Raw genomic sequence first — 55,040 nt, forward strand, 5'->3', positions numbered from 1 at the left:
GGGATACCCAACTGCGCGAGTCGTTCGGTGAGTTCGACGGTGTGGGGGCCGCTCTCCAGTTTCACCGCGTCGGCGTCGGCCTCTTTCAGCATTCGGCCGCAGTTCTCGATTCCCGACGCCTCGTCGACGCCGAAGGAGAGAAACGGCATGTCGGCGACGACCAGCGCGTCCTCGACCGCGCGGGCGACCGCGCCCGTCCGACTCGCCACTTCGTCGACCGTCACCGGGAGCGTCGACTCGTAGCCGAGGGCCGTGTTCCCCATGCTGTCGCCCACGAGGAGGATATCGATACCCGCCTCGTCGGCGACTGCGGCCGTCGGCGCGTCGTACGCCGTCAACATGGTTATCGTCTCCTCGCCCCCCATCGCGCGGATGTCCCGAACCGTTGGCATACCCGCCGTTGGCGCTCCCGAAAGTAAATACGTACGCCTATCGGCGGAGCTGTCGAGGGAGACGCCGGAGCGGACGGGCGTGCGGCAAACCGGCACACATTAAGGTTCGCGTGCGAACGTTCGCGCGTGCAACCCGTCGAGCGCTCGAACCCCGAAGGCGTCGACTTCGGGTGGGTGATGCAGGTGACGTTCGTCACGACGATTCTCGTCGGCGCGCCCGTCGTCGCCGCGCTGTCGACGACGGTGACGCTGCCGACGTGGGAGTCGCGCGTCTCCTTCGCCGTCCGCGTCGGCGCGATCATCTGGGTTCTCGTCGCGCTCAGCGCGTACGCGTACGCACGGCGCACCGACGCGGGAGACGGCGGGTCGAAGCCGGACGAGGCGGAGTCCGCGGACGACCTGTCGGACTGAGTCAGACGCCGGACGGTCCGCCGCCGACGTACCGGAACGCGACGCCCGCGCGCTCTGCGGTCCGTTCGTCCCGCGCGGAGTCGCCGACGAACAGCGCGTTCTCGGGGCCGACGCCCAGTTCCCGGAGCGTCGCCAACAGCGGTTCGGGGTCCGGCTTCCGCGTCGCCACCGAGTCGCGTCCGACGACGCTGTCGACGTACCCGGCGAGTTCGTGGACGTCGAGCGCGATTCGACAGGCGTCCTCGCAGTTGAGCGAGCAGACGCCGACGGGGACGGCGTGGTCGGCGACGCCGTCGGCCAGCGCCAGTCGCGTCGAGTTCCGCGCGCCGTCGCGCTCGTGGTCCGCGATGACGGCCTCGATTTCGGGGCGCATCTCCTCCTCGTCGGCCAAGTCGAGCATCGCCCAGAGGTCCATCCCCGCGGCGTCGACGCCGGCGTCGTCGAAGGCGGCTTCGGCGTCGGCGGCGACCCGGTTCCAGTCGACGAGCAGGTCGACGAGCGTCCCGTCGAGGTCGTAGACGACGGCGTCGTACGCCTCGAACACCGTCGAGTCGTCCGACAGCAGTCTGTCGAGGGAGTTTGCGGTCACTGTGTTCGACTGTGTTCGCTACCGAAAAGACGGCTTCGGTCGTTGAGGGGTGGCGTTCCGCCAGGTCCCGACGCTCAGTCGTCGAGGACGCCGCGCGCGATGATCTCTTTCTGTATCTCGCTGGTCCCCTCGTAGATGGTCGTGATCTTCGAGTCGCGGTAGAGACGCTCGACGTCGAACTCGGTGACGTAGCCGTAGCCGCCGTGAATCTGGACGGCCTCGTTGGAGACGTCGACGGCCGCCTCGCTGGCGTGGTACTTCGCCATCGCCGCCGCGACGCGGTTGTCCTCGCCGGCGTCTTCCTGTCTCGCGGCCTCGCGGACCATCAGTCTGGAGGCGTGGACCTGCGTCGCCATGTCGGCGAACTTGTGGCGGATGGACTGAATCGAGGCGATGGGCTCGTCGAACTGCTCGCGCTCGTGGGCGTACTCGCGGGCCTCGTCGAGCGCCGACTGGGCGAGTCCGACCGCCTGCGCGGCGATGCCGACGCGACCGCCGGTGAGGATGGTGAACGCCGCGGAGAGTCCCTTCCCTTCCTCGGTGAGCCGGTTCTCGGCGGGGATGCGCACGTCGTCGAACTTCAGACCGGTGGTGTCGCTGGCGCGGAGGCCGAGCTTCTTCTCCTTCTGTCCGACCTCGATTCCCGCCTCTTTGGGCACCAGAAACTGCGTCACCGACGAGGGGTCGTCGGGGTCGGTCTTCGCGAAGAGGATGCAGACCTCGCCGCGTTCGCCGTTCGTAATCCACTGCTTGTCGCCGTTGACGACGTACTCGTCGCCGTCGCGGATGGCCGTCGTCTCCATCTCCGCGGGGTTCGACCCCGCCTGCGGTTCCGAGAGCGCGAACATCCCCACCGGCCGACCGTGCGCCATGTCGGGGAGCCAGCGCTCTTTCTGGTCCTCGGTTCCGAAGGCGGCGATGCACTCGGTGGCGAGGCAGTGGACCGACAGCGCCGTCGCGACGGCGAGTTGGCCGTAGGCGACCTCCTCGTTGACGATGCTGTAAGTCGTCCGGTCGGCGTCGAAGCCGCCGTACTCCTCCGGGACGGTGAGACCCGTGAGGTCGAGGTCGGCCAGGCCGTCCCACACCTCCTCGGGGAACGTCTCGGTCTCGTCGGCCGCCCGCGCGGTGGGTCGAATCTCCTCGACGGCGAACTCCCGAACGACGTCGCGGATGGCTCGCTGCTCGCCGGTGAGCGACGAGTCCGCCCGTGTAGTTGCCATACGCTCGGATTCGGTCCCGGATGGAAAAAGATGACCGACTCGCCGTTCGACGCGGGCCGAACCGGTGGCGAGCTTACGTCTCCCGAAGCGACTCAGCGACCTCTTCCGGCGACGCCGACAGCCCGCCGCCCTGCGCGAACGTCGGACTGCCGCCGCCGCCGCCGCCGAACTCGTCGGTGATTTCGTCCACGACGTCGCCCGCGTCGACCTCGCCGTCGGTGGCGACGACGACGAACGTCGACCCTTGCTCACCCGCGACGGCGATAACATCGGCTCCGTCGCCGACGCGCGACTGCAGTTCGTCGCCCACTTCGTTCGGCCCGACCCCGGAGACGACGCCGACGCGCCACGTCGCCCCGTTTCGTTCGACGGTCGGCAGGGAGTCCAAGTCGGCGGCCAGCATCGCCGTCTTCGCCTCGCGTAGCTCGGCGGCCAGCTCCTCCTTGTCCGCTTTGAGCTTGGCGGCGAACTCGGGGAGCTCGACCACGCTCGTACCGAACGTCCGCGAAGCGTCGAGCGCGGCGCGCTTGACGTCGGCGCGGCGTTCGACGGCCTCGGGGCCGACGGCGAACTCGACGCGGGTCAGTCCCTCGCCGGGGTTCGACCGACCGAGCACCTCGACGGGGCCGATTTCTCGCGTGTTCGAGACGTGCGTTCCGCCGCAGGCCGCGACGTCCCACGGGTCGCCGCTGCTACCGCTTCCGACGCTCTCGTCTCCCCGCCGCGCCGCCGCACCGACAGTGACGACGCGAATCGAGTCGGCGTCGGCCATCACGCCCTCCTCGGTCTTCGTGTTGAACGCGATGTCCGGGTCGTCGAGCGCGTCCTCCAGCGTGCGCTGTTCCCACGTCACGGGGCGCGACTCCCAGACGGCGCGGTTGACCCGGCGTTCCAGCTCGACGAGCGTCTCGTCGTCGATGTCGGTCGTCGTGGTGAAGTCGACGCGCACCTTCTCGGGGCTGATGTCGAAGCCGCCGTAACCGAGTTCCGAGAGGAGGCCGCGTCCCGCGCCGTAGAGCACGTGACTCGCGGTGTGCGCCCGCATGCAGTACGTCCGAAACTCGTCGTCGATGTCGGCGGTGACGGTGTCGCCGGCCTCGAACGCGGGCGGTTCGTCGAGGACGTGGACGACCTCGCCTTCTCGACTCTGCACGTCGACGACGCGGACGCCGTCCAGCGTCCCTCTGTCGGCGGGTTGGCCGCCGCTCTCGGCGTAGAAGTACGTCTCAGAGAGCGTCACTTCGCGGCCGTCGACGGCGTCGACGGTCGTCTCGAACGTCCGAACGTCGGGGTGGGCAGGTGCGAGCGTGGTAGACATGGACGTGCCAAGACGGCACGCGGACAAAAAGCTACAGAAAGCTCCCGACTACTCGTCGGTCAGTTCGATACCGAGTCGGTCTTCGAGTTTGCGGACGACGGAGCCGCCGACGCCCGCACGCGTCGCTCGTCCCTCCTCGACCGCGACGAGGTCGCGCTCGCTCACGTCGAGTTCGGCTGCGAGGTCGCCGGTCGTCAGGCCGGCGTCCTCGCGGGCCTCGGCGACCCGGTCGCCGTAGTCGCGGACGAGATACGGGAGGCGGTCGCGTTCGTAGTTCGTCCCCTCCTCCTCCCAGTGCTTCGAGTCGCCCTTGCCGGCGTCGTACATCTTCGCCGCGCGCTGGGCGGCGCGCTTCTTTCGGCTGGGTTCGCTCTGGTCGCGGCCGCGCGACTGGTCGCGGTGTTTGCGCTCTTTGCTCTTGTTCTCGCCATGGCTGGCGCAGTCGGGACACACCATCAGCGTCGCGCCGGCGACGTTCTCCTGGCGGAGCCTCGAACTCTCCGTGCCGCAGAGTTCGCAGCTGCCGCCGTCGCCGCCGCCACCGCCGCTTCCGGTGGAGTACTTGGGCATACCCGCCATACTTGCTCTGCTGATTTAAACCCGTGCCCGGCGTGCGACGCGGCGGCCGACGGGGGAAGATCGGATTCAGTCGGCGGCCCCGGACTCAGTCGGCGGTCCGTGTGACCGGGTCGCTTCGTGACTCGGGGTCGGCGTTCTCGTCGACCGCGCCCCCGGCGGCGGACGCCTCCGCAGCGGGTTCCTCGGCCGGTGTCTCCTCGGGCGTCGACGCCGAATCGGACGCCGTCGGGATCAACCCGGGAGCGCCGCTCTGTCGAGTGACTGTCCGCATCGCCGTCTTCGGGAACTTGACGGCGACTTTCGCGCTCTCGGCGGCGAGGTCCCACGCGATTCGGTGCGCCATCCCTCGTCGGGTGCGCGACCAGCGGCCGGGGTGCGCCAACACGTAGAGGTGCGGGTAGCCGCCGGCTTCGAGCATCTCGGCGACCTCGGCGGTCGAGTGAAGCGTCCCCCAGCCGTCGACTTCGACGTCCCAGTCTCGGCCGGTGTCGGAGACGTACCGTAGCTCGTCGGTGCTGTTGCGCCCGGTGTCGATGGAGTACGCCCCTTCGCCGACGAGACCGTACGACTCCAGCGACGGTCCCTCCTCCCACATCGAGGCGTTGTGTTGCGGCGAGAGCGGACTGCCGTGCGCGCAGACGGTGTCGACCGGGACGAACGCGCGAAACGTCTCCAAGTTCCTCGCAAAGCGGTCGTGCGCGGCTTCGACGTCGCCTCGCGTCTTCGAGAGGTCTTCGTAGTGGTAGCCGACTTCGTGGCCCATCTCGACGAGTCGTCTCGCTTCCGGGCCGTCGAAGGTGTACGTCCGGAAGTAGTGGCTCGCCGAGATACCGCGGACCGCCTCGGCGTTCGCCATCGCGTACGACAGCTCCGCCCGTCGGTCGACGTCGTGGCGCATGATGACGAACCGCTCGGGCAACTCGCCTTCGTCGGCGAGTAGATACTCGCGGACGGTCAGGAACTCGTATCCCCCGGCCAGTGCCGCGTCGAGTAACCGCTCGTACTGTCGCATCGAGAAATCGACGAGTCTCACGGTCGGAACCCCACTGCCCGGCGTGTAGCCGAGCCATCGCGTTCGGTACCTGCCAATGCAGTCATACGAACTGAACTATTATCTCAGAGCACATTGTTAGTCGCCAACTGTTTTGTGCGGGGTGGCAAGTGGGCGACAGTGGGCGACGGTAGGCGACGACCGCTCGGCTCCAGCGCGTCGGTAGTCACGAGATAACGGCACTCATCCGTTCGATTTCGAAGTTTCGAGCCGTGCGAACGAGTGGCGAGGGGTAAGGCAAAAATCCCCGGTAGATGACACCTACCGGCGCGAATGCTGTCTCTCTTGGCATGTGAAGTGCCGTCCGCGCTCGTCCCCCTCTCGGTAGCCGAGAGCCCCGGCTTTTCGGTGTAGTTCTGGAAAGGATTGTGCGTGGGTGCTTGTCCCTTTGAGGGGTTAGCACCTGCATCGTACTCGGCGGCTACGCCGCCTCGTTTTCGGCGGAACGAAGTTCCGCCCTTGCGATGCGTGGGACCGGATTTGAACCGGCGGACCTCTACAGGACAGCGCCCTCAACGCTGCGCCGTTGGCCTGGCTTGGCTACCCACGCTCGCGCGTGTCTTACTGCACTCCTCCGTTTCGCACGGTTCGTTAAAAGCCCTTCCTTTCGACGGCGGCGTGCCGCCCGTTCGCAGTGTGGTGGTTTCCCCGATGCGTCGTCGCGTTCGCGGAGCGTCGGTGCGCCGACCAGGGGGCGTCGACAGAGCAACCGTTTTGATGCCCGAACACACAGTTCGAGCATGGAACTTCGTGTCAGAGACCACGTTCCGGCGACGACCGCCATCCTGACGCTCGTGTCGCTCGGCCTGGTCTTCGGCGCGGCGCTCGGTGCGATACCCGACGTGTTGCTTCCGACGGCCCCGCAACCGCTGTACGACGCGATTCCCCACGTCAACGCGGTCATCAGCACCGTCGCTATCGGGACGATTATCCTCGGCGTCCGCGCGATCCGCCGCGGCGACGTCGAGAGCCATCGGACGCTGATGCTCACCACCGTCGTGTTGTTCGCGACGTTTCTCGTCCTCTACCTGTACAAAGTTATCTCGCAGGGTACGCAGGAGTTCCCCGGTCCCGCCGCGGTAAATCAGTGGGTCTACCTGCCGACGCTCGCGGTTCACGTGATACTCGCTATCGTCTGCATCCCGCTTCTGTACTACGTGCTACTGTTGGCTCTGACCCGTCCCACTTCGCAGATTTACGGCACTCGACACAAGCGGATCGGGCGCGTCGCGGCGGCGCTGTGGCTCGTCTCGTTCGTCCTCGGCAACGTCGTCTACGTGCTCCTCTACGTCGTGTACTGACGGCCCGAGACGCGCCCGCACTCGTTGCTCACCGTCGGTGTTTTCACAGGGTGAGTGAGGGAGCGGCGAGCCTCAGTCGTCGGCGGGCGCTTCCGCGTCGATAGCCGGGCGGGTCACGTCGCGGTCGGCCGTCTCACCGTCGATGTCGTACGGATACTCGCCGGTGACGCAGCCGAGACAGAGGTCCGCGCGCGATTTCCGGAGACAGTCGGCGATAGAGTCGATAGAGAGATACCCGAGACTGTCCGCGCCGATCTCGTCGCGGACCTCCGCGACGGAGCGGTCCGCGGCGATGAGTTCTCCGCGGGTGTGCATGTCGATGCCCATGTAACAGGGCGCGACGATGGGCGGCGCACCGATGCGCATGTGGACCTCCTCGGCCCCGGCGTCGCGCAGGAGTTCGACCAACTGCGTCGACGTCGTGCCGCGGACGATGCTGTCGTCGATGAGCGTCACGGTCTTGCCCTCGACGGTGCTGCGAATCGGGTTCAGTTTCAGCCGAACCGCGCGTTCGCGTTCGTCCTGCGTCGGCATGATGAACGTCCGACCGACGTACCGGTTTTTCATCAACCCCTCGGCGAACTCGACGCCGTCGTCGTCCTCCGCCCGCGGTTCGCCGGCGGCGGTCGTCTCGCCCGCCGCCTCGGCGTAGCCGGTGGCGAAGGCGCGCCCGGAGTCGGGGACGGGCATCACCACGTCGGTCTCGACGCCGCTCTCCTCCCAGAGCGCGCGGCCGAGATTCCGCCGGACCTCGTAGACGAGCGTCCCGTCGATAACCGAGTCGGGTCGAGAGAAGTAGACGTGCTCGAAGAAGCAGTGCGCGGAGTTCTCCTTCTCGACGAGTTGGTAGGAGTCGAAGCCGCTGCCGTCGTTTTCGAGGACGACGAGTTCGCCCGGTCGCACGTCGCGGACGAGTTCGCCGTCGAGGGTGTCGATGGCGGCCGACTCGGAGGCGATGACGTAGCCGCCGTCGACTTTACCGATACAGAGCGGACGGTTCCCTTCGGGGTCTCGAACGCCCAAGACGGTGTCGTCGTGGCTGATGGTGAGCGCGTAGGAGCCGTGGATTCGCTCCATCGTGCGTTTGACGGCGCGGACGAGGTCGGATTCGAGGAGGTTTCGCGCGAGGTCGTGGGCGATGACCTCGGTGTCGCCCTCGGAGGTGAACGCGTGGCCGAGGTTCTCCAGTTCCGAGCGGAGTTCGTCGGCGTTGACGAGGTTGCCGTTGTGGGCGAGGCCCAACGAACCGGATTTGAACGAGACGGCGAACGGTTGCGCACAGCAGCTGTTGACGCCGCCCGCCGTCGGATACCGGACGTGGCCGATACCGGCGGTGCCGCGGAGCGTCGACAGCGACTCCTCGTCGAACACGTCGCCGACGAGACCCATCTCCACGTGGCTGTGCTGTTGGAACCCGTCGTGGGTGACGATACCCGCCGACTCCTGACCGCGGTGTTGGAGCGCGTACAGCGAGTAGTACAACGGCCGCGCGGCCTCGCGTTCGTCGAGCGACACGCCGACGACACCGCACTTCTCGTTGAGACCGTCTCCGACTCGACGGATATCCCGCCCCTGATGCATAGGAGTGAGTGTGAGGCCCACGGGTAAAAACACCCGTGGTTGTGCTGTATTTCGACTGCTGCCGACCACATATATGCACAATCGTGGTCAAGCAATCGCCGACTGACCGCCACGGCGACGCGTGTCCACTCGGGCACCGGTCGCCGTCTTTCGGTTAGAGACGTCGCTGGTGGCAGTCGGAGGAGAACGCGGAGCCAAACGCCGAAACGGGGACGATGGCCGTCGCTTCGGGAGGTAGCTGAGAGAGAAAGAACGTCGCAGGAAGCGGGGTTACTCGCCCGCTTTCGACTGCCACGCGTACTCGCGACGTTTCGCCGACTTGCCGAAGCCGCAGGACGAGCAGACCTTCTTCTTCACGTGGTAGGACTTCTCGCCGCAGCGACGACATTTGACGTGCGTCGTCTTGTTCTTCTTGCCCTGACTCGGGGTTCCTGCTCCCGTCATGCTGTTATCGTGACCACGTTATCGCCGCGTATAATCGTTGTGTCTTCGACTTCCTCGACGTCGAGGCCACCGAGGAGCCCGTCGTCGTCGTCTTCGAGGCTCTCCTCGAGTACGACGTTCATGTGCTGGTCGTAGCCCGCCAACGTGCCGAAGTAGGAGGTACCGTCCTTCAGCTGCACGGTGACCGGCTCGTTCAGAGATGCCTCGAGTACGTCGAGGGGTCGTCCGCTCATACCCTGTACGCCACTGGTTCGACTATTAAAAATACCGGATGCAACGTCGAAATTGCGGTCCCGTGTCACGGTTCGCCGTGGCTCGCGGGGTCGTCTTGGTCTGTCGTCGGTCCCGGACCGCGCTCACCGGCGGACGAACTCCGAGAGTTTCTCGCGAATCCCGCCGTTCTCGCCGAGTCGAAGGTAGTAGGCGTTGCCGCCGTCTTCGTAGTAGTTGTCGATGCGGCGGCTCACCTCGAAACCGATGTGTTCGTAGAAGTCGAGCGCCGCCGTGTTCGTCGTCCGCGCGTGGCAGGTCACCGTCCGGTGCTCGTCGGCGACGGTGGCGACCAACCGTTGACCGTACCCCTCGCCGCGAACCTCGGGAGCGACGGCCAGAAAGAGGATGTAGCCGTCGCGCCGCGTCGAGACGAAGCCGACGAGCCGTTCGTCCTCGTAGAACAGATGCGTCTTCGAGCGCCGGTACGCGTCCATGAAGAAGCCGCGTCGCTGTTTCAGCACGTCCTCCCGCTCGTGGATGCGCTCTTTCAGCGCCCAAGCGTCCTCCCCGTACTGGGCTTGCCCGGGCTTGTCGACGCGCAGTTCGACGTTGACGCTCACTACCACACCGTAGAATCGAGGTAGTTATAAGTCCACCGTCCCGGACGACCTTCTCCGGTGTCTGACAGTCCACTGAAGAAGTTCTTTAGTGACGTACTGGCGTGTAGAGTAGTATGGATGAGTCACGGCCGGGCGTCGAACGGCGCGTCAAGCGGTCGATAGAGACACGGGTGAGAGACGCCGTCGTCTCCGGTGTCGCGGTCGTGATTCCGCTCGTTATCACCGTCGTCGTCTTCATGGTCGCGCTCGATATCGTCTCGAAGTATCTCGACCTCCTCTCGGACTTTCTCATACAACTCCCGTGGACGTCGAACGTCCCGACCGCACAGTACGTCGACCGGGAGTTGGCCATCGAACTGCTCACGCCCGTCGTGCTGTTCGGCTTCGTCCTCTTCGTCGGCTTCGTCGTCGAAGGCTCGAAGTACGGCGAACGCGCCGTCGACTACTTCGACGCCGTCCTCGGCGCGGTCCCCGGCGTCGGCGCGGTGTACGACAGTTTCCGACAGATGAGCGACGTGGTGCTGGAGAGCGACGTTCAGAACTTCCGCGACGTGAAACTGGTCGAGTTCCCCGCCGACGGCGTCTACACGCTCGGCTTCGTCACCACGGAGACGCCGCGACAACTCACCGACAGCACCGACCACGACGAGATGCTGACGATGTTTCTCCCGCTCGCACCGAACCCGGTGATGGGCGGTCACCTCGTCCACGTCCCGGCCTCGAAAGTCCACGACGTCGAGATGACCGTCGAGGAGGGCGTTCGCGCCATCGTGACCAGCGGCGTCGCCATCGGCTCGGCCTCCGGGACGGAGGTCGGACTCTCGGAGAGCCAACTCCGGAGTCTCTCGGCGATACAGGCGAACGCGGAGCCGGAGCACTCGGCGGGCGACGGTGCCGACGAGTCGAACGACGGACTCGACCCCGAGACGAGCGGGAAACGCGCCGTCGACGGCGACGGCGGCGGACTCGCTACGCGGAGCGGCGACAGCGAATAATACCGCGGCCGCCGACCGTTCGTACGTGAGCTACGAACTGCGCGAGCACACGGCGGACGTGGCCGTCGCGGCCTCGGCGCCGACGCTCGATGCCGTCTTCGGGGCCGTCGCCGACGGTCTCGCGGCGGCGATGTGCGAGACGATTCCCGACGCGGGCGACCGGTTTTCGCTGCGCGTCCGCGCCGAGAGCCGCGAGGCGGCGCTGTTCGACTACCTGGACGAACTCATCTACGAACGCGACGTCCGAGCGGTGCTCCCCGTCGAGAACCGCGCGACGGTCCGCCGCGACGGCGACGAGTGGGTCGTCGACGCCGACGCTCGCGGCGTCCCGCTGTCGGGTCTCGGCGCGCGCGAGGTGAAAGCCGTCACCTACTCGGAGATGAGACTGGAAGAGACCGCGAGCGGCTGGCGCGCGTACGTCGTCTTCGACGTCTGACCCGAATTCGCGTCGGACTCTCGCGAAGAGCCGGCAGATGCGGGAGTCGGGTCGCGCATCCGTCACGGACGTTCGTCCATTTTTCCGCCGAAAGCGGACACGTGCGTAGGATTTAGAAGCGTCGGCTTCGGAGGTTCGACCATGAGACGCCATACGCTGCAGGCGGCGTTCGCAACCGCCGCGTTGCTCCTGTCACCCGGTGTCGCGAGTGCACACGTGAAATACGTCGTCGACGGCGGGGGCGCGGGCAACGCCGTCCGCCTGCTGGCGACCGTCGCGTCCGACCCGCTGAGTCTCGCACTGATCCTCGGGACCGGCGGTGGGGTCGTCGTCGCCGCCGCGGGGTATCTCCGATACCGGCCCGCGGGCGACGACATCCGCGCGTTCCGCGCGGTGATGGACGACTACCGCGACCTGCTGCCGTGGCTACTCCGGTTGAGCGTCGGCCTCCCGCTCGTGGGGGCGGGCTTCGCGGGCTACTTCTTCACGCCGCTGGTACCCGCGCCGACCCGTCTGTTCGGCGTCGCCGTCGGCTTTCTGCTCCTGTTCGGACTGGCGACCCGTCTCGCCGCCGTCGTCGGTCTCGTCGGGTACCTCGTCGGCCTGGCGTTCCGTCCGGAGCTCTTCTTGGCCTTCGAGTACGTCCCGGCGTTCCTCGCCATCGTGCTCGTCGGCGGCGGCCGTCCGAGCGCCGACCAGCTCATCGCGCGGATGGCCGACGACGACCGGACGCTCTACTCGCGCGTCGACCCCTTCTACCGGCGCGTCGCCGTCCCCTTCGAGCGCCGTATCGCGCCGTACCGTCCGTTCGTCCCGACGATTCTGCGCGTCGGCATGGGCCTGTCGTTCGTCTATCTCGGAGTGGCGCAGAAACTGATGAACCCCGTCGAGGCGCTCGCCGTCGTCGAGAAGTACGACCTCACCGCCGTCGTTCCCGTCCTCCCCGAACTGTGGGTCGTCGGCGCCGGACTCGCCGAGGCAGTCGTCGGTCTCGCGCTGCTTTTCGGCGCGTTCACGCGCGCGTCGTCGCTCGTCGCGTTCGGCCTTTTCACGACGACGCTGTTCGGACTGCCCGACGACCCCGTGCTGGCGCACATCTCGCTTTTCGGTCTCGTCTCGGCGCTGCTGGTCACCGGGGGCGGGCCGTTCTCGGTCGACGCGTGGATGGCGCGGGAGACCCGTTCGGAACGGACGTCGCCGCGGACCGAGACCGGGGGCGACTGAGACTGGTGGCGATTGAGGCCGGTGGCGATTGAGGCCGGTGGCGATTGAGACTGGTGGCGATTGAGACCGGTGGCGACTGAGGCCGACCGCCAGTCGAACACCTACGTCCGGTGAACGGTCAGCGGAGACGACTCGGGGCAACGTATTCACCGACTCTCGTGCTACACTGCCACATGACGACGCGCGAGTTCGACGGCATCCGTCTCGAACGGGTCCGAGAGTACGTCTGGGAGATTCCGCGGGAGGACGGGATGCGCGTCCCCGCTCGCGTCCTCGCCAGCGAGAAGCTACTCGAACAGATCGGCGACGACAGGACGCTCCAACAACTGAAGAACGCGACGCACCTGCCGGGGATGACGAAACACGCGCTCTGCATGCCCGACGGCCACCAGGGCTACGGTTTCCCCGTCGGCGGCGTGGGGGCGACGGATGTCGAAAACGGCTGTATATCGCCGGGAGCGGTCGGGTACGACATAAACTGCGGCGTCAGGATGATGAAGACCAACCTCTCCTACGACGACCTGCAGGGCCACGAGGAGGAGTTGGTCGACGCGCTGTTCCGGGCGATTCCCTCGGGACTCGGCGGCGGCGGCGTCGTCGAATCCGACGTCGACACGGTGGACGCCGTCCTGGAGCGCGGCGTCGACTGGGCGCTCGAAGCGGGGTACGCCGTCGAGGACGACCTCCTGCACTGCGAGGACGAGGGGCGGCGACCGGACGCCGACTCCGACGCGGTGTCGGAGAAGGCGAAGAACAGAGGCAAGAACCAGTTGGGGAGTCTCGGCTCCGGCAACCACTTTCTGGAGGTCCAGCGCGTCACCGACGTGTTCCGCGAGGACGTCGCCGACGCGTACGGACTCGCCGAGGACCAGATTGTCGTGCTCATCCACTGCGGCAGTCGCGGCCTCGGCCACCAGGTGTGCAACGACTACCTCCGGAAGATAGAGAAGCGCCACGGCGACCTGCTCGCGGAGTTACCCGACAGGGAACTGGCCGCCGCGCCCGCGGGAAGCGAACTGGCCGAGGCGTACTACGGCGCGATGTGCGCCGCCATCAACTTCGCGTGGACGAATCGGCAGTTGGTGATGCACCGCACCCGTGAGGTGTTCGAGCGCGTCTTCGGCCGCGACTGGGAGGCGATGGAGATGGAACTGCTGTACGACGTCGCCCACAACATCGCCAAGAAGGAGCACCACGACGTAGACGGCCAGGAGCGCGAACTGTACGTCCACCGCAAGGGTGCGACGCGGGCGTTTCCGGCGGGTCACCCCGAGGTTCCGAAGGCGTACCGCGACGTCGGACAACCCGTCATCATCCCCGGAAGCATGGGGGCGGGGAGCTACGTGCTCCGAGGCGGCGAGGAGTCGCTGTCGCTGTCGTTCGGGTCGACGGCCCACGGCGCGGGCCGGGTGATGAGTCGAACCCGCGCGAAAAAGGAGTACTGGGGCGAGACGGTACAGACGGAGCTCCGCGACCGGAACAGCATCTACGTGAAGGCCCAGAGCGGCGCGACCGTCGCCGAGGAAGCGCCGGGCGTCTACAAGGACGTCGACGAGGTGGTCCGCGTCTCCGACGCGCTCGGCATCGGCGACAAGGTTGCGCGAACCTACCCGGTCTGCAACATCAAAGGGTGAGAACCGCCGTCGACGGTCGGCTCTCACACCGTCGCTCGGAGCGCCGTTTCGCAGCGTCCGCCGCGTGAGACGCGACTCAGTCGTAACGAGCCGGTTCGGGCGCGTGTTCGCGCGACGGGATTCTGACTCGCGAGTTCAGTCGCTGCAGGTTCGAGCGGATGCTACTGTAGTCTCGTGAGAGTGTTTCAGACATGACGATCACCGCCAAGAACCGACTTCGACGCAGGTTGATGCACTCATCGCGAGCCACGCGTCGTCGCGGCCGATGTCGGCGACGACGAGCGATTTCTCTCCGTCTACCTCGTCGAACGCACACGTCACTTCCGCACCGCTCGATTCCGTGGCGTGCTCGTTCCCAACTCCACGTTCGACGCGTGGAGGGCGTCGGGTGTTCCGACGTTTCGGGTTTCGGGAATCCATCGTACTCCTACAGACTGGTTCCGACGGCATACCACCACTGCCCAATAGATTAGGCACTCCGTCAGACGGTTCAGGACCAGAAGCCACCCGGACCCGGCGGTCCAGACGGCTCACGCGGCCCAGTTCGGCCGTCTCCGCCGATGTCGACGAACTCCGAGGGGCGACGCGGGTCGAGTTCCTGTCCGTCGGCGTATTTGACGTAGCTCAGGTAGTACGCGCGGCCACAGCCGATTTGGCCGTCGCCGTCCGCTCCCGTCGGTTCGTCGACTTCGTCGCCGGCGTTACCGCCTCCCGCCGCACTCTCGGTGCTCTCGGCGTTCTCCACGTTCTCGGTGTTCTCCACGTTCTCGACGTTCTCGGCGCTCCCGTCGCCCGGTATCCACCCCTTCGGCCTGAACGTCACCGAGGAGGCATCGCTCTCGCCGCAGACGAGTTTTACCCCGTCTGCGTCCTCGTAGGCGTCGTCGGGGGTCGCGTACTCCCAGCCTTCCAGCGGGTACGGCGTGACCGCCTTGTCCGCGAGATACTCGTCGCGTTCGAGTTCGACGAGCGTCTCGCAGTGCGGGCAGTAGTAGGTGACGGTGAAACTCATCGCGTTCCGTAGGGACCGCTGGCACTTGGGTTTCGCGGCGGTCGGCGAATGGAGGAACCGCTCTCCGCCTCCCGGAAACTCTTTGCACCGAGGGGCAGAGGTTCGAGTATGATAGACGAGACGGTCGAGGAAATCCGGGAGATGCAGACCCACAGTTCCTCCGTCGTCGCCGTCAAGGCCACACGGGCGCTCTCGGAGCTACTCGACAGGGAGTTCGCGACGCTCGAAGAGTACGAGCGCGACCTCGAACGGAACGCGGGAGCGCTCCGTCGGGCGAACCCCTCGCACGCCTCGCTGTACAACGCGATGCGAGAGGTCACAGAGAGCGTCGTCGACGAGACCGACACGGTGGACGAGGCGAAGGCGCGGACGCGAGAGACGATAGAGCGCGTCGTCGAGGACGTCGAACGCGGCAAGCGCCGCGCCGCCGAGACCGCCGCCGAGACGTTCGAGGACGGCGAGACGTTCCTCACCCACGACTACTCCTCGACCGTCCTCGAAGCGGTCGAAATCGCCGTCAGGGACGGAATCGAACTGACGGCGTACGCGACGGAGGCGCGGCCGCGGTACCTCGGACGCAAGACCGCGCGGACGCTCGCGTCGATGGACCGCGTCGACACCCACCTCATCGTCGACAGCGCCTCGGGCTACGTGTTAGAAGAGTGCGACCGCGTCATCATCGGGATGGACTGCATCGTCGACGACGTGCTGTACAACCGAATCGGCACGTTCCCGATAGTCGCCGCGGCAAACGAGGTCGGCGTCCCGGTCACCATCGTCGGCTCCGGCGCGAAGATAATCGAGGACGGCTTCCGGTTCGAGAACGAGTTCCGCTCGCCCGCCGAGGTGATGCTGGAACCGGCCGAGGGTTTCAGTATCGACAACCCCGCCTACGACGCGACGCCCGTCTCGCTCATCGACGAGGTTATCACCGACGAGCAGACGCGGCACTACTGAAAAATCTCGACCACTCAGTCGAGCGCGACCCGCTCGCCGTTTTCGTCGCTCCGTTCGATAGCGTCGAGCACCTGCTGGACCTCGTAGGCGTCCTCGAACGACGGGTGGAACTCGCTGCCCGAGTCGGCCGCGCTTAGGAACTCGTAGTTCTCGTGGACGAACGTGTGCTCCCAGCCGAGGACGTGGCCCGGCGGCCACCAGTGTTCGACGTAGGGGTCGTCCTCGTCGGTGACGAGGATGGTCTCGTAGCCGCGGTTGCCCTCTCTGAGCAACTCCAGTTCGTTGATGCGTTCGAGCGAGAACTGCAGGCTCCCTTTCGACCCGTGGACGCGAATCGTGTGGTCGTTCTTGTGGCCGGTGGCGACGCGAGAGGCCTCGAACGTCCCCATCGCGCCGTTCTCGAACTCCGCTTCGGCGGTGTAGGCGTCGTCGACGGTGACGGGGCGCGTCTCGTCCTCGCCCGGAACCGGGCGCTCCTCGACGAACGTTCGGAGGCTTCCGCCCACCTCGGCGATGTCGCCGGCCTGCTCGCCGACGAGGAAGCGCGCGAGGTCGACGGTGTGCGCGCCGAGGTCGCCGAGCGCGCCGCTGCCGGCGAGGTCTTTGTCCATCCGCCACGCCCACGGCGCGTCGGGGTCGGCGAGCCAGTCCTGCATGTACCGGCCGTCGACGTGGCGAATCTCGCCGAGTTCGCCGTCGTCGATGAGCTTTTTGGCATATTGGATGGCGGGGATGAACCGGTAGTTGAACGCGCAGCCGGCGACGCCCTCCGCGTCGGCGGCGGCGTCGCGCATCCGTTCGGCTTCGTCGAGCGTCGGCGCGAGCGGTTTCTCGCAGAGGACGTGTTTCCCGGCTTCCAGCGCCGCGATGGAGGGGTCGGCGTGGAGGTGGTTCGGCCCGAGGTTGTAGAACACGTCCACCTCGTCGACGACGTCCTCCCAGTCGGTGGCGGTGTGCTCGAAGCCGAAGCGGTCGGCGGCGTCCGCCAGCGCCTCCTCGTCGCGGCCGACGAGCGTGTGGCGAACCACCTCGGGCGCGTCCGGGAAGAACATCGGGAGGCGCGCCAACGCGTTCGAGTGTGCCTGTCCCATGAACCGATAGCCGAGCATACCGACTGTCAGAGCCATGAGCCAACTTCACGCGGCGGCGGCTTAGGGTTTCATATCCGGCAGTTTCTTGCGGGGGTGGGGTCTTCGTCGGGTCATGAGCGACCTGTCCTCCGTCGAATCGCCGCACGGCAGCAGCCGAGACGCCGACGAACGGATTCGCGTCGTCGCCCTCGGCGTCGTCCGCCGCGACGACGAACTCCTCGTCTTCGAGGCGGCGTCCGAGGAGTCGGGGACGTACTACCGACCGCTCGGCGGCGGCGTCGAGTTCGGCGAACACAGCGTCGACGCGCTTCGCCGCGAGTTCCGCGAGGAGCTGGAGGTCGAACTGACGAGAGTTCACGAGCTCGGGACGTTCGAGGGAGTGTTCACCGTCGACGGCGAGCAGTGCCACGAGATTCAGCGCGTCTACGGCGCGGAGTTCGTCCAGCAGTGGCCCTACCAGATGGACTCCTTTACGGCCCACGAACCCGACACCGGCGAGGACCTCGACTGCCTGTGGAAACCGCTGTCGGAGTTCACCGACGCGGGAGAGACGCTGTTCCCCGAAACGCTGCCGAGCGTTCTCTGAAAAGCGTCGACCGCCGACCGCTCACTCCGCCCAGTACGCCTCGCCGGGCGTCGTCTCGAACACCGACCGCTGGAGCAGTTCGACCGCCTTTTCGAGGCCCTCGCGCGACGACGTGAGCGAGTCCTCGTGCTCGATGGAGAGCGCGCCGTCGTAGCCGACCATCCGGAGCGTCGACACCACGTCCTTCCAGTGCTCCTCGCCGTGGCCGTAACCGACGGTGCGGAACAGCCACGAGCGGTCGGGTTCCTCGGTGTACGACGTGGTGTCGAGGACTCCCTTGATTCGGGACCGGTCGTCGTAGACGCGGGTGTCCTTCGCGTGGACGTGGTGGATGGCCCCCGCTTCGCCGAGGTACCGGATCGCGGCGAGCACGTCGATTCCCTGCCAGTAGAGGTGGGAGGGGTCGAAGTTCGCGCCGACGTACTGGTTGGTCGCCTCGCGCAGGCGCAGCATCCCCGACGGTTCGTAGACGAGCATGTTCGGGTGCATCTCGATGGCGAGCTGGACGCCGTGGTCGGCGGCGTGGTTCGAGAGTCCCGACCAGTAGTCGGTGGCGACGTCCCACTGGTACTCGTGGGCGTCGGCGTGCTCGGTCGGCCACGGCGCGGTGATCCAGTTCGGCATCTCGTCGTCGGGACCGCCGGCGGGCAGACCCGAGAAGCAGGTGACCGCGTCGACGTCGAGCTCGTCGGCGAGTTCGACGGCCTCGCGGAGTTCGGTATCGGCTTCGTCGGCCGTCTCCTCGTCGGGGTGCAGCGGATTGTTGTGCGTCGCCAGCGCGCTGATGTACATGTCGTGGCCGTCGACGAGTTCGAGCAGCTCCTCGCGGGCGCTCTCGTCGTCGAGCAGCTCCCGCCGGTCGACGTGCGCCTCGCCGGGGTAACCGCCGACGCCGAGTTCGACCGCGGAGACGCCGATGTCGTCGAGGTAGTCGAGCGCTTCTTCGAGCGACTGGCCGCCCAGGGGGACGGTGAGTACTCCGATGTCCATGTCCGTTGTTACGTTCAGGGCGTCGATAAAACTTCAGGAGGGCGCAACGAGAGGAGGGACCGAAACCGTCGGACACGCGTCGGGACGCGTTCTCCCGCGGAACCGACTCAGTCGAGTTCGGGCGCGGCCTCGGACCCGGCGTCGAGACGGATCGCCTTCCCCTCCGCCGAGGAGCGGTAGATGGCGTCGATGACGCGCTGGACGGCCAGCCCCTGTTCGACGGTGTTCCGCTCGGGGTGGTTGCCGGAGGCGACGGCCTCGAGAAACAGGCGCTGTTCGGATTTGTGGGTGTCGTTGGCCTGCGTCTGGATGTCGGTGTCGCGCAGGTGGTCGGTGCCGTCCTTACCCGTCTCGTAGAGCGTCAGTTCGTGGCTCGCGCGGTCGAAGCGCGCCCCGGCCTCCGAGCCCCGGAGGACGAACTCGTCGTTCGTCGGTCGGTTCGTCGCCCACGCGACTTCCAGCGATATGGTCTGGCCGTCCGCCGAGCGGATGAAGGCGCTCGCGGAGTCGTCGACGTCGAACCCTTCCGGGCCGATGTCCTCGCCCCACATCTCGACGAAGGCGTAGTCGTCCTGGTTGCCGAACTGCGAGCGGGTGACGCCCGACACCTCGACGATCTCGGGGAAGTCGAGGAAGTAGAGCGCGAGGTCGATGGCGTGGACGCCGATGTCGATGAGCGCGCCGCCGCCGGCGATATCCTTGGAGGTGAACCACGAGCCGCGACCGGGGATGCCGCGACGGCGGACGTAGTTGGCCTCGACGTGCTGCATCTCGCCGAACTCGCCGTCGCGCTGGTAGCTCTTGATCACCTGAACCGGGTTGGCGAAGCGGTTGTTGAACCCGACCATGCAGAGCGCCTCCGACGCCTCGGCGGCGGCGGCGATGCGCTCGGCGCTCTCTAAGTTGTGCGCGAGCGGTTTCTCCAACAGCACGTCGATGCCGGCGTCCAGCGCCGCGACGGCGTACTCCTCGTGAAAGCGGTTCGGCGTCGTTACGATGACGGCGTCGACGTCGTCGAACAGTTCGTACTTGTCGTCGTACGCCTCGACGCCGTACTTCTCGGCGAAGCGTCGTCGAGCGTCGGCCTGGATGTCCATGCCGCCGACGAGCGTCGCGCCCAAATCCGTCAACCGGTCGGCGTGGTAGTGGCCGATGTTACCGAGGCCGACTACCCCGACCCGTACTGGCGTGTCCGAAGTCATTCTCTACTCCTCGTTTACTACAACACGTGTTAAGCGTCACGTTCCATGTGTTGTCAGTACAACTGACGCTCGCGCTCTTCACGCTCTTCCTCTTGTTTTTTCTGTTCCTTGATTCGTCGTCTGCCGCGCAGGAACTGCCGCCCTTTGGGGATGATGACGTTCTTCAGATCCAGGACGAACGACACGATGCCGTACGCCCAGAAGAAGAACAGCAGGGTCACCATCCCGATGTACAGCAGTCCGAGTTCGGTGACCATCTGTGGTGTAGTGTGGTGTTCAGTCGTCGCTTTCCGCGCCGGTCTCGGTGACGTTCTCTGGGCTGGTCAACTTCACCAGACCGTGCTGGATGGCCTGACCCGACGCGGTGTCGAAGAGGTGAATCCTGCTCCGGTCGAGGACGACGTCGAACTCCTGGTCCTCGACGATGTCGCTGTCGGGGTCGACGCTCATCAGCAGCTGGTTCTGCTGAGCGGCCTCCATATCCATGCTCGACCCGTCGTCGTCCAACAGCAGGTAGACGAATATCTCGTCGCCCATCGGTTCGAGGACGTCGGTCGTCGTCTCGATGCTCATCGAGGGGTGCGAGACCGAGCTCGACTGGTCGATTGGGTAGACGTCCTCGGGACGGACGCCGAGGGTCACCTCCTGGCCGACCTCGACGCCCATCTGTGCGGGGTCGAACTCGACGGTGACGCCGGTGTCGTGCTCGAAGCCCTGTTGGGTGACGGTGCCGTCGAGGAAGTTCATCGCCGGCGACCCGATGAACCCCGCGACGAAGAGGTTCTGCGGTTCGTTGTAGCAGGTCAGCGGCGGATCTATCTGCTGGAGCTGGCCGCCGTCGAGGACGGCGATGCGGTCCGACATCGTCATCGCCTCCGCCTGGTCGTGCGTGACGTAGATGATGGTGGTGTCCAGTTCCTTGTGCAGGCGCTGGAGCTCGGTCCGCATGTGGACGCGTAGTTTCGCGTCGAGGTTCGCCAGCGGCTCGTCCATCAGGAACACGTCAGGGTTGCGAACGATGGCGCGGGCGATGGCGACGCGCTGGCGCTGGCCGCCGGACATCTCGTCGGGCATGCGGTCTAACATCCCCTCCAGTTGGACGATGTCGGAGGCGCGTTCGACGCGGCGGTCGATCTCCTCCTTCTCGTAGTCGCGGAGCCGGAGGCCGAAGCTGATGTTGTCGTACACGTCCATGTGCGGGAACAGCGCGATGTTCTGGAACACCATCGCCACCCCGCGGTCTTTCGGCGGGAGGTTCGTCACCTCTCGGTCGCCGATGTAGATGGACCCCTCCGTGGGTTTGGTCAGCCCGGCCACCATCTCCATGGTCGTCGACTTCCCGCAGCCGGACGGACCGACGAGGCAAACGAACTCCCCGTCTCTGATGTGTACGTTCATGTCGTCGACTGCCGTTACGTCTTCGTACCGTTTCGTCACGTGTTCGAGTTTTACGTCTCCCATTGTCTTACTCCTTGAGTGCTCCTGCCGTGAGCCCGCTGACGATTTTCTCCTGTGCGACGATGACCAGGATGGCCACCGGCAGCACGCCGATGATACTCGCCGCCGCCATCAGGTGGTACGGCGTGTCGTACTGCCCCTGCAAGCCGATGATGCCCGCGACGAGCGGGGCCCAGCTTCCGGGTTCGCCGTTGTTCATCAAAAACGAGAAGAAGAACTCGTTGTAGACGCTGATGAACGTGAGCACGCCCGCCGTCGCCACACCGGGCGCCGACAGCGGAATGATGACGCGGAACAGCGCGCCGAGTCGCGTCGTTCCTTCGACGCGGGCGGCGTCCTCCAACCCGTCGGGAATCTGCCCGTAGAAGGTCGTGAGGATGAAGATCGATAGCGGCATGAACAGCGCGCTGAACGGCAACACCATCGCTCCCGGCGTGTTGTACAGCTCCGGGAAACCGACGGCGAGACCCGTTCCGGGGATGCCGACGGCCACGTTCCCCGTGAAGAGGTTGTACAGCGGCAGCAGGAACGCCGCCGGCGGGAAGTACGAGATGGCGAGGATGGCGAGCATCAACGGTCCGCGTCCGGGGAACCGGAGGCGACCGAAGACGTAGCCCGCGAGGCTCGCCAGCAGCAGGACGATGACCGTCGTCAGGATGCCCAACACGAAGCTGTTGAACATGAAGATGTGGAACGGCACGCGCTGGAACACGACGATGAACGACTCGAAGTTGAGCGTCCCGCCCGGCGGGTAGAGCCCGACGTTCTGCAGCGCCCGCGGCGGCGTCAGCGACAGCACGAGCAGCCAGTAGAACGGGAACAGCGTCGTGAGCAGGAAGAACGTGGTCAGGACGTAGAACATCGCACGGTACGTCCGCTCGGGGTTCTTTATCGAACTGCTGACCCAGCGGCTGAACGGCCCGCGCGTCAGTTCGCGGTCGCCGCCGGTGCCGATGGTCGTCGAGTCGCCGGTCTGTGGTTCGCTTCCCATCTCAGAATCCACCTCCTTCAGCGTCGGCGAACTTCACGATGTAGACGGACACCGCGATGCCGATGATGGCGGCTGTGATGAACGCGACGGACGCCGCGGTCCCGTACGCGCGTTGGTTGAAGCTCGTGACGACCAGACACGACAGCGACGGCACCGTCGTACAGGCCGACGTCGTCTCGATGATGCCGTAGACGCGCATCGCCGCGATGGTGCGGAACAGCATCGCAACCAGAACCGTCGGCATGATGAGCGGCAGCGTGATCATCTTGAACTGCTGCCACTTCGACGCGCCGGCGACCTTCGCGACGTCGTACAGCGAGCGGTCGATACTCTGCAACCCGGCGAGGATGAGCAACGCCATGAACGCCGACGTTTTCCAGATGTCGGCGACGATGATGATAGTCGTCGCGTCCACCGTGTTCGCCAGCGGCGTCGTCCCGATCCACGTGAGTTGATTGAGCAGCGTCGGGTTGTCGCTCGTGCCGATGAGGAAACCGATTCCGGGCTGGAACAGCAGGTAGAAGATCATCCCCTGGATGACGATGGGCACCGCCCACGGGATGATGATGGCGACGCGAACCCAGCGCCGACCGCGGAACTCCTGGTCGAGGACGAGCGCCTGTCCGAATCCGATGATCGTCTCGAAGAAGACGCTCACGAACGTGAATATCAGCGTCACGCCGAGGGCGCTCGCGAATATCCCGTTCGGCGTCAGCGACGTGGGCATGAACGCCGACGGGAGCGCGTAGCTTCGTTGGTTCGTCAGGAGTTCGACGTAGTTGTTGATACCGACGAACTGACCGAGATTAGCCGAACCCGACAACGCGTCGGCGAACAGCGACATCCAGAACGTCGTGACGAGCGGGTACACTGCGATTACCAGCAGCAGTATCAGCGCTGGCACGAGCAGCAAGTACGCGTACGCCGTCTCGCTCAGGTTTTCCATCCAGCGGACTGTAGAGACGTACGGACCGGACCGTGAACCGTCGCGAACAGTCCCCTGAGATTCCTGTTCTGTGGCCATTGGTAACAAGTATTAACGTTGAGAGGCAGGCGCTTAGGCGTTCTGTTCGATCTGCTCGAGGGTGGACTCCAGACTCGACATCGCGTCCTCGGGCGCCTTCTGCTGGGCGTACGTGGAGTTGACCTCCTGGGCGATCTGATCGGACTGCTGGGACCAGACGGCCGTGACCGGTCGCGGAACGGCGTTCTCACCGGCGACGCGAAGCTGTTCGAGGTAGCGGCCGATGACGGGCACCTCCGCCGCGCGGTCGGAGTTGAGCAGTTCCGGTTTCGGCGGGATCCACCCGAGAATCTCGAACATCGCGAGGTTGAACTCGTCGGTCATCATCGTCTGAATGACGGCCGCGGCGGCGTTCTTCTTCTCGGTGCTCGAGTTCGGGTTCATCGAGATGTGCCAGCCGCCGAGCGCGGCCGAGGGACCGCCGGTGCCCTCGTACTCGGCTTCGTCCGGCGTCACGGCGTACGGAATCGGCATCACGCCGAGGTCCTCGCCGTAGTTCTCCTCCGCGCCGTTCTCGACGATGGAGTACGGCCAGTTGCGGAGCGCGACCGCGTTGCCGTTGTCGAACGGCGCCTTCGAGGGGTCCTCCTGCCACTGGAGGACGGCCTCGGGCGAGATCTTCTGGTAGCCGTCGAGCGAGTGCTCGTCGTCCTGCCCGTGGATGAACGTCCGGATCATCCGGATGGACTGCAGAACGGGCTCCTCGTTGACGGTGATGGGCCGGTCGCCGACCGGACCGAACAGGTTGCTGTGGTCGCCGAAGTACGCGCCGCCCCAGCCGGTGATGAACTCGTTGAAGTCACAGCACGACAGTCCCTCGTAGGACGCCGCCTGGAAGTTGAAGCCCATCTCGACGTCGTCGTTCTGCGAGACGACGTCGGCGATCATGTTGTTGAAGTCCTGCCACGTCATCGACTCGGTCGCCCAGTTCTGTCCCTCGGGGTCGTAGCCGGCGTCGGTGACGAGGTCCTTCCGGTACTGGATCGTCGGGAAGTCGGGGAACAGCGGAATCGCGTACAGGTCGTCCGAGTCGGGGTGTTTCGCCGTCTCGACGCTCGCACCGAAGTAGTTGTCGTTGACCTGCGATATCCAGTCGCTCGGCAGCGATTGACTGAGGTTCTGCAGTTGGTCGCGGACGATGAACGGAATCGTCCACCCGCTGTCGGTCATCAGGAGCGTCGGCTCCTCCTGTCCGGAGTTGAGCCACGTCTGATACTGGTTCTGCCGGTCGTCGGTCACCTGCGACCCGCCGAGGATGTCGATGGAGATGTTCTCCGGCAACCCGGCGTTCCGCAGGGCCTCGGTGATGCGGTCGACGTTGTCCGCGACGCGGGAGTCCGCCGCCCACTGGACGGTGACTTCGTTGTCCACTGCACCCGGGTCGAGTTGTTCGGCGCTCCCGTTCCCGCCGCTGTCGTTGCCACCGCCGTTGCCACCGTCGTCCTGGCTCTGAATACATCCGGCGAGGCCGAGTGCGACGCCGGACGTACCGGCAGCCTGCACGAACCGTCGTCGGGAGACACCACTTCGCCGCTTCGACTTGTCACGTGAGTCAGCATCGACCATTACAGTTTGAGTTCTTGGTATAGGACTTATTTATACTTTCGGCACAGTTACTACGTCTGTTGTAGTGAATTAACTGACTCGTGGTATTCAGCCCCTCCGAGGGCTCTGTCACCGGTTTTCCGCAGCGTTAATCGGGGCCACATCGAGTCAATCTCACTCTACCGTGCGTTATGGAGTGGTTCAATTTTTATGTTCGACCGGCCAGTGGGGCGTCTTCGGCGATTCGATTCGCTCCATTTCCGCGTCGGTGAGGCTCACGTCGAGCGCCTCGACGTTCTCTTCGAGGTGGTCGATGCTCCGCGGACCGATGATGGGCGCGGTGACGACCGGTTTGTGCAGCAACCACGCGAGCGACACCTGTACCGGCGAGACCCCCTTCTCGTCGGCGATGCCGCGAATCTCGTCGAGTACCGCCCAGTTCTCGTCGGTAAAGCGGTCCTGCGTGTACTCGTCGGTGTCAGCACGGAGTCCCTCTTCGATGTCGCCGTCGCGCTCGTACTTCCCGGTCAGGAAACCGCCCGCCAGCGGTGACCACGGGATGACACCGATACCTTCGCCCTCGCAAACGGGTAGGAGATTCGCCTCCTCGTGGCGATCCACGGCGTTGTACTCCGGCTGCATGCAGGTGAAGCGCTCGTAGTCCTCGATATCGCTCTTGTACAGCGCCTTCGTGAACTGGTAGCTGGTCATCGTGCTCGCGCCGATGTAGCGCACTTTGCCCGTCTCGACGAGGTGGTCGAGCGCCGACAGCGTCTCCTCGATGGGCGTCTCGTCGTCCCAGCGGTGAATCTGGTAGAGGTCGATGTAGTCGGTTCCCAGGCGCTCCAGACTCGCCTCCGCCTGGTCGAGGATGTGTTTTCGGGAGAGTCCCTGTCCGTTCGGGTAGTCGCCCATCTCGCCGAACACTTTGGTGGCGACGACCAGTTCGTCGCGGTTACGCCCCTCGATGGCCTTCCCGACTATCTCCTCGCTCTCGCCGCGCGAGTAGACGTTCGCGGTGTCGAGGAAGTTGATACCGAGGTCCAGCGCGCGGTGGATGAGCTCGATGCTCGCCTCCTCGTCGTCCATCATCCACTCCGCGTCCGACCCGAAGTTCATACAGCCGAGACAGAACCGGGACACTTCGAGTCCCGTAGTTCCGAGTTTCGTGTACTCCATCTCCGTCATACCGTGAGATTCGGTGACCAACGGCAAAAGTGTTGGAGGCGGCGGCGAAATGTGAATCGGGCGACGGCGCGGCAGAACCCTCAAGTCACCCCGGCGACCACTCGTCGGTATGCCACTGTTCGACACTGTCCGGCGACCCGAGTACACCGGCGAGCGTCGTTGTTGGCCGTGTACCGGGGTCAACGCCGCGATTATCGCGGTCGTCTGTCTGCTGCTCGCGCCGTTCTCGTACGGACTCTCGATTCTCGTCGGCCTCGTCGGCGCCGGCCTCGTCTACCTCCGCGGCTACGCGGTGCCGTACACGCCGGCGTTCGCGCCGAAACTCGTGGCTCGTCTCCCCCTCGACTTCGGGCCGGACTACGGCGTCGACGACGGCAGCGGTAGTCTCAGCGACGTCGGCAACGGCGGAAGCGCCGAGGCGGGGACAGACGCGGACGCCGGCGGCGACGACGTCGAAACCGGTCGCGTCGGCGCTGTCGACGGAGATACCGACGACACTGGCGACGCGGACGACGACGACTCCGGCGACGGCACTGGCGACGCGGACGCCGACGACTCCGGCGACGACACCGACAACGCGGACGACGGCGACGACGCCGAGACTCGGCGCTCGGACGCGTTGGCCGACGACGACGTCGACGGCGACGCGCTCGTCCGCGAACTCGGCGCTGCGGGCGTGTTCACCGACGACGGCGAACTGTACCTCACTGACGCGTTCGCCGACGAGTGGAGCGCCGAGATGGCCGAGTTGCGCGACGGCGACCGCGAAACCCTCGCCGCCGCGGCCGCGAGCGCCATGCCCGCGGAGGCGACGTGGGACCTCGACGACGAGTGGGTCGTTCTCGAAGCCGACGGGGCGAAGACGTGGCTCTCGGAGTCGGTGGCGATCTCGGAGACGGCCGCCGTTCGAGCGCTCCGGTCGCGCGGCGTCGACGACGGCGTGGCCGCACAGGCGGCGAATCCGCTCCGAATGTTCCTGCCGGAGTGTCCGAATTGCGGCGGGAGCGTCGAGGAGACGACGGTGCGGAACTGCTGCGGCGGGACGATGGGCGTCTACGATTCGCCCGATATCGCGGTGCTCGCCTGCGCGGAGTGCGATGAACTGCTGTACGAGTTCTGAACCGAGAGAATCAGTCGTCGTCTGCGCGCTGTGCGCCGTCGCGGAGTCGCTCGGCGCGTCCCGGCGGCTCCTCGCGACCGATGCGGATGTCCTGACCTTCGACGTCTTCGAGCGCCGCGACCAGCCCGCCGACGTGGACGGGTCCGTCCTCGGTTTCGACGACGAGCGAGGCGACTTCCTCGGTGTCCTCGAAGGCGAGGTCGACGACTCGGCCCTCGACGACGACCGGGTCGCCGGTCTCGATGTCGCGGCCCTCGACGGTCGCGTAAAACTCGCCGTCGAGGTCGCGGATATCCTTCACCGCGCGGCGAATCGAGGCGTAGCGCCGGGGGAAGGGGCGGTTCTTCCCGTCGGCGGTGAGCGTCTCCGCCGTCGTCCAGAGGACGGTCCCGAAGAAGCCGGAGACCAGAAAGCCGAGCGCCGAGCGGTTGAAGATGACGCCGTAGCGGTCGCGGTCGTCGCGGAGGGCGTCCTGCGTCGCGTAGATGGAGTACTCGCCGTCGGCGACGGCCAAGACGGGCGTCGTGATACCTCGGCGGGTTCGTGCGATGGTACAGACGTCCGCGTAGTCGAACTCCGCGGGGTCGGGCGCTTGCGAGGCGGGCGTGACGAGCAGGTCGATGCTCACGCCGTCGTCGGTCGCCGCGACCAGATCCTCGTGAAAGCGCTGGAGCAGGTCCGGCGTCAGCGAGAGCACGAGTTCGAACTCGGCGGAGTCGATGATCTCCTCGATGTAGCGGAGAATCGTCGACCGCGATTTGACGAGCGAGACGGCCTCCGTCTCGCGTGCGGGGGCGGTGTAGCGCGCGCCGAGTTCCTCGACCATCTCGGTGAACGAGTCCCGGAAGTTGCCGAAGGCGTTCTCGGGGTCGACCGCGACGATCTTCATCGGCCGCGACTCCCGGAGTTCGACGAGTCCCCGGTCGGCGAGGCTCCGAACCGTGTCGTACACCCGCGGTTGCGGGATGTCGGTCCGGTCGGCGATTTCGCTCGCGGTCAGTTGCCCGTGTTCCAAGACGGCGAGGTACGCGTCAATCTCGTACTCGCCGAGGTTGAAGCGCTCGCCGACACGCTCCATCGTGAGTCGGAGGTCGTCGACCATGATGAACGGGCCACACTCCGTACGTAAGTGATTTACTATAATATGAGTAGCACACGGTTCCGAAAACACGTTGTGTGGGCTGCTTGAACGTTCGGCGCAACCGGCTATCAACGTTCTGGTCTACGTCCCCCGCAGCGGTGGCGCTACATGTACATTCGGTCTTCGGCCGTGTCGCTCTCGCGGGTCTCGATGCGCTCGGCCAGTTCGCCGTAGTACTGTCGGACGCGCTCTGCGAACGCTTCGAGCGGACCGGTGTCGACGCCGAGGTCGTACACCTCGTCGACGGTGTCGAGCAGCCGCAAGGCGGCTTCTACGTCGGGGACCTGCGCGTGGACCGGCGTGACGTAGACGCAGACGCCGAGCGGCGAGGAGAGGCCGCGTTCGACGAACGCCGCGTTCGTCCCGTCGAGGAAGCCGTTACCCATCGGCGGAACCTCGGTTCCGGCGAGCCGGGACTCCCGGTAGTCGTCGGTAGCGATGTAGAAGGTTCGGTGCTGCTCGGGGCCGTGCGGAACCGGTACGCCCGAGAGAATGGCGACTTCCTCGACGTTCGCGGTCTCCGTCCAGTCGAGAATCGCGTCCGAGAACATCTTTCCCGCCGCCGCCGGGACGAACAGTTCGCTGACGAGCACGGTGAGGTCGATGTCCGACCGGGAGAACAGTCGCGTGTGGTGCCGGGGTCGACCGTTCTCGAACGGCGTGATGGCGGGGAGACCGGCGGCGGTGATGTGGCCCGTCTGTTCCAGTTCGAGGTGGTCGACGAGGTAGTCGACGGCGGTGAGCCCGGCGAGGCCGAACGTCGAAAAGCCCGCCAGGAGCGTTTCGCTGGGTTCGGTTTCGTGCGTGACGTGGAAGTCCAACGTCGGTCGTGGAGTCGGTTGCGAAGCGGCCATATCACAGATACCGACGGACGGGGATTTAGCGATTCGCCGTCCGTCGTTCGCTCTCCGCCATCCGTCGTTCGCTCTCCACCGTCCGTCGTTCGCCCTCCGCCGCCCGTCGCTCGCCCTCCACCGCCCGCTTCGTACGGCCGCGGCGTCGCCTCCGGAGGACAACGCTTTTTCGCGTTGCCTGAGTCACGTGTCTCAATGATAGCGGGTCGAGTACCGGCGGTTCCGCCCGTCGTCCTCCAGCAGACGACCACCCCCGACGGCTCCGAGAGCACCGCAGAGGGCGTCGGTAAGCTCCTCGCCAGTCTCGTCCCCGAGTGGCTCCAGCAGATTCCGGGCTGGCGGTTCGCCCTCGCGCTGCTCATCCTCCTGGCCGGCGTCTACCTCTCGAAACTCGTCGTCCGACTGCTCGGTCGTCCCGTCGCAAAGCGGTTCGCTCGCCAGAGCGTCGCGCAGCTGGTGCTCTCGGGCATCAGGGTCCTCGTCGTCATCCTCTCGATGTTCGTCGCGCTCGGCGCGTACAACGTCACCTTCCCCGACATCTTCGTCTTCGGGACCGTGTTCACTGCGGTGGTCGGTATCGTCCTCGCGCCCATCATCGGCAGCGTCATCAACGGGCTGTTCATCCTCGCCGACCAGCCGTACGAGATCGGCGACATGATCGAACTCGACAGCGGCGAGCGCGGCTTCGTCGAGGAGATAACGATTCGGTACACGAAGATGTTCACCCTCGACAACACCTTCCTCGTGCTGCCGAACTCCTCGATCCGCGAACGCGACGTCGTCAACCACTCCGCGGAGGACAAACGGACGCGACTCACGCTCAACGTCGTGGTCACCTACGAGTCGGACGTCGAGACGGCGCGACGACTCATCGAACGGGCGGCGCGGAACTGCGAGGACGTCATCGAGGGGGGTCCCGCCATCCGCATCGGCAGCGCCCGTTACCCGGCGAAACCGACGTGCTACCTCGACGAGTACGGCGACCACGGTATCGTCCTGACGCTGCGTTACTGGGCGAAACAGCCGTACAAGCTTCTCACCGTTCGCTCGAAGGTCCAGACGCGAATCAAGACGCAGTTCGAGGAGTCCGACGCGACGCTGGAGTTCGCCTACCCGCACCAGCACCTCGTCTTCGACGAGACCAGCGGCACGGCGAACGTGAACGTCGACACCGGGAACTGGCGGTCGCTCCCCGGCGACGGCGAGCGCATCTCGAACGCCGAGGACCCCTCCGGGCGGAACACCTGAGTCTCGAACTCGCGCGCTACGGATACGGATGGAACGGCGCGTCCAACTGCGCCTCGAATCCGAGGTCCGCCGGCACTCGGCGCGCTCGCTCGCCGAAGAACGTTTCGCCCGTAAAGAGCGGCTGCGCCTCCGGGGCGACGACTCTGACCGCCTCGAACCCGAGCGCCGCCACGTCGGGCGTCGTGACCCGCGCAGCGTAGGTGTCGAGACCCGCGGCGGACGCCCGCGAGACGACCGCTTCGAGCTCTTCGGTACCCGACAGCTCGGCGGTCCCCACGTCGTCGGCGCGTACCCGGCCGGCGGCGTCGACGAACCGACGCGCCGCCCGCGGGAAGTCGGCGTACTCGCCGATAGCGCCGCTCTCGCCGGCCGCCCGTTCGGGACCCATCGAACGGAGTTCGGTCCAGTTCTGCAGCGCCTCCGCGAGCGCCGAGCGAGCGGCCGCCGTGGCGTCCAGATTCGCCCCGGAGCCGAGGGCGAAGCGCGGCCACGCGGCCGCTCCGTCTTCCCCCCTCTCGGCACTCGCACCGCCGCGATGGACCGCGACGGCGACGACCGGGACGTCGACGTCCTGCGTCACCAGGAGCGGCGTCACCGACAGCGACTCCGCGCGTGCGCGGCCGACGAGCGCCTCGAACCCGTCGTCGTCGACGACGAGTTCCAGCGGGTCGAACGTCGAGTACCACGCGAGCATCGTCGCGTCGCGTTCGAGCACCTCGTACAGTCCCGAGAGGCAGGCTTCGACCGTCGAGTTGCCGAGGCCGAGACCGGTCGTGATGGCGGGCTTGTGCCGTTCGGTCGGCGGCGGGAACTGGACGAACTCCGCCGGGAGCGAGACGGCCTCTCGGGAGTCGAGGTCGGTCCCCTCGACCCACTGAATCGCCTCGTCTCGACCCGCCGTCTCCCGCCCATCGGGGCGGACGAACCGCCGCGGCGAAACCGGGTTCGCGCGGTTCGTCTCCGGGGCGGTGACGAACTCCCCGCTTCGGTAGACGCCCGCACAGTAGCGCTCTAACGCCTCGCCGAGCGCTTTCATGAACGCCGGGTTCCAGTCGGCGTCGGCGCCGGCGGCGAACTCGGCCGCCCGGGCGTCCGAGAAGACGGTCGTGTCCGCGGTCTGTGCGAAGTAGTACGGCACCGGGAACGACTCGCGCTCGCCGACGCTGCGGACGAGGCCGACCCGGTCGTCGAGCGCCCGCTCGGCCCGCGCGAGCGAGTCGTCGAGGTCGGCGTCGCGGTGAGCGAACGAGAGCGTCCGGTCGCGGGGAGCGGCGCAGTCACAGCCCGGAACCGGGTGGAACTCCCGTTCGGGGCCGGGTAGTTCGACCACGGTTCCCGCGACGCCGTCGCCCGAGAGCAGCGAGACGGCGCGCCGACCCGCGACGGCACCGGCGAGGCGGACCGCCGCCCTGTCGCCGCGGGGGCGGTCGGCCGTCACGTCGTCGTCGAGGTTCGAGGAGACGCGCGCGCGGAGGCAGCGGAAACACCCCGATTCGGCGTCGAACACGGAGACAGAGGCGTCGAGCGCGGAGAGGGGGTGGCCCCCGACGCCGCCGATCTCGACGGCGACCCAGCGGTCGGCGAGGTCGTTCGCCCGCGCGAACGCGTCGCTTCCGGCGGGCGCGACGACGGCACCGACGTCGAAGTCGGCGAGGGAGCTGGGTGTCGTTTCCGAGACCTGTGCGTCGATGTCCGCGAACGCGGCGCGAAGCGACTCCGCGGCGGGACCCGAGCCGACGAGACCGACGTGCATGGCTCGCCAGAGGGACGAGAGGAAAGAAAAGGCGTCGTTCGGCGTGTCGAACTCGACGGGGTTCCGCACGCCGACGTGGCGGGGATACGGTCGCGGAGACGGTGCGGCCGCTGTCGGGTGTAGTGCCACAGTACCGCGCGCGAGGCCATCGGCCGAGCGCGCGGCCTTTTTAGTCCAGGTTTTTGCACCGAGTGGGTTGCGCGAAGCGCGGCCCCGAGGTGGAAAAACGTGGGTTTAGTTGAGCATGCTCATCGCGACGCTGGCGAGTTCGTCGCCGCTGGCGCCGCGGAGTCGGTCGTCGCCGAGTTTGAGGCGGAGGCGCGGGCGACCGACGTCGATGGGGACCTTCTCCGTGTCGATGAGGCCCATGTCTTCGAGCTTCGTCTTCGTGCGCGAGAACGTCGCCTTCGAGGCGATGCCGACGTCTTCGCCCCACTTCGAGATGTCGTACAGCAGGACGTCGTTCTTCGCCGCGACGAGGAGGCTGATGGTGACTTCGTCGAGACCGTCGCCGTCACCGCGCGCGGTTTCGAGCGAGGCGAGGACGGCGTCGAAGTCCGACTCCGCCTGGTCGCCGATCTCGGTTCCGAGCGTGTCGCGGACGCGCGAAATCGGGGGCGTGCGGAGTTTGAAGTCGGGCGACTCCTCCCAGAGCGTCTCGTACGTCTCGAAGGCGGCGTCGACGAACTCGGCGTCTTCGGTCGTCAGCGCGGCGACGCGGTCGTTCGCGGTGACCAGCGCCATCACGGCGTCGCTGGTGACGAGCAACGCGTTGTCGATCTCCTCGTCGATGGTGCGCATCGAGAGCGCGCCCGCGTCGATGAGGTCGGCGGCGTTGCTGGCGACGATGAAGTCGCCCATCACGTCTTTCAGGATTCCTTCGTCGGCGACCATCCGGATGGTCGGCAGGTCCGTGTCTACCGAAGTAGCGACGGCGATGAGCTCCTCGACCGCTTCGGCCGACGGGTCGACGACGAACAGTTCGTCGTCTGCGTCTTCCAGCGCGGCGCTGAGAATATCCTCTATCTGTTCTTCGAGTAAATTCGAGGCCATGTTGCTGTGGTCATAAACGGTGCGTGATTATTTAATATTAACGCTAATTCGCGGTTGGATTCGTAGAACGCCCGAGAACGCTTTCGACGGCCCCGGTTGTTTGTTATTCTACACTTTCCGCAATTGTTAACTACCGTCATGCTACATAATTCGCCGTATATGTCAGAGAACTATTCCGAACGGAGTCACATCGTAACGTCTGCGACGACGTTCGTCGCTCGACACCCGCGCGTGTTCGTGGTCTGTATCGCACTCCTCCTGGGAATCGGGACGCAGGGGACAGTCGGCGCGGAGACGTTTGTGGAGCCGTACAACGCTCACAGTACGTCTACCGGTCCGTAATCGGGGGTTCGGTGCTCAGGAGCGGAGCAGCGTCAGCAGTTCGTCGGACCAGTGGATGTCGCCGTCGTAGACGATGGGCGTGTCGGCGTGCTCCAAAAACTCGCACAGTTCGGTCTGTTCGAGGACGTACGTGCCGACCGACCCGAGCAACCGCGACTCGTCGTCGGGGGTGATGTGCGTCTGGAAGTAGCCGCCGTTGACCCACGGCGAGTGAACGCTGTACTGGAGTTCGAACCGTCCGTCGTCGAGGCGAGTGAGCACGGCGTCCGAGGAGACGTAGTTGTCCGACTGCGCGAGCACGTGCGTTCCGTCGCCGACGACGGCGTAGTCTTTGCCGGTCATGATGCGCCGACGCGCCATCTGCATGGCGCGCTCGAAACAGAACCCGTGGACGAGCAGTCGGACGAACATCGTCCCGACTTTCGCCGCTTGGCTGTCGACGACGCGGTTGAACGTCACCGCGCCGGCGACGCTACCGCGTTCGACGAGGCCGACTCCCTCGTAGAACGACCCGCAAGCGTTCAGGAAGAACGTCTGCACGTTCGATGCCGACAGCGACGACACCGAGAGGTTACCGTCCGGACAGCGCAGCCCCGCTCGGTCGCAGTGGCCGATGTAGTGGACGAAGTCGTGCGGCGTCTCGAACACGGTCGCGAGCTCCTCCGTCGTCAGATGCTCGCGGACTTCGATATCGATGTCGAGGTCAGCGGCGCGCTCGCGGTAGATCCGGGCGGCGTCGGCGTGCTCGTCTTTCATCCCGCTGTCGTTGAGGATGGCGACGACGGAGATGGAGTCGCCGGCGCGGCCCAGGAAGTCGAACCGGTTCTCGTACGCCTCGGGGATGCCCTTGAACACGTCGATGGGGACGCCGCCGGCGAGCCACCCGTGCGTGCGGCCGGGGCCGAGTTTCGGTTTCGTGAGGTCGATGGCGACGGACTCTCTGGGCGACGGTTTAGTACCGCGATAGAAGTCGTCGAGCGATCGCGAGAGGCGCTCGCCGCCGTCGAGCGGCGTCGACTCCGGCAGGAAGATGTTCGGGACGTTCTGCAGGAGATACGGGAGCGTCTCCGCGTGCGACATCGTCGGTTCGACGTACATCGAGAGGTGCCACTCGGGCAACTCCTCGGAGACGCGCTCGAACGGCGCGTCGAGGTAGGCGTTCAGTCGCTCCGCCACGGGAGCGGCGTACAACCGGTCGGCGTCCAGACCGAGCTCCGAGAGCAGCCGGTACTCGGCGAGGTCGGTGCCGTGCGGACCCGCGTTTCTGACCAGACAGTCCAGGAGGAACGTCCGCCGAAGCAGCGACGCCGTCTCGTACTGAAACGACGGGAGCGTCGGTAGTTCGTGGACGCGGCCGGCGGCTTCGATTCGCGGCGTCACCGAGTCGTCCGAGTCGTCCGAGTCGACTGAGACGCTCGCCCCGAGGTAGTGCGCCAGCGACGACGCCGGAAAGAGATAGTCGAGACTGGCCGGGAGGCGCAGTTCGATGGCCGTCTCCTCGCGTCGTCTGGAGACGACGTCCGGAATCGAGACCGCGTCGCCGAAGGCGATTCGCGGCGGGTGGTCGCGCATCGTCGGATACGACCGGTCGGCGGTCGTCGTCCGGTGTCCCGACGGGAACTGCGACAGCGCCGTCGCGATGCCCTCGGGCGTCCGCGGAACGACGACCGTCTCGGCCGGTTCCTGGGTTCGGCTTCGAAAGCCGAGAGTGACCGACGTCGGCTCCGGGAACGAGAGTATCGACGCCTCGTAGTTCGGTTTCTCGAGCCGTGCGGGCCCCGAGAACGCGACGTACGCCAGTACATTTCCCTCGACGCGGACGACGTACTCGTCCGACGGGAGCGGTATCGGCCCGACTTCGCTGGCGAGTTCGTAGCTGTCTCCCCCCGTCGTCTCGGCGACGACGAACACCGGCGGAAAGCGCAACTGCGTCGTCGTTCCGGAGACGGTGACGTCCGGTTCCCGAGGGACCGTCGGTCCCTCGTCCGTCTCCGTCCAGCGCTCGGCGGCGACGTCGATAGACGTCTTCGAGGAGTCAACGGCTCGAATTCCTTGTTCGGTCGACTCCACCGAAATCATGTCGGATACACAAATAGACGACCGGCGACGTATATCTCTGTCGGAGGGGGAGAAAACCGGTTTTTCGGCTTCCTACGACCCGATATCGGCTGTTTCGGGAGCGTTCGGAGCCCGCATCGTCCGCGGTGGACGGGCGACCGTCGGAGGGTCTGCCGTTCCGGGCGGCCGGGGGCGAAGCTTCGGGGGCACGTTGTGAGAAAGGCGGGGGTCGCCGCCGAGCGGAAGGCGGGGGGCGCCGCCGAGCGGAGAGCGGAAAGATGCGGGGAGAGGGACACACTTAATGTGATTTCAGCCGCCACGACAGACATGGACTACGAGCACGTACGCGAGGTCGACCCGGCGGTCGCAGACGCCCTCTCCGGCGAAGTGACTCGCCAGCAGGAGACGCTGGCGATGATTGCGAGCGAGAACCACGTCAGTCGCGCCGTGTTGGAGGCACAGGGCAGCGCGCTGACCAACAAGTACGCCGAGGGCTACCCGGGCTCTCGCTACTACGCCGGCTGCGAGTACGCCGACGAGGTCGAACGCCTCGCCATCGACCGGGCGAAAGAGCTGTGGGGCGCAGAGCACGTCAACGTCCAGCCGCACTCGGGGACGCAGGCGAACATGGGCGTCTACCTCGCCATGCTCGAACCGGGCGACAAGATTCTCTCCTTGGAACTGAACCACGGCGGCCACCTGAGCCACGGCCACCCAGCGAACTTCACGGGGAAACTGTACGACGTCGAGCAGTACCACGTCGACGCCGAGACGGGTTACATCGACTACGACGCGCTCGAAGAACAGGCCCGCGAGTTCGAACCGGACATCATCGTCTCCGGGTACTCCGCGTACCCGCGTGCGGTGGAGTGGGAGCGCATCCAGGACGTCGCAGACGACGTGGGTGCGTACCACCTCGCCGACATCGCCCACATCACCGGCCTCGTCGCGGCGGGCGTCCACCCCTCGCCGGTCGGCGTCGCCGACTTCGTCACCGGGTCGACGCACAAGACCATCCGCGCGGGTCGCGGCGGCATCATCATGACGAGCGAGGAGCACGCGAAAGCCGTCGACTCGGCCGTCTTCCCCGGCGCGCAGGGCGGCCCGCTCATGCACAACATCGCGGGCAAAGCCGTCGGCTTCCACGAGGCGATGCAGCCCGAGTTCGAGGAGTACGCGGAGCGCGTCGTCGCCAACGCGAAGACGCTGGCGGAGACGTTCGAGGAGAACGGGCTCGGCGTCGTCTCCGGCGGCACCGACACCCACCTCGTGCTCGTCGACCTGCGCGAGTCGCACCCCGACCTCACCGGCGGCGAGGCCGAGGAGGCGCTCGAATCGGTCGGCGTCGTCCTCAACGCCAACACCGTCCCCGGCGAGACGCGCTCGGCGTTCAACCCTAGCGGCATCCGCGCGGGCACGCCCGGACTCACGACCCGCGGTTTCGACGAGGAGGCGACCGCCGAGGTCGGCGACCTCATCTACCGCGTCGTCGACAACCACGACGACGACGCCGTGCTCGAAGACGTGAGCGCGAGCGTCAGGGACCTCTGCGAAGCGCACCCGCTGTACGAGTGAAACCGACGTAGAAACGGCAGTCGCTACTCTTCGACGCGGACCGTGAACACCGGAACGGGCGACCTGCGGACGATTTTCTCGGTCGTGCTGCCGAGGAGGTAACGCCCGAGACCGCTGCGTCCGTGGGTCGCCATCACCACGAGGTCGACGGCGTTGTCCTCGATGTAGTCGAGAATCTCGTCGTCGGGGTGGCCCTGGACGACGACTTCCTCGACGTCGACGCCGTGGGCGACGTCGCTCTCGGTGATCGCCGACACCGCGTCCTGCCCTTCGGCTTCGAGCGCGTCGACTACCTCGGTGCCGACCGTGGTGAGACTGTCTCGCTGCGTGTCTGCGACGTAGAGGACGTGGACCGTCGCATCGTACTGCCGCGCGAGGTCGAACGCGTGTTTCGCCGCCTGTTCGGAGCCGTCGCTTCCGTCGGTCGGAAGGAGAATCGTGTCGTACATCGTCTCCGACTACGGCGACGACCGAGATAAAACACGGCGTGAGCGGACGAATCACACGACGTAGGACTGCCGGCGTGAGTAGCCGTCTCGCGTCTCTTTCGGCACGAGCGTCGAGACCCGGGACCGAACCGGCGACGTGCCCACGGACGCAACCAAGTTTGTGCATAAATTTCACAGATATAGAACTATAGTATGCACGAATCCGAGCATTGAAGGCGAAGGCGGCCACCAGTTCACTCATGACCGAGATAATCGACGGCAACGCCATCGCCGCCGAGATTCGCGCGGACCTCCAAGACGCCATCTCGACACTGACAGACGCGGGCGTGACGCCCGGGCTCGCGACCGTGCTGATGAGCGACGACCCCGCCAGCGAGACGTACGTCTCGATGAAACAACGGGACTGCGAAGAGGTCGGCATAAACGGCATCCACGTCGAGCTCGACCCCGAAGCCCCGGCCGAGGAGCTGTACGACACCATCGACGACCTGAACGCCGACCCGGACGTCCACGGTATCCTCGTGCAGATGCCCGTTCCGGACCACGTCGACACCCGACGCGTCCTCCGCTCTATCGCGCCCGAGAAGGACGCCGACGGCTTCCACCCCGAGAACGTCGGTCGCCTCGTCGCCGGCGACGCGCGCTTCAAACCCTGCACGCCCCACGGCGTCCAGAAACTGCTCGAAGCGACCGGGGTCGACCCCGAGGGCAAAGACGTCGTCGTCGTCGGCCGTTCCGACATCGTCGGCAAACCGCTGGCGAACCTCCTGATTCAGAAAGCCGAGGGCGGCAACGCGACGGTCACCGTCTGCCACTCGCGGACGAAGGACCTCGCGGCGAAGACCGAGCAGGCGGACATCGTCGTCGCCGCCGTCGGCGTCCCGGAGCTCGTCACCGGCGAGATGCTCTCGGAGGGCGTCACCGTCATCGACGTGGGCGTCAACCGCGTGGATGTCTCCGAACGGCATTCGGAGGGCAGTCAGACGGAGTCTGACGAGGCCGATACGGAGAAGGGGTACGAGCTCGTCGGCGACGTCGAGTTCGAGAGCGCCAAGGAGAAAGCCAGCGCCATCACGCCCGTCCCCGGCGGCGTCGGTCCGATGACCCGTGCGATGCTGCTGTACAACACCGTCAAAGCCGCCGGCGAGCAGTCCGGCGTCGACGTCGAGCTCCCCTGAACGGCTGTCGGTCGAAATCCCCGGGAGCGACGGACGCGACCCGTCGACGGTGTAGACGGAGTCGGCTTACCCCAACCGAGAGAGCCTGTTCTGCGCCGTCGCCAACGCGTCTACGTCGTCGGTGGCGAGGTACGCGCCGAGTTCCTGCGTCGCGCGAACCAGCGCCTCCGAGTCGGCCATCGGAACGTCGCCGTCGAGCGCGTGAACTCGCTTCTCGTGGTCGCGTACCGTGCCGAGCGTCGACTGCGCCTCCGCGTCGGGGTTCTCTTCGAGCCACGTCACCGCCTCGCGGCGGTACTTCGAGATAATCGTCGCGTACGCGAGGCCGCGAGCGGCCGCCATCGACCGGGGCACGTCCGCCGGTTCGGGTCGGTCACCGGCCTCGACGCCGTCGACGAGCGTCAAGACGTAGAGATACTCCGCGTCGGTCGTCTCCCGCGAGCGGGCGTACACGTCGGCGGCGTGCAGCAGCTCAGCCGCGACGAGAATCTCGTCGTCCAGCGGGTGGAGTTGACCCTCGCGGACGAAGCCGCGCTTCCTGATGTACTCTCGAAGCCGGGTCTTCAGTTCGTCGACGACGTCTCCCACCTCGCCGTCGACGAGCGTCGTCTTCAGGTCGGTCAACTCCAACGGCGCCGCCGAATCGGTGTGTCGTTTCCGCTCGTCGACGCCGACGCTTCTGATGCTGCCGCAGTCGGGACAACTGACGCTGCCCGTCTCGTAGTACGACCAGCGAGTTCCGCACTCCGCACACTCGCGTCGTCCCCGAATCTCCATGGAGTCGTTTCGCCCGCGCGAGGGAAAACAACACTGGCTGCTGTCTTCGCACCGCGAGTCGAGATGGAGTCGGAGACACCGCTGCGGCGACCGACGTGACAAAAATATGCCTCGGAGACTGACTTTCACGCTTTTGTAAGCCTCCGAGGAACTATACTGTGCGGTGTTGAAGTTTATTCGCGATGATGAACGACCTCAGTGGTTTCCAACGGGACCTGCTGTACGTGATGGCGGGATTGGACAAGCCGTCCGGGCAACAGATAAAGGGCGAGTTGGAGTCGTACCTCGACTCGGAGGTCAACCACGGTCGCCTCTACCCGAACCTGGACGTACTCGTCGAGAAAGAGTACGTCGAGAAGGGCGCGATCGACCGTCGGACGAACTACTACGACATCACCGAATCGGGTGAAGAACTGCTCAAACAACGCCGCGAGTGGGAAGACCAGTACTTCACCGTGAGTGCCTGACCACGAGCCGTCGTTCGTGGAACCGACCCGCCGTCGAGGCCGAAGGCGGTGCGGACGAGACTAACTGAGGCACTATCACGCGGCCGGTACCGGCGACAAGGCGGCGTCTGCCGTCACCCGGCGCCGACATCACGCTACGCGGCGGCGGGTTCTTTGGTGGTCGTCGGTCTACGTTCGACCGATGCGTAACGAAGCCGAGGTTCGAGAACAGTACGAGTTCCTCAAAACGCAACTCGAAGACGAGGAGATGCGTCACGAGCGGGTCAAACAGATGTTCACGTACTACAAGCGCGCACTCGGTTGGGTGCTCGAAGAGGAACACATCTAAGCGAAAACGAAGGTCTCACGCGCCGTCGGTAAGTTTAAGTAAAAACGCGCGGTAGATGGTCGTGACGCTTCGCTTGGAGGGCCGAAGCGTCAGCGGGGACCAATTCAGGGCGGCAAGCACCCACGCGGTATTTCGCGTGGCTTGCTTTCCTTTTGATACACGACACTCCGAGCGGCGCGTTCGTCTCTCACGAGCGTCCGCTACCGGAAAATTCGACGTCCGTAGACGGCGTCACTCGATGCTGAGTTCGCCGTCGACACCGCCTTCGCCGCTGCTACCCTCGTCCCACTCCAACTCGAACTCGACGCTGAGTTCGGCCGAGTCGCTCGTCGCCGACGTCTCCCGTTCGGCTTTCACCTCGAACGTCGGCTGCGCGGGGACGTCGAGTGTCACCGACTGGTCGCCGGCCGAGAGCGTGATCGGGTCGCCCGAGTCGAGTTTGTCCGCGACGGTCCGAAGGTAGTTGGCGACGTCCGCACGGCGCTGACGATGTTCCGTCTTGAAAAGTACTTCTTCCGGCATACGATACCGTACGTCGACCTGGGGCATAAGCCCAGCGCACCCTCTGAGACGCTCCGGGTCGGAGACGGAAGCCCCGGCGTCGGAGACGGACCGACGCCGAAACTCATGGTCGAATCCTGGACATATTCACCGGACAACCGACCGTCTGCCGGCAATAATTCACTTCAGTTATCTGTACAGGGATGGAGGAGACCGAGCGCAGAACCGTTACGAGACGGTATCAGGAAGAGGTAGTCGATATGCTTATTTCAATCCGACAGAAATACCGGCGTAGACGTTACCGATGTACGACCTGACAGGATTCCAACGAGACTTGCTGTACGTGATCGCGGGATTAGAGGAACCACACGGCCTGGCCATCAAAGAGGAGTTAGAGGACTACTACGAGAAGGAGATTCACCACGGTCGGCTGTATCCGAATCTCGACACCCTCGTCGAGAAAGGACTGGTGGACAAAGGCCAGCGCGACCGGCGCACGAACTACTACACGCTCACTCGACGCGGACGGCGCGAGATAAACGCTCGTTCGAACTGGGAGTCCCGGTACGTCGAGTCCGAGAGCGAAGCCGACGCCGGGGTCGAAGTCGAGAACTGAGTTCGCCGACTACATCACGACTGTTTCTCGTCGTCAGACGCCTCGGAAGTGTCGTCGCTCTCCGACGCCGCGTCGTCGCTCTCCGAGTTCGGGGCCGCGCCGGCCGCAGAATCGCCAGCGTCGCCTTCGTTTCCGTCAGTTCCGTCAGTTCCGACGCCCCCGTTTTCGTCCGCCGCGTCGGCCCCGGTCGACCGGGGCCGGGACTGAGACTGGGACTGGCGTCGCTCGACCGGGCCCGAGACCGCTTCACCGCCGTTTGTCGGCTGGGTCGCGGCGTCCTCGACCGGGTCGCCGGGCAGCCAACTCGGGTCGACGGCGTACGGCCGAATCGGGTCGCCTGAGACGAGTTCCGGGAGGATGATGCGCGCGAAGTGGACGACGAGTACCAGCAGCACCGGCATGAGGAAGATACCGTACCAACCGAACAGCAGCGGGCCGAGGGTGTACGCGAGCATCACCGCGCCGACGTGCAGGGAGCGGCCCGAGACGTACGGTCGGAGCACGAGGTCCGGGATGGTGTCGACGACAACGAACGAGACGGCGGCGAAGGCGGCGACGAACCAGAGACCGGCGGGGTTCGACGGCGGCACCAGCGCGACGAGCGCCATGTAGATGGCGACCGGGAAGTACACCAGTTTCATCCCGACGACGGGGACGAGGCTGGCGACGCCCGCCAGCAGTCCGACGAGCGCCGCCGCGGGGATGGCGACGCCCGGCGGCGCGAACGCGTTCAACGCCGAGTACGCGATAACGGCGATAGTGCCGGTGACGGCGGCGTTGAGGATGTTACCGAAGAAGATGCTGTTGAGGTCGTTGTCGACGGCGCGGAGGTAGGCGACGGCGACGCTGTTCTCGCCGGCGATGCGCCACTCGAACCACGAGGCGAGCTTCCGGTCGTCGCGCAGCAGATAGAACGCCAGCGCGCTCATCACGAACAGGTGGATGAGCCCGATGCCGAGAAACGCGAGCGTCCCCGCCGCCGAACCCAGCGAGTCGAGCGCCGACTGGAGGTTCGAGGCCGTGAGATACTGGAGCAGATCGCCCGACAGTAGCGCTCGAACGTCCGTCAACTCCGTGAGCTGTTCGAGGACGGTCGGATCGATGCCGAGTCGTTCGGGACTGATTCCGTTGCCCGTCACCGAGCCGAGTTGCCGGACGACGATGAGCAGCGCGTACCCCACGAGCGCCAGCGCCGGCAGCACCAGCGCGAACATGGCGACGGCGGCCGCGAGACTCGGCGGATGAATCCGCTCGTCGAGTCGCCGGAAGATGGGTCGCGTCGCGTAGTAGATGAACAGGCCGAACACGACGGTGCCGATGAACGAGTACACGACGTAGCAGAGGGCGACAGCCAGGAGGGCCGCGAGGAACCACCAGCCGAGTCGGGAGCGGTCGAAACCCAGAAGCGTCCTCGGAGCATCGACGTCCTTCTCAGTCGACATACCAAGAGGCTGTGTGGAGGTGACAAAAGGGTGTCGCGCCCGGAGAGTTAACACGGGTGGTCACGTAGCAGACGGGATATGCTCTCTCTATCGGTTCTGCAGTCGGGGGGTCCGTTGCCGCCTTCGCTCGACGAGACGGTCGCCCGGCTCGTCTTAGCCGCCGCGCTGGGGCTGTTTCTGGGGTTAGAGCGCGAGTGGTCGGACAAGTCCGCCGGCATCCGAACGTTCTCGCTGACGAGTCTCGTCGCCGCGGTGTTCACTATTCTCGCTCGCGAGGAGAACCTCGGCGAGGCGTTGCTGGCCGTCGGCGGCGTGTTAGTCATCGTCCAGGGGATACTCCTCGCGGCGGAGAGTCTCCGCGACGGAGAGGACGAGGGGCTGTCGCTCACCACGTCCGTCTCGCTGCTCGTCGCCTACGGCGTCGGTGCGCTCGTCGCGTCGGGTTACGTGCTCGCGGGGGTCACCGTCGCCGTCGTCTCCTCGCTGTTGCTCGTGCTCAAACGCGAACTACACGGATTCGCGGGCGCGCTCTCGCGCGAAGAGCTTCGGTCGTCGACGGAGTTCGCCATCCTCGCGTTCGTCGTCTATCCGCTGTTGCCGCCGGGCGAGATAGACGTCTACGGCATCCCGCTGGAGCCTCGCGTCGCGTGGTTGATGGTCGTCACCGTAGCCGGCATCGGCATCGTCAACTACGCCGTGGTCAGAAGCTACGGCAGTCGCGGCATCGCGGTCACCGGGTTCTTCGGCGGTCTCGCCTCCTCGACGGCCGTCGTCGGGACGATGCTGGACCACGTCAACCAGCGACCGGAAGCGGCGACCTACGGCGTCGCCGGGGTGTTGCTCGCCAACGCCGCGATGGCCGTTCGAAACCTCGCTATCGTTCTGCTGTTCACGCTGAACTCCTCGGGGCCGACGCTGACCACCGCCGTCGTTCCGCTCGGCGTCATCGTCGTCGGGAGCGTCGCCATCGCCGCACTCGTCGCCGATTGGAAGGCGAACGTGGAGATGGACCTCGAGAGTCCGTTCTCGCTGCAGAACGCACTCTCGTTCGGGTTCGTCTTCCTGCTCATCCTCGCGTCGGGGACGCTCGCACAGGCCGAGTTCGGGTCGACGGGGCTGTTCATCAGCGCGTTCGCCTCGGGACTCGTCTCCTCCGCGGGTGCGACCACGTCGGCCGTTCTCCTCTACCGGAGCGGAACCATCGGCGGGCCCGACGCCGTCATCGCGGTGCTGTTGGCGACCGCATCCAGCATCGTCGTCAAAGCGGCGCTGTCGGCGGCGGGACCGAAACCGTTCGCTCGGCGGGTGGCGTTCTGGAGCGTCGTCGTCCTCGTTCTCTCCGGCGTCACCACGGCGGCCGTCGCGCTGTTCGGCTGAGTCGCCCGGCGGAGGAGCCCGGGTGCAAATCTTTCCTCAATCGTAACGAATCTCTTAACATATGTCTCTCCGTACCGCGGGTCATGGACCGCGAGACGGTAACCCCCAGCGTCGAAGCGATGCCCGGGCGACGCGCCCGGCAGTGGGCCGAGCGACACCGCGAACACGCCGCCCCGAGCACGTACGTCTACGACTTCGTCTGGGACACCTCCGCCCCGGCGGAGGGTCCGTTCTGCACCGACGTCGACGGCAACGTCCTCTTGGACTTCACGAGCCACGTCGCCGCCGCGCCGCTCGGGTACAACAACCCGAAGATCATGGAGCCGATGTCGGAGTTCGACCTCGTCGACCCGCTCAAAATCGCCGGACAGGACTTCTACGCCTCCAGCGGCCACGAGTTCGACGACGACCCGCTGCCGGGTCCGGCGGGGCTGATGGAGCGCCTCGTCGATGCCACCGACCACTACGGGATGGACACCGTCTTCCTCTCGAACTCCGGCGCCGAAGCCGTCGAGAACGCCATCAAAATCAGCTACGACCACGCCGACGGCGGCAAGTACGGCATCACCTTCGACGGCGCGTTCCACGGGCGGACGCTGGGCGCACTCTCCCTGAACCGCTCGAAAGAGGTCTACCGGCGGAAGTTCCCCGAGATATCGGGCGTCCACGACATGCCCTACTGCGACGACCGAACCTGTTCGGAGGATAGCTGTTCCTGCGGCTTCTTCGTCGACGGCACTTCCCGACTCCGCGAGAAACTCCACCCCAAGCGCGGCCACATCAACCCCGAGGAGCTCTCCTACATCATCCTCGAACCGATTCAGGGCGAGGGCGGCTACCGCATCCCGAGCGACGCGTTCATGCGGGAGCTCGCCGACCTCGTCGACGAGTACGACATCACGCTCGTCGCCGACGAGATTCAGTCCGGCGTGGGCCGGACCGGGAAGATGTGGGGGTCGGACCACTTCCCCATCGAACCGGACGTCATCACCGCCGCGAAGTCGCTGCGCGTCGGCGCGACCATCTCGAAGGAGGAGATATTCCCCGCCGAGAAGAGTCGAATCTCCTCGACGTGGGGTGCGGGTGACATCATCGCCTCGCTGCAGGGCGCGCTCACGCTCGACGCCATCGAGGAGTACGACCTGATGGACAACGCCGTCGTGCGCGGCGAGCAGTTCCTCGAGACGCTGGCCGACGCCGACCTGCCGGGCGTCGAAGACCTCCGCGGGAAGGGACTGATGCTCGCCGTCGAGTTCGAGACGAAAGAACACCGCGACGCGGTGCAGGAGGCGGCACTGAAGCGCGGCCTGCTCACGCTCTCGTGCGGGTACAAGGTGCTTCGAATCCTGCCGCCGCTCGACGTGACCGAGCGCGAGATTTCGCTCGGCTGCGACCTGCTCTGTGAGGCCATCGAAGCGACGGCCTGAGCGGGTAGCGGTCGGACGAGAGACCGACCACCGACGCAGCGCGCCGCGCAGTCCGGAGAGCATCTTTCCGAACGCGGGGCGAACGGTTACCCGATGGCAGACGGAGCTCGGCCCGCGACCGGAGAAAGCGGATATCGTCGTATAGCGGACTGGTTACTGCTAGAGGGGAATCGCCTCTCTATCGCCGGCGGTGTCCTGTTACTGACGCTCGGCGGGTTTCTCGCGGTTCTCCTCCCGTTCGGCCCGTCGTCGGTCCGGCCGGGGAGTCCGATGTACTTCCTCTACAGCTCGCTTCTCACGGGGGACCTAACGCTACTCACGGTCGTGCTATCGATCAACCAACTGGTTCTCTCGCGCGAGCTCGGAGAACCGGGGACGCTGCGAAAGCGCATCAACGAGACGCTGAGCTATCGACACGACGTCGAGGAGTTGGTGGGCGCGTCGACGAGTCCGAAGTCGCCGTCGGGCTTCCTCCACCTACTCCATCGGAGCCTCGAAGCGCAAGCGGGCGAACTCGCGGCACTGACCGACCGAGTCGACGACGCACAGGCCCGGCGACGACTTCGGTCACTCAGCGACTCGCTCGAACGCGACGCACAAGCGGTGAGCCGGACGCTGGACGGCGAAGACGGGAGTATCTTCTCCGTGATGTCCGCGACGGTGTCGACGACTCACGCGGACCAGCTCCAGACGATAGCCGGCTTGCAGAGCGGTGACGCCGACCCGGTCACCGACGAACTTCTGCGTCACCTCGACCGCATCGAGGCGACCTTGCTGCAGATCGACGTGGCGCGCAAGTACTTCAGGACGGTGTACGTCCAGAAGGAACTGGCCTATCTGTCGCGGATTCTCCTGTACATCGGCGTCCCCGCCATCGTCGGGAGCGGTCTCGCTCTCGTTCTCTACAACGCAAACACGGTCGCCGCCGTGCCGTCGACGTTGTTCGTCGGCGCGGTCACTGTCACGTTCGTCCTCGGATTCGCCCCGCTGGCGGTTCTTTTCGCGTTCGTCCTCCGACTGGCGTGGGTCGCCCAGCAAACCGCGACTGTCCCTCCATACGACACCGAGTCGAGCTATCGACTGTAGTCGACTCCGCTGGACGTGAGACGCGGTCGACATCGTCGCCTCGTCACGGGGACGCTCGCGGGCGACGTCGTCGCCTCGCCGCGGGGACGCCGCGGTCGACGCCGCCTACTCGTACGTCACGGTACGAGCCATCCCTGCCTCGAGGTGGTAGAGGTTGTGGCAGTGGAACAGCCAGTCTCCGGGGTTGTCGGCGACGAAGTCGAACGTGACCTCCCCCATGTGACCCGGAACGATGACGGTGTCCTTGACCGCGTCACCGACCTGGAAGAAGTGTCCGTGGAGGTGCATGGGGTGGATGACCGGACTGCGGTTCACCATGCGGACTCGGACGTGCTCGCCCGCTCGGACGGGGAGCGGATCCGCGTCGGGGTACGCCTGCCCGTCGATGAGCCACCGGTCCGACCCACGTCCGGCCGAGAGCGTGAGGTCGAAAGTTCGGTCCGGACTGCCGCTGACGCCTTCCAGCGGCGAGACCGCCTGCAGGTCGTCGTACGTCAACCGACGCCCTTCCGACGACGGGGTCGCCGGTCGGCCGGACGAGTCGCTTCCCTCGTACGCCAGCACCGCTCGCGCCGGGGTTTCGTCGCCGTCGATGGCGTCGGCGCGCATCTCCCACCGCCCCGGTTCGTCGGCTTCGACGATCGCGTCGTAGCGTTCGCCGGAACCGAAGACGAACGAGTCGACGGAGACCGGTTCGACCGGGCGCCCGTCGGCGTGCGTGACGGTGAGCGGATGACCGGCGACGCGCACCCGGAAGGCCGTCGCACTACTGGCGTTGATGAACCGAAATCGGACGCGTTCGCCCTCTCTGACGGCGAAGCTCCGGGGGTCGTCGGGCAATCGCCCGTCGACGAGAAGACCGGCATACGGCGGCCGTCTGTCCGCCATCGGATCTCCCATCCCGCCGGGGCCGCCGCCACCCATCCCACCGGGGCCACCGCCGCCCATCCCGCCGGGACCGCCGCCGTCGGTTCCGTCCTGGTTGCCGCCACCGCCAGGCCCAGCGCCGGAGTCGATATCGGACAGCGGCTGCGGTGCTTCGTCGAGGTAATCGTCGACCACGACGGTGTACTCGCGGTCGTAGTCCACGTGTGGGTCTCGTTCCTCGACGACGAGCGGAGCGAGGAGTCCGCGGTCGAGTTGGAGACCGACGTGACTGTGAAAGAAGTACGTCCCGGCGGGTTCCGCGCGGAACTTGTACGTGAACGAGTCGCCGGAGTCGACCGGCTGCTGGGTGACGTTCGGGACGCCGTCCATCGCGTTCGCCACGGGGACGCCGTGCCAGTGAATGGTCGTCGACTCCGGGAGCCCGTTGGTCAGTTCGACTTCGATTACCTCCCCCTCGGTCGCCCGAAGTTCGGGTCCGGGAAACTCGCCGTTGTAGAGCCAGTTCTCGGCTGACGCGTCTGCTCCCGGTTTCACGGTACCGGGTGCGGCTCGCAACGCAGCCGTCACGTCGGCGGGTTCCGAAGGGGGCGAACGCGGCGTCGCCGACGGCGAGTCGTCGGCACTCGACGAGACGCCCGCCTCGGAACAACCGGCGAGACCGGCCGCACCGACGCCGCCCAGTAGCTGGAGAAACCGCCGCCGAGCGGTCGACGAGTGCTCTCGTTCGTTCACAGTGCGTCGAGAACCCGCTCGAATCGGTCGGACACCTCTTCGGAAATCGGGTCGAGATCGGAGTTGTCGGCGATTTCGAGCAACCGGGTTGGGTCGATGGCGCTCACGACGACGTCCTCGTCGTCGGTTTCGTAGACGACCACGTTACACGGCAGGAGCGCGCCCAACTCGATTTCGTCTTCGAGCCCTTCGCGGGCGAGTTTCGGGCTGCACGCGCCGAGGATTCGATACCGACGGAACTCCTCGTCGAGTTTCTCAGCGAACGTCGCTCGAACGTCGATATCGCAGAGGACGCCGAACCCTTCGTCCCCGAGGGCGGCTATCGTCTCTTCGACGGTCTCGTCGAACTCGCCGTCGACTCGCTTCTGCAGAGTGTATCCCATACCGTACAATAACGACACCGCCGCTGATTACTGTTCGGGGAAGCTCCCGAAAGCGAATATCATCGATACGTGAACCTACAGGCTCTGTCCGACGATTTTCTGCCCGGTCGACGCTTCGGGAACGGTCGTCGGTAGACAAGTGAAAGGTACGAATCAATCAATATCTGTCGGCGAAGGCGGGGCGTCGAAACCGCGTTTCGCCGAAGTCGAGTCGAGTGCCCCCCGAGTAGTCGCTGGCAACGCGGTTACGGACATCCGGTATCCGAAACGGACAACGTCTGCGACAGTCGGGAGCCGACACAAAATGTCAATCAGTGTCGCGGTCGTATCTCGGCGAACGAGGATGACGCCATGGGCGACCACCACAACTCGAAGAACGGAGAGGCACCCGACCGCACTGACCATGGTACCCACACCAACGAGGGAGGCACAGACAGTGCGCAGGAGACGGCCGACGAGCGGAGGGACCGACGCGTAGAACAGTCGCTCCTCGAAGAGGAGGCCGACGCCGAGGCTGGCGAAGCCGAGAAATCGGTCGAACGCCGGGGAGAGAGATCCGACCACGGCGACCGCGGAGGGCACAAGGGCCACGGTGACGACAGCGACCACGATGGCGATGGCGGCCACGGCGACCACGATGGCGATGGCGGCCACGGCGACCACGGCGGGATGCACGCCGGCCACGAGCAGATGTTTCGCCGCCGCTTTTTCGTCTCGACCCTGCTCTCGATTCCGGTGCTTCTCTACAGCGAGACGCTCCAGCAGTGGCTCGGGTTCTCGGTGCCGGCGTTCCCCGGCAGCGAGTGGATAAACCCGGTGTTCGCCATCGTCGTCTTCGCCTACGGGGGCGTCCCGTTCCTCCGGATGGCTGTGCCCGAACTGCGCGACCGCTCGCCGGGGATGATGACGCTCATCTCGATGGCCATCAGCGTCGCGTTCGTCTACAGCCTCGCGAGCGTCGTCTTTCCGACGACTACGGCGTTCTTCTGGGAACTCGTGACGCTCATCGATATCATGCTGCTCGGTCACTGGATAGAGATGCGCAGTGTTCGCCGTGCGTCGAGCGCGCTCGACGAACTCGCCAGACTGATCCCCGACACCGCCGAGCGAATCGCCGAGAGCGGCGACACCGAGGAGGTCCCCGTGAGCGACCTCTCCGAGGGTGACCTCGTGCTCGTCCGCCCCGGCGCGAACGTCCCCGCCGACGGCGTCGTCGAGGAGGGCGACTCCGACGTGAACGAGGCGATGATCACGGGCGAGTCGCGGCCGGTCTCGAAAGAGCCGGGCGACGGGGTCATCGGCGGCACCGTCAACGGCGACGGGAGTCTCCGAGTCCGAATCACGGCCACCGGAGAAGAGACGGCGCTCGCCGGAATCATGCGACTCGTCGAAGAGGCGCAGGGGAGTAAATCCAAGACGCAGGTACTCGCCGACCGGGCAGCGGGGTGGTTGTTCTACGTCGCGGTCGCCTCGGCGGCCGTCACCGCCGTGGCGTGGACGCTCGCCACCTCGTTCGGTAGTCCCGTCATCGAACGCGCGGTCACAGTGCTCGTCATCGCCTGTCCGCACGCGCTCGGTCTGGCGATTCCGCTCGTCGTCGCCATCAACACGTCGCTGGCGGCGCGAAACGGGATGCTCGTCCGCGACCGCATCGCCATGGAGCAGGCGCGCGAACTCGACACGGTCGTCTTCGACAAGACCGGGACGCTCACCAAGGGCGAACAGGGAGTCGTGGACGTCGCGACCACCGGTGACCTCACCGAAGACGAGGCGTTCGCGCTCGCCGCGGCCGTCGAAGGCGACTCCGAGCACATGATCGCGCAGGCCATCCGCGACGCGGCCGACGAACGCGGCGTCGACGCGCGAACTGCGACGGGGTTCGAGGCGCTCAAGGGGCGCGGCGTCCGCGCGACGGTCGACGGAGAGACGGTCTACGTCGGCGGGCCGAACCTCCTCTCGAAACTCGACGGGGACATTCCGTCGAACCTCGACGAGTTCGCCGATAGAGCGGGGAGAAACGCCCAGACCGTCGTCTATCTGGTCCGCGAGGGTGACCGAAGTGAACCCTCGAACGAACGAACGAGAGCGGAGCGACACGCGAGCAGCGAGGCTACCCCCGTCGCTGCCTTCGCGCTCGCCGACGTCGTTCGCGAGGAGAGTTACCAGGTCGTCGACGCGCTGCACGAACTCGGCGTCGAAGTGGCGATGCTGACCGGCGACTCCGAGGACGTCGCCCGGGCCGTCGCCGACGAACTCGGCATCGACACCGTCTTCGCCGAGGTGCTACCCGAGGACAAAGACGAGAAAATCGGCGAACTCCAGAGCGAGGGCAAACTCGTCGCGATGGTCGGCGACGGCGTGAACGACGCACCCGCGCTCGCGCGCGCCGACGTCGGTATCGCCATCGGGAGCGGGACGGACGTCGCGGTGCAGTCGGCGGACGTCATCCTTGTCCAGAACAACCCGCTCGACGTCGTCCGCCTCGTCAAACTCAGCAGGGCGAGCTACCGAAAGATGCAGCAGAACCTCGTCTGGGCGGCGGGCTACAACGTGTTCGCCATCCCGCTGGCGGCGGGGATTCTCGCACCGGTCGGCATCCTTCTATCGCCCGCGGTCGGCGCGCTCCTCATGTCGCTTAGCACAGTCATCGTCGCCATCAACGCGCAGCTCCTCCGGCGGGTGGACCTGAATCTGCCGGCGCTTCCCGGCGGCTCGCCGTCGCCGAGTCCCCGACCGGCGGACTGAGCGAGCGAACGTTTTTGAACGAGAGCGCGGCCAACCCGGCTCGTGACCTGAGCATTCGCCGCAGGCGCGGTCGAGGCGGGTGAACGGAGCGCCGCCCTGTGAATCGGAGATGTGAACGATACTCCGTCTGTTAGTTATCTACTCGACAGTCGTGAGAGCGACGCAGCCGACCGGCGCGCGCCGGAGCGCCCCTCTGTGGGCGCGACAGATGCGCGAGGGGCGACTGAGCGAGCCGTAGCGCGAGTGAAGGAGCCGGCTGGGGAGGCCGAGGCTCAGCGCATGTCGCGCCGCCGTGCGCGACTCGCGCCTGCGGGCCTGGTGTTCTTGCGAGAAAAGCGAGCGAGAAATCGGAGGCGCTCTGCTCCTCCGGTAGACGTGCAAAGGGCGAGACGACCCGCACTCCGGCGGGTCGCCGAGGGCTTTCTACATCTGATACCGACGCACGTCGTCGCGCTCGGGGTACTGGTTCGCGCCCGTCATCTCGTCGTACGTCATCCCGGCGAGATACTCGTCGTAGGTGGTGTCGTACGCCTGCCGGAGGTGGAAGTCGAGGTCGCCGCTGCCGACGGTCGACTGGAACAGCGTGTGTATCGCCCGTCGGACGAGTTCGCCCTCGTCGCCGTCGAACACCGCCGACAGCATCGCCAACTCGTGTTTCGTCTCGCGGTCGAGGTCGAGCGAAATCGAGTCGCCGTACTCGCCGTACCGTTCGTCTACGTCGTCGCGGAGGTCGTCGAGGCTCACACCCACAGGTAGCGCGGCGGCCGATTACCGTTTTCGGCTTCGGGTCGGCGGTGGACCGGTTCAGGCGATGCCCGCGCCGCAGTCCCGGCAGACGGTACGGCCGGTGACGTTGTGGGTCCCGCAGTCGGGGCAGTCGGTGTAACTGTGCCGCCGCCGCGACGGGAGTCGGTCGCGCTCGCCGAGCGCACCCGAGATGACGAGCGAAGCACCGACGAGCAACACGAGCCACCCGAGTGGTCCAGCGGCCAGAAGCACGAGCGTCGACGCCGGGAGGACGATGACCGCGACGCCGAGTCGGAGAGCGGTACGTGATTCCATAGCCGGCGATTCGACTCCGGCACTATATACTTTCACCCTGATTCGTACTGTCGTCAACGAATCTACGTGTGCGCTGAACGTTCAGCCGAAGGGTACGAGGAGGAACCGTCACCGCTTAACCGGCGAGAACGCAACAGTCGACGATGACCGACGAACCGGCCGACACCGACGAACCGGCCGACGCCGACGAAGCCGACCGTCGGCTCCCGGCCGCGCCGACGGACCTCGGCCCCGTTCGCGATGCACTCGTCGCGTGGTACGAGGACGACCACCGTGACTACCCGTGGCGGCGGACCGAGGACCCGTACGCGATTCTCGTCTCGGAGGTGATGAGCCAGCAGACGCAACTCGACCGCGTCGTCCCGGCGTGGGAGGCGTTTCTCGACCGCTGGCCGACCGCAGCGGAGCTCGCGGCGGCCGACCGCGCCGACGTCGTCGCCTTCTGGTCGAGTCACAGCCTCGGCTACAACAACCGCGCGAAGTACCTCCACGAGGCGGCCAACCAGGTCGAAACGGAGTACGGCGGCGAGTTCCCGCGGACGCCCGAAGAGCTGCAGGAACTCATGGGCGTCGGACCCTACACCGCTAACGCGGTGGCGAGTTTCGCGTTCAACGAGGGCGACGCCGTCGTCGACACGAACGTCAAGCGCGTGCTCCACCGCGCATTTGCTGAAATCCATAATACGGACGAACCGTCCGACGAAACCTTCGCAGAACTGGCGAACGCGCTTATGCCGCCCGGAAAGTCCCGCGTCTGGAACAACGCGATCATGGAACTGGGCGGTGTCGCCTGCGGGAAGACGCCGCGGTGTGACGAAGCATCCTGTCCGTGGCGGGAGTGGTGTCACGCCTACGAGACGGGCGACTTCACCGCACCGGACGTCCCGGCCCAGCCGTCCTTCGAAGGAAGCCGACGGCAGTTCCGCGGCCGCGTCGTCCGCATCCTGGGCGACAACGAGGAAGTCCCGCTGGATAACCTGGGCCACCGGGTCCGGGTCGACTACGCGCCGGACGGGGACCACGGCCGGGAGTGGCTTCGCGGCCTACTCTCCGACCTGCAGGATGACGGGTTGGTCGACGTGGACGAACGCGACGGAGAGACGGTAGCGCGGCTTCGAAGGTAACTGACGACACGAAAAGAAAATCCCTCGGAGGGGAGACGTGAATAGGTAGGTAACCGATGTTCGAAGGTCAGGCGGTGTTCCACCTCAGGTGAGCGTATAGAACAGCTACCTCTTGTTAATTGCCTCCCTACTTCACCCATCGCCGCCGTCTTCTAGGTCGAACGAGGGCGCTTCGACGTCCAACTTCGACGCTGCCGACCGAAGAACCTGGGCGATGTCCTGAACCTCTTTCCGTCGAACCTCTGGAGCGGCCCTCTGGTCAAACGACTTGGTGGCGAAGTAGATTTCCGACAGGGAGAACTGGGCGTGTCGGTAGAAGTACCAGTAGGCGGCTTCCCAGAACGTCAATCCCTGGCGTGTCAGTTGAACGAGGATGCTCTCTTTTACCTGCGGGTCGTACCCGTGGCGGATGACATCGGACAGGGAGGGGTGTTCGGGAGGAGTCACGTCGTCGGGACAGGTTCGGGCGATGTCATGGCTAATGTCGTTCAACATCTCCTTGGCGGCCTTCCCAGCGTATCCGCGCCGTCCCCATACCTTCGAATCTCAGGATTTCGATGGACCTGCCACAATAGAGGCAACACGTCCAGCAGTCCTTTATATTCTATTCGTAAGTCCCCCGTCTCCCAAAACGCCGAAAACGACCTTCGAAGGTCTTCTACCGTGGATATAGAGCCAGCGCGTCACGGTTGTTTAAGTGGTCGTCTTAATTATCCCGATTTGTGCCATCAAACAGCACCATTCCCGTATCGACTTCGACGCGGCTGAAGGTCCGCGCCCTGAAGCGAGCGGGAGAGTCCTACGACGAACTGCTTTCGAAGATGGTGGACCAGTACAAACCGGACGCCATCGAAGACGACGCATCGGCCGCTACGGAGGCGAACTGATGTCGGTGAACGAGGACGCCGCCAAGCGACTTCTCTCCGGGGCCGAACGCATCGCCGCCCGTGCGGCTGGGGAGTCCCTTACGGAGTACGCCCGCGAGCACTACGGAACCAGCGCCCTGCTGGAAGCCGACGACGACGGCCCCAGCGCGTCGGAGACGGGCGAAGACGCCCTGGCGCTCCAGGCGATGGACGGCGCGGACCGCGTGAAGGCGAACGCGAAGAGCGTCAGCCCGGCCGCGTACCTTCGAGCAGAGTACGACGTCGACCCGCGCCGGTACTCCGACGTGGATGAACTTCACAACGACATCCTGGCTGAACTGGAGGGCCAATGATGACGACCGTTATCACCAGGTCCGTAGACGTCGACCCGGA

Annotated in this window: 58 protein-coding genes and 1 tRNA gene (2 of these 59 cut by a window edge); 23 read left to right on the plus strand and 36 right to left on the minus strand. The window is 65.9% G+C overall.

Going from position 1 to position 55,040, the window contains the following annotated elements; all coding sequences use genetic code 11:
* Positions 1-392, minus strand: partial view of a 3-methyl-2-oxobutanoate hydroxymethyltransferase gene (panB, locus tag DV709_RS14495; RefSeq protein WP_117595109.1) — the beginning only. The gene continues 418 nt to the left of window position 1, outside the view; only the first 392 of its 810 coding nucleotides appear in the window; its start codon is at positions 390-392; its stop codon lies beyond the left edge, outside the window.
* Positions 393-518: 126 nt separating this feature from the next.
* Between panB and DV709_RS14500 the strand changes: the two genes are divergently transcribed.
* Positions 519-803, plus strand: a complete 285-nt coding sequence (locus DV709_RS14500; RefSeq protein WP_117595110.1) for a DUF5822 domain-containing protein — start codon at positions 519-521, stop codon at positions 801-803.
* A 1-nt stretch (position 804) separates the two neighbouring features.
* Here the strand turns inward: DV709_RS14500 and DV709_RS14505 are convergent, their stop codons facing one another.
* From DV709_RS14505 to DV709_RS14530, 6 genes are all read right to left on the minus strand, one after another.
* Positions 805-1,392, minus strand: a complete 588-nt coding sequence (locus DV709_RS14505) for an HAD family hydrolase (protein WP_232819750.1) — start codon at positions 1,390-1,392, stop codon at positions 805-807.
* 74 nt (positions 1,393-1,466) lie between these two features.
* Positions 1,467-2,615, minus strand: a complete 1,149-nt coding sequence (locus DV709_RS14510) for an acyl-CoA dehydrogenase family protein (RefSeq protein WP_117595111.1) — start codon at positions 2,613-2,615, stop codon at positions 1,467-1,469.
* Between the two features lie 73 nt (positions 2,616-2,688).
* Positions 2,689-3,933 (minus strand): alanyl-tRNA editing protein, encoded by a 1,245-nt coding sequence (locus DV709_RS14515; RefSeq protein WP_117595112.1) that lies wholly within the window; start codon positions 3,931-3,933, stop codon positions 2,689-2,691.
* A gap of 48 nt (positions 3,934-3,981) precedes the next feature.
* Entirely contained in the window at positions 3,982-4,503 is a 522-nt protein-coding gene (locus DV709_RS14520; protein ID WP_117595113.1) for a helix-turn-helix domain-containing protein, read from the minus strand.
* A 94-nt stretch (positions 4,504-4,597) separates the two neighbouring features.
* The gene (locus DV709_RS14525) at positions 4,598-5,545 is read right to left on the minus strand and encodes a hypothetical protein (protein WP_157972749.1); all 948 of its coding nucleotides are present in this window, start codon (positions 5,543-5,545) and stop codon (positions 4,598-4,600) included.
* Between the two features lie 483 nt (positions 5,546-6,028).
* Positions 6,029-6,113, minus strand: a tRNA-Leu gene (locus tag DV709_RS14530).
* 190 nt (positions 6,114-6,303) lie between these two features.
* Between DV709_RS14530 and DV709_RS14535 the strand changes: the two genes are divergently transcribed.
* Positions 6,304-6,864: a DUF420 domain-containing protein gene (locus DV709_RS14535; RefSeq protein WP_117595115.1), complete on the plus strand. Its 561-nt coding sequence runs from the start codon at positions 6,304-6,306 to the stop codon at positions 6,862-6,864.
* Positions 6,865-6,936: 72 nt separating this feature from the next.
* Here the strand turns inward: DV709_RS14535 and purF are convergent, their stop codons facing one another.
* The 4 genes from purF to DV709_RS14555 all read right to left on the minus strand — a co-directional run bounded on the left by purF (position 6,937) and on the right by DV709_RS14555 (position 9,722).
* A complete protein-coding gene (gene purF / locus DV709_RS14540; RefSeq protein WP_117595116.1) occupies positions 6,937-8,445 on the minus strand; it encodes an amidophosphoribosyltransferase in 1,509 nt (502 codons plus the stop codon).
* Positions 8,446-8,715: 270 nt separating this feature from the next.
* The gene (locus DV709_RS14545) at positions 8,716-8,889 is read right to left on the minus strand and encodes a 50S ribosomal protein L37e (RefSeq protein WP_117595117.1); all 174 of its coding nucleotides are present in this window, start codon (positions 8,887-8,889) and stop codon (positions 8,716-8,718) included.
* Positions 8,886-9,122, minus strand: coding sequence for an LSM domain-containing protein (locus DV709_RS14550; RefSeq protein ID WP_117595118.1), 237 nt, complete (start codon positions 9,120-9,122; stop codon positions 8,886-8,888). Before DV709_RS14550 ends, DV709_RS14545 begins: the two co-directional genes overlap by 4 nt.
* Positions 9,123-9,245: 123 nt before the next feature.
* The gene (locus DV709_RS14555; protein ID WP_117595119.1) at positions 9,246-9,722 is read right to left on the minus strand and encodes a GNAT family N-acetyltransferase; all 477 of its coding nucleotides are present in this window, start codon (positions 9,720-9,722) and stop codon (positions 9,246-9,248) included.
* A 113-nt stretch (positions 9,723-9,835) separates the two neighbouring features.
* Between DV709_RS14555 and DV709_RS14560 the strand changes: the two genes are divergently transcribed.
* From DV709_RS14560 to DV709_RS14575, 4 genes are all read left to right on the plus strand, one after another.
* Positions 9,836-10,717, plus strand: coding sequence for a DUF502 domain-containing protein (locus DV709_RS14560; RefSeq protein ID WP_117595120.1), 882 nt, complete (start codon positions 9,836-9,838; stop codon positions 10,715-10,717).
* A 25-nt stretch (positions 10,718-10,742) separates the two neighbouring features.
* On the plus strand, positions 10,743-11,153 hold the full coding sequence (locus tag DV709_RS14565) for an archease (RefSeq protein ID WP_117595121.1): 411 nt from the start codon (positions 10,743-10,745) through the stop codon (positions 11,151-11,153).
* Between the two features lie 141 nt (positions 11,154-11,294).
* The gene (locus DV709_RS14570; RefSeq protein WP_117595122.1) at positions 11,295-12,377 is read left to right on the plus strand and encodes a DoxX family protein; all 1,083 of its coding nucleotides are present in this window, start codon (positions 11,295-11,297) and stop codon (positions 12,375-12,377) included.
* 173 nt (positions 12,378-12,550) lie between these two features.
* The gene (locus DV709_RS14575; RefSeq protein ID WP_117595123.1) at positions 12,551-14,011 is read left to right on the plus strand and encodes an RtcB family protein; all 1,461 of its coding nucleotides are present in this window, start codon (positions 12,551-12,553) and stop codon (positions 14,009-14,011) included.
* Positions 14,012-14,209: 198 nt separating this feature from the next.
* Here DV709_RS14575 and DV709_RS18505 read toward each other — a convergent pair whose 3' ends face one another.
* Together DV709_RS18505 and DV709_RS14580 are read right to left on the minus strand one after the other, a co-directional pair.
* Positions 14,210-14,461: a DUF7556 family protein gene (locus DV709_RS18505; RefSeq protein ID WP_137047559.1), complete on the minus strand. Its 252-nt coding sequence runs from the start codon at positions 14,459-14,461 to the stop codon at positions 14,210-14,212.
* A gap of 40 nt (positions 14,462-14,501) precedes the next feature.
* Positions 14,502-15,023, minus strand: coding sequence for a hypothetical protein (locus DV709_RS14580; RefSeq protein ID WP_117595124.1), 522 nt, complete (start codon positions 15,021-15,023; stop codon positions 14,502-14,504).
* A gap of 108 nt (positions 15,024-15,131) precedes the next feature.
* On the opposite strand from DV709_RS14580, the gene DV709_RS14585 reads away from it, so the two are divergent.
* A complete protein-coding gene (locus DV709_RS14585; RefSeq protein ID WP_117595125.1) occupies positions 15,132-15,980 on the plus strand; it encodes a translation initiation factor eIF-2B in 849 nt (282 codons plus the stop codon).
* A gap of 14 nt (positions 15,981-15,994) precedes the next feature.
* Here the strand turns inward: DV709_RS14585 and DV709_RS14590 are convergent, their stop codons facing one another.
* Complete coding sequence (locus DV709_RS14590; RefSeq protein ID WP_117595126.1) at positions 15,995-17,107, minus strand: Gfo/Idh/MocA family protein; 1,113 nt, start codon at positions 17,105-17,107, stop codon at positions 15,995-15,997.
* Between the two features lie 76 nt (positions 17,108-17,183).
* Between DV709_RS14590 and DV709_RS14595 the strand changes: the two genes are divergently transcribed.
* The gene (locus tag DV709_RS14595) at positions 17,184-17,657 is read left to right on the plus strand and encodes an NUDIX hydrolase (protein WP_117595127.1); all 474 of its coding nucleotides are present in this window, start codon (positions 17,184-17,186) and stop codon (positions 17,655-17,657) included.
* Between the two features lie 21 nt (positions 17,658-17,678).
* On the opposite strand, the gene DV709_RS14600 is transcribed toward DV709_RS14595, so the two are convergent.
* The 8 genes from DV709_RS14600 to DV709_RS14635 form a co-directional block, all read right to left on the minus strand.
* A complete protein-coding gene (locus DV709_RS14600; RefSeq protein ID WP_117595128.1) occupies positions 17,679-18,647 on the minus strand; it encodes a sugar phosphate isomerase/epimerase family protein in 969 nt (322 codons plus the stop codon).
* 107 nt (positions 18,648-18,754) lie between these two features.
* The gene (locus DV709_RS14605; RefSeq protein ID WP_117595129.1) at positions 18,755-19,849 is read right to left on the minus strand and encodes a Gfo/Idh/MocA family protein; all 1,095 of its coding nucleotides are present in this window, start codon (positions 19,847-19,849) and stop codon (positions 18,755-18,757) included.
* A 53-nt stretch (positions 19,850-19,902) separates the two neighbouring features.
* Positions 19,903-20,106 carry a hypothetical protein gene (locus tag DV709_RS14610; protein WP_117595130.1) on the minus strand — a complete coding sequence of 68 codons (204 nt, stop codon included), beginning with the start codon at positions 20,104-20,106 and terminating at the stop codon, positions 19,903-19,905.
* Positions 20,107-20,125: 19 nt separating this feature from the next.
* Positions 20,126-21,310 (minus strand): ABC transporter ATP-binding protein, encoded by a 1,185-nt coding sequence (locus tag DV709_RS14615; protein ID WP_117595131.1) that lies wholly within the window; start codon positions 21,308-21,310, stop codon positions 20,126-20,128.
* A gap of 4 nt (positions 21,311-21,314) precedes the next feature.
* The gene (locus DV709_RS14620; protein ID WP_117595132.1) at positions 21,315-22,298 is read right to left on the minus strand and encodes a carbohydrate ABC transporter permease; all 984 of its coding nucleotides are present in this window, start codon (positions 22,296-22,298) and stop codon (positions 21,315-21,317) included.
* Position 22,299: 1 nt separating this feature from the next.
* Positions 22,300-23,244: a carbohydrate ABC transporter permease gene (locus DV709_RS14625; RefSeq protein ID WP_198665724.1), complete on the minus strand. Its 945-nt coding sequence runs from the start codon at positions 23,242-23,244 to the stop codon at positions 22,300-22,302.
* A gap of 111 nt (positions 23,245-23,355) precedes the next feature.
* A complete protein-coding gene (locus tag DV709_RS14630; RefSeq protein ID WP_117595134.1) occupies positions 23,356-24,888 on the minus strand; it encodes an extracellular solute-binding protein in 1,533 nt (510 codons plus the stop codon).
* A gap of 180 nt (positions 24,889-25,068) precedes the next feature.
* A complete protein-coding gene (locus DV709_RS14635; protein WP_117595135.1) occupies positions 25,069-26,055 on the minus strand; it encodes an aldo/keto reductase in 987 nt (328 codons plus the stop codon).
* 109 nt (positions 26,056-26,164) lie between these two features.
* Here DV709_RS14635 and DV709_RS14640 point away from each other — a divergent pair, with 109 nt between their 5' ends.
* On the plus strand, positions 26,165-27,175 hold the full coding sequence (locus tag DV709_RS14640; protein ID WP_117595136.1) for a hypothetical protein: 1,011 nt from the start codon (positions 26,165-26,167) through the stop codon (positions 27,173-27,175).
* A gap of 10 nt (positions 27,176-27,185) precedes the next feature.
* Here the strand turns inward: DV709_RS14640 and trmB are convergent, their stop codons facing one another.
* Together trmB and DV709_RS14650 are read right to left on the minus strand one after the other, a co-directional pair.
* A complete protein-coding gene (gene trmB, locus DV709_RS14645) occupies positions 27,186-28,277 on the minus strand; it encodes an HTH-type sugar sensing transcriptional regulator TrmB (RefSeq protein ID WP_117595137.1) in 1,092 nt (363 codons plus the stop codon).
* A 143-nt stretch (positions 28,278-28,420) separates the two neighbouring features.
* Positions 28,421-29,170: a proteasome assembly chaperone family protein gene (locus DV709_RS14650; RefSeq protein WP_117595138.1), complete on the minus strand. Its 750-nt coding sequence runs from the start codon at positions 29,168-29,170 to the stop codon at positions 28,421-28,423.
* Between the two features lie 195 nt (positions 29,171-29,365).
* On the opposite strand from DV709_RS14650, the gene DV709_RS14655 reads away from it, so the two are divergent.
* Positions 29,366-30,418: a mechanosensitive ion channel family protein gene (locus DV709_RS14655; protein WP_117595139.1), complete on the plus strand. Its 1,053-nt coding sequence runs from the start codon at positions 29,366-29,368 to the stop codon at positions 30,416-30,418.
* Between the two features lie 16 nt (positions 30,419-30,434).
* Here DV709_RS14655 and DV709_RS14660 read toward each other — a convergent pair whose 3' ends face one another.
* From DV709_RS14660 to DV709_RS14675, 3 genes are all read right to left on the minus strand, one after another.
* Positions 30,435-32,171 (minus strand): YcaO-like family protein, encoded by a 1,737-nt coding sequence (locus tag DV709_RS14660; RefSeq protein WP_117595339.1) that lies wholly within the window; start codon positions 32,169-32,171, stop codon positions 30,435-30,437.
* A 234-nt stretch (positions 32,172-32,405) separates the two neighbouring features.
* A complete protein-coding gene (tbsP, locus tag DV709_RS14665) occupies positions 32,406-33,224 on the minus strand; it encodes a transcriptional regulator TbsP (protein ID WP_117595140.1) in 819 nt (272 codons plus the stop codon).
* 357 nt (positions 33,225-33,581) lie between these two features.
* The gene (locus DV709_RS14675; RefSeq protein WP_117595142.1) at positions 33,582-35,645 is read right to left on the minus strand and encodes a hypothetical protein; all 2,064 of its coding nucleotides are present in this window, start codon (positions 35,643-35,645) and stop codon (positions 33,582-33,584) included.
* A 306-nt stretch (positions 35,646-35,951) separates the two neighbouring features.
* Between DV709_RS14675 and glyA the strand changes: the two genes are divergently transcribed.
* Positions 35,952-37,199 (plus strand): serine hydroxymethyltransferase, encoded by a 1,248-nt coding sequence (glyA, locus tag DV709_RS14680; RefSeq protein WP_117595143.1) that lies wholly within the window; start codon positions 35,952-35,954, stop codon positions 37,197-37,199.
* 23 nt (positions 37,200-37,222) lie between these two features.
* Here glyA and DV709_RS14685 read toward each other — a convergent pair whose 3' ends face one another.
* Positions 37,223-37,648 carry a universal stress protein gene (locus tag DV709_RS14685; RefSeq protein ID WP_117595144.1) on the minus strand — a complete coding sequence of 142 codons (426 nt, stop codon included), beginning with the start codon at positions 37,646-37,648 and terminating at the stop codon, positions 37,223-37,225.
* 239 nt (positions 37,649-37,887) lie between these two features.
* On the opposite strand from DV709_RS14685, the gene DV709_RS14690 reads away from it, so the two are divergent.
* Complete coding sequence (locus DV709_RS14690) at positions 37,888-38,826, plus strand: bifunctional methylenetetrahydrofolate dehydrogenase/methenyltetrahydrofolate cyclohydrolase (RefSeq protein ID WP_117595145.1); 939 nt, start codon at positions 37,888-37,890, stop codon at positions 38,824-38,826.
* A gap of 66 nt (positions 38,827-38,892) precedes the next feature.
* On the opposite strand, the gene DV709_RS14695 is transcribed toward DV709_RS14690, so the two are convergent.
* Positions 38,893-39,603 carry a DUF7117 family protein gene (locus tag DV709_RS14695; protein ID WP_117595146.1) on the minus strand — a complete coding sequence of 237 codons (711 nt, stop codon included), beginning with the start codon at positions 39,601-39,603 and terminating at the stop codon, positions 38,893-38,895.
* A 185-nt stretch (positions 39,604-39,788) separates the two neighbouring features.
* Here DV709_RS14695 and DV709_RS14700 point away from each other — a divergent pair, with 185 nt between their 5' ends.
* Positions 39,789-40,070 (plus strand): PadR family transcriptional regulator, encoded by a 282-nt coding sequence (locus DV709_RS14700; RefSeq protein ID WP_117595340.1) that lies wholly within the window; start codon positions 39,789-39,791, stop codon positions 40,068-40,070.
* Between the two features lie 181 nt (positions 40,071-40,251).
* Positions 40,252-40,398, plus strand: a complete 147-nt coding sequence (locus tag DV709_RS18090; RefSeq protein ID WP_168191209.1) for a hypothetical protein — start codon at positions 40,252-40,254, stop codon at positions 40,396-40,398.
* Between the two features lie 231 nt (positions 40,399-40,629).
* Here the strand turns inward: DV709_RS18090 and DV709_RS14705 are convergent, their stop codons facing one another.
* Positions 40,630-40,920 (minus strand): amphi-Trp domain-containing protein, encoded by a 291-nt coding sequence (locus tag DV709_RS14705; protein ID WP_117595147.1) that lies wholly within the window; start codon positions 40,918-40,920, stop codon positions 40,630-40,632.
* A gap of 283 nt (positions 40,921-41,203) precedes the next feature.
* On the opposite strand from DV709_RS14705, the gene DV709_RS14710 reads away from it, so the two are divergent.
* Complete coding sequence (locus DV709_RS14710; protein ID WP_117595148.1) at positions 41,204-41,515, plus strand: PadR family transcriptional regulator; 312 nt, start codon at positions 41,204-41,206, stop codon at positions 41,513-41,515.
* 14 nt (positions 41,516-41,529) lie between these two features.
* Here DV709_RS14710 and DV709_RS14715 read toward each other — a convergent pair whose 3' ends face one another.
* Entirely contained in the window at positions 41,530-42,957 is a 1,428-nt protein-coding gene (locus DV709_RS14715; RefSeq protein WP_117595149.1) for an AI-2E family transporter, read from the minus strand.
* 78 nt (positions 42,958-43,035) lie between these two features.
* Here DV709_RS14715 and DV709_RS14720 point away from each other — a divergent pair, with 78 nt between their 5' ends.
* The 3 genes from DV709_RS14720 to DV709_RS14730 all read left to right on the plus strand — a co-directional run bounded on the left by DV709_RS14720 (position 43,036) and on the right by DV709_RS14730 (position 46,847).
* On the plus strand, positions 43,036-44,334 hold the full coding sequence (locus tag DV709_RS14720; protein WP_117595150.1) for an MgtC/SapB family protein: 1,299 nt from the start codon (positions 43,036-43,038) through the stop codon (positions 44,332-44,334).
* An 83-nt stretch (positions 44,335-44,417) separates the two neighbouring features.
* Positions 44,418-45,761 carry a class-III pyridoxal-phosphate-dependent aminotransferase gene (locus DV709_RS14725; protein ID WP_117595151.1) on the plus strand — a complete coding sequence of 448 codons (1,344 nt, stop codon included), beginning with the start codon at positions 44,418-44,420 and terminating at the stop codon, positions 45,759-45,761.
* Between the two features lie 93 nt (positions 45,762-45,854).
* Positions 45,855-46,847 carry a hypothetical protein gene (locus DV709_RS14730; RefSeq protein WP_117595152.1) on the plus strand — a complete coding sequence of 331 codons (993 nt, stop codon included), beginning with the start codon at positions 45,855-45,857 and terminating at the stop codon, positions 46,845-46,847.
* Between the two features lie 105 nt (positions 46,848-46,952).
* On the opposite strand, the gene DV709_RS14735 is transcribed toward DV709_RS14730, so the two are convergent.
* Positions 46,953-48,467 (minus strand): multicopper oxidase family protein, encoded by a 1,515-nt coding sequence (locus DV709_RS14735; RefSeq protein WP_198665725.1) that lies wholly within the window; start codon positions 48,465-48,467, stop codon positions 46,953-46,955.
* Entirely contained in the window at positions 48,464-48,850 is a 387-nt protein-coding gene (locus DV709_RS14740; RefSeq protein ID WP_117595153.1) for a DUF302 domain-containing protein, read from the minus strand. The genes DV709_RS14735 and DV709_RS14740 overlap by 4 nt, the downstream gene beginning before the upstream one ends.
* A gap of 351 nt (positions 48,851-49,201) precedes the next feature.
* On the opposite strand from DV709_RS14740, the gene DV709_RS14745 reads away from it, so the two are divergent.
* Positions 49,202-51,595 (plus strand): copper-translocating P-type ATPase, encoded by a 2,394-nt coding sequence (locus DV709_RS14745; RefSeq protein ID WP_394338693.1) that lies wholly within the window; start codon positions 49,202-49,204, stop codon positions 51,593-51,595.
* A gap of 423 nt (positions 51,596-52,018) precedes the next feature.
* On the opposite strand, the gene DV709_RS14750 is transcribed toward DV709_RS14745, so the two are convergent.
* Together DV709_RS14750 and DV709_RS14755 are read right to left on the minus strand one after the other, a co-directional pair.
* Positions 52,019-52,339: a hypothetical protein gene (locus tag DV709_RS14750; RefSeq protein ID WP_117595154.1), complete on the minus strand. Its 321-nt coding sequence runs from the start codon at positions 52,337-52,339 to the stop codon at positions 52,019-52,021.
* 60 nt (positions 52,340-52,399) lie between these two features.
* Positions 52,400-52,657: a hypothetical protein gene (locus DV709_RS14755; protein WP_117595155.1), complete on the minus strand. Its 258-nt coding sequence runs from the start codon at positions 52,655-52,657 to the stop codon at positions 52,400-52,402.
* A gap of 143 nt (positions 52,658-52,800) precedes the next feature.
* Here DV709_RS14755 and DV709_RS14760 point away from each other — a divergent pair, with 143 nt between their 5' ends.
* Entirely contained in the window at positions 52,801-53,781 is a 981-nt protein-coding gene (locus tag DV709_RS14760) for an A/G-specific adenine glycosylase (RefSeq protein WP_117595156.1), read from the plus strand.
* 132 nt (positions 53,782-53,913) lie between these two features.
* Here DV709_RS14760 and DV709_RS14765 read toward each other — a convergent pair whose 3' ends face one another.
* Positions 53,914-54,276 carry a hypothetical protein gene (locus tag DV709_RS14765; protein WP_117595157.1) on the minus strand — a complete coding sequence of 121 codons (363 nt, stop codon included), beginning with the start codon at positions 54,274-54,276 and terminating at the stop codon, positions 53,914-53,916.
* A 227-nt stretch (positions 54,277-54,503) separates the two neighbouring features.
* Between DV709_RS14765 and DV709_RS18095 the strand changes: the two genes are divergently transcribed.
* The 3 genes in view from DV709_RS18095 to DV709_RS14775 are tightly spaced (each overlapping or abutting the next) and all read left to right on the plus strand, a layout consistent with a single transcriptional unit that may run on beyond the window.
* Complete coding sequence (locus DV709_RS18095; protein ID WP_198665726.1) at positions 54,504-54,668, plus strand: hypothetical protein; 165 nt, start codon at positions 54,504-54,506, stop codon at positions 54,666-54,668.
* Positions 54,668-55,000, plus strand: coding sequence for a hypothetical protein (locus tag DV709_RS14770; protein ID WP_117595158.1), 333 nt, complete (start codon positions 54,668-54,670; stop codon positions 54,998-55,000). The genes DV709_RS18095 and DV709_RS14770 overlap by 1 nt, the downstream gene beginning before the upstream one ends.
* Positions 55,000-55,040, plus strand: partial view of a hypothetical protein gene (locus tag DV709_RS14775; protein ID WP_117595159.1) — the start only. Its footprint extends 643 nt past the window's final position; 41 of the gene's 684 nt are visible here — the first part of the coding sequence; it begins with the start codon at positions 55,000-55,002; its stop codon lies off the right edge, out of view. Before DV709_RS14770 ends, DV709_RS14775 begins: the two co-directional genes overlap by 1 nt.

It is taken from the genome of Haloprofundus halophilus (genome assembly GCF_003439925.1).
Lineage (GTDB): Archaea > Halobacteriota > Halobacteria > Halobacteriales > Haloferacaceae > Haloprofundus > Haloprofundus halophilus.

Bases quoted from the DNA above. Each gene is read 5' to 3' on its own strand.
- DV709_RS14640 (WP_117595136.1), top strand. From the start codon at position 26,165: ATGCCACTGTTCGACACTGTCCGGCGACCCGAGTACACCGGCGAGCGT.
- DV709_RS14605 (WP_117595129.1), bottom strand. From the start codon at position 19,849: ATGACTTCGGACACGCCAGTACGGGTCGGGGTAGTCGGCCTCGGTAAC.
- DV709_RS14625 (WP_198665724.1), bottom strand. From the start codon at position 23,244: ATGGAAAACCTGAGCGAGACGGCGTACGCGTACTTGCTGCTCGTGCCA.
- DV709_RS14690 (WP_117595145.1), top strand. From the start codon at position 37,888: ATGACCGAGATAATCGACGGCAACGCCATCGCCGCCGAGATTCGCGCG.
- DV709_RS14545 (WP_117595117.1), bottom strand. From the start codon at position 8,889: ATGACGGGAGCAGGAACCCCGAGTCAGGGCAAGAAGAACAAGACGACG.
- DV709_RS14685 (WP_117595144.1), bottom strand. From the start codon at position 37,648: ATGTACGACACGATTCTCCTTCCGACCGACGGAAGCGACGGCTCCGAA.
- DV709_RS14740 (WP_117595153.1), bottom strand. From the start codon at position 48,850: ATGGGATACACTCTGCAGAAGCGAGTCGACGGCGAGTTCGACGAGACC.
- DV709_RS18505 (WP_137047559.1), bottom strand. From the start codon at position 14,461: ATGCCGTCGGAACCAGTCTGTAGGAGTACGATGGATTCCCGAAACCCG.
- DV709_RS14620 (WP_117595132.1), bottom strand. From the start codon at position 22,298: ATGGGAAGCGAACCACAGACCGGCGACTCGACGACCATCGGCACCGGC.
- DV709_RS14710 (WP_117595148.1), top strand. From the start codon at position 41,204: ATGTACGACCTGACAGGATTCCAACGAGACTTGCTGTACGTGATCGCG.
- DV709_RS14550 (WP_117595118.1), bottom strand. From the start codon at position 9,122: ATGAGCGGACGACCCCTCGACGTACTCGAGGCATCTCTGAACGAGCCG.
- glyA (WP_117595143.1), top strand. From the start codon at position 35,952: ATGGACTACGAGCACGTACGCGAGGTCGACCCGGCGGTCGCAGACGCC.
- DV709_RS14630 (WP_117595134.1), bottom strand. From the start codon at position 24,888: ATGGTCGATGCTGACTCACGTGACAAGTCGAAGCGGCGAAGTGGTGTC.
- DV709_RS14600 (WP_117595128.1), bottom strand. From the start codon at position 18,647: ATGGACATCGGAGTACTCACCGTCCCCCTGGGCGGCCAGTCGCTCGAA.
- DV709_RS14765 (WP_117595157.1), bottom strand. From the start codon at position 54,276: ATGTTGAACGACATTAGCCATGACATCGCCCGAACCTGTCCCGACGAC.
- DV709_RS14755 (WP_117595155.1), bottom strand. From the start codon at position 52,657: ATGGAATCACGTACCGCTCTCCGACTCGGCGTCGCGGTCATCGTCCTC.
- DV709_RS14595 (WP_117595127.1), top strand. From the start codon at position 17,184: ATGAGCGACCTGTCCTCCGTCGAATCGCCGCACGGCAGCAGCCGAGAC.
- DV709_RS14510 (WP_117595111.1), bottom strand. From the start codon at position 2,615: ATGGCAACTACACGGGCGGACTCGTCGCTCACCGGCGAGCAGCGAGCC.
- DV709_RS14725 (WP_117595151.1), top strand. From the start codon at position 44,418: ATGGACCGCGAGACGGTAACCCCCAGCGTCGAAGCGATGCCCGGGCGA.
- DV709_RS14655 (WP_117595139.1), top strand. From the start codon at position 29,366: ATGATAGCGGGTCGAGTACCGGCGGTTCCGCCCGTCGTCCTCCAGCAG.
- DV709_RS14580 (WP_117595124.1), bottom strand. From the start codon at position 15,023: ATGAGTTTCACCGTCACCTACTACTGCCCGCACTGCGAGACGCTCGTC.
- DV709_RS14720 (WP_117595150.1), top strand. From the start codon at position 43,036: ATGCTCTCTCTATCGGTTCTGCAGTCGGGGGGTCCGTTGCCGCCTTCG.
- DV709_RS14650 (WP_117595138.1), bottom strand. From the start codon at position 29,170: ATGGCCGCTTCGCAACCGACTCCACGACCGACGTTGGACTTCCACGTC.
- DV709_RS14585 (WP_117595125.1), top strand. From the start codon at position 15,132: ATGATAGACGAGACGGTCGAGGAAATCCGGGAGATGCAGACCCACAGT.
- DV709_RS14730 (WP_117595152.1), top strand. From the start codon at position 45,855: ATGGCAGACGGAGCTCGGCCCGCGACCGGAGAAAGCGGATATCGTCGT.
- DV709_RS14700 (WP_117595340.1), top strand. From the start codon at position 39,789: ATGAACGACCTCAGTGGTTTCCAACGGGACCTGCTGTACGTGATGGCG.
- DV709_RS14675 (WP_117595142.1), bottom strand. From the start codon at position 35,645: ATGATTTCGGTGGAGTCGACCGAACAAGGAATTCGAGCCGTTGACTCC.
- DV709_RS14715 (WP_117595149.1), bottom strand. From the start codon at position 42,957: ATGTCGACTGAGAAGGACGTCGATGCTCCGAGGACGCTTCTGGGTTTC.
- DV709_RS14635 (WP_117595135.1), bottom strand. From the start codon at position 26,055: ATGACGGAGATGGAGTACACGAAACTCGGAACTACGGGACTCGAAGTG.
- tbsP (WP_117595140.1), bottom strand. From the start codon at position 33,224: ATGGCCTCGAATTTACTCGAAGAACAGATAGAGGATATTCTCAGCGCC.
- DV709_RS14590 (WP_117595126.1), bottom strand. From the start codon at position 17,107: ATGGCTCTGACAGTCGGTATGCTCGGCTATCGGTTCATGGGACAGGCA.
- DV709_RS14695 (WP_117595146.1), bottom strand. From the start codon at position 39,603: ATGGAGATTCGGGGACGACGCGAGTGTGCGGAGTGCGGAACTCGCTGG.
- DV709_RS18090 (WP_168191209.1), top strand. From the start codon at position 40,252: ATGCGTAACGAAGCCGAGGTTCGAGAACAGTACGAGTTCCTCAAAACG.
- DV709_RS14575 (WP_117595123.1), top strand. From the start codon at position 12,551: ATGACGACGCGCGAGTTCGACGGCATCCGTCTCGAACGGGTCCGAGAG.
- DV709_RS14705 (WP_117595147.1), bottom strand. From the start codon at position 40,920: ATGCCGGAAGAAGTACTTTTCAAGACGGAACATCGTCAGCGCCGTGCG.
- purF (WP_117595116.1), bottom strand. From the start codon at position 8,445: ATGCATCAGGGGCGGGATATCCGTCGAGTCGGAGACGGTCTCAACGAG.
- DV709_RS14520 (WP_117595113.1), bottom strand. From the start codon at position 4,503: ATGCCCAAGTACTCCACCGGAAGCGGCGGTGGCGGCGGCGACGGCGGC.
- trmB (WP_117595137.1), bottom strand. From the start codon at position 28,277: ATGGTCGACGACCTCCGACTCACGATGGAGCGTGTCGGCGAGCGCTTC.
- DV709_RS14615 (WP_117595131.1), bottom strand. From the start codon at position 21,310: ATGGGAGACGTAAAACTCGAACACGTGACGAAACGGTACGAAGACGTA.
- DV709_RS14745 (WP_394338693.1), top strand. From the start codon at position 49,202: ATGGGCGACCACCACAACTCGAAGAACGGAGAGGCACCCGACCGCACT.
- DV709_RS14770 (WP_117595158.1), top strand. From the start codon at position 54,668: ATGTCGGTGAACGAGGACGCCGCCAAGCGACTTCTCTCCGGGGCCGAA.
- DV709_RS14560 (WP_117595120.1), top strand. From the start codon at position 9,836: ATGGATGAGTCACGGCCGGGCGTCGAACGGCGCGTCAAGCGGTCGATA.
- DV709_RS14515 (WP_117595112.1), bottom strand. From the start codon at position 3,933: ATGTCTACCACGCTCGCACCTGCCCACCCCGACGTTCGGACGTTCGAG.
- DV709_RS14760 (WP_117595156.1), top strand. From the start codon at position 52,801: ATGACCGACGAACCGGCCGACACCGACGAACCGGCCGACGCCGACGAA.
- DV709_RS14535 (WP_117595115.1), top strand. From the start codon at position 6,304: ATGGAACTTCGTGTCAGAGACCACGTTCCGGCGACGACCGCCATCCTG.
- DV709_RS14610 (WP_117595130.1), bottom strand. From the start codon at position 20,106: ATGGTCACCGAACTCGGACTGCTGTACATCGGGATGGTGACCCTGCTG.
- DV709_RS14570 (WP_117595122.1), top strand. From the start codon at position 11,295: ATGAGACGCCATACGCTGCAGGCGGCGTTCGCAACCGCCGCGTTGCTC.
- DV709_RS14660 (WP_117595339.1), bottom strand. From the start codon at position 32,171: ATGCACGTCGGTCTCGTCGGCTCGGGTCCCGCCGCGGAGTCGCTTCGC.